The organism is Sorangium sp. So ce296, from assembly GCF_051529605.1.
Lineage (GTDB): Bacteria > Myxococcota_A > Polyangia > Polyangiales > Polyangiaceae > Sorangium > Sorangium cellulosum_D.
On record NZ_CP150325.1, the window covers coordinates 3,920,515 to 3,976,674 of the forward strand.

The following is a 56,160-nucleotide window of genomic DNA, read 5'->3' on the forward strand; positions in this document are numbered from 1 at the left end:
GAAGTTGGCGATGCCGTAATCGAACTGGAACGTGCCCTGAAACGCGTGATTCAGCATCACCTTCGTTCCCTGGTCGTTCTCGCTGAGCGGCAGGATGTTGTGCCCGTAATCGAGCACGAGCCCTAGGCTGATGTCGTTGGCGCCGAGGATGTCCGCCCCGTTGACCGAGAAGAGGCCTTTGGAGTCGACCGCCGGCCGGAACAGGTGCAGGTCCATGCCGTCGCCGTTCCTGCCCTCGCCCGTGCGCGTCTGGGCCGCGGCCTCGCCCGCGGCGGCGGCGGTCATCGCGGCGCCGAGGGCGAGGGAGAGCAGCGCGGCGCCCGGGCGACGGGGCCGGCCTTGCTGGCTGCGGGGGGGCGGCGCGCGCCGATCGTCGGGCGCGTCGGGCGCGCCCGGGCGCGGTTCGGCGGGGGGCAACGGAGAGCGAGGCGTCATGGCAGGGTCCTCGGGTTCGTGAGGTCGCGATGGGGCAAGCGCACCTGGAGCTGGCGCTCGGCGCCACGTACCACCGCGCGAATTCCGGTGTCAAACAGACGGCGCGGCGGGCTCCGGCCGCGGGCCGGGCGGGGGCCCCTCGGCGCGGGCGCGGCCCGGCCCCGCGCGCGGGTCGCCTCGCGCCGGAGCGCCGCGATTTGCCGGGGAAAGCCGCGCTCCCTCCGCGCGATCCCGGCGCGCCGGGGTGCGCGCCGGGCGACGAGCGCGCCAGCAGCGCTAGAATTGTCCCTGGCTATCGGAGACGGGTATTCCGAGGGAGATTGCGGCGACAGGTGCTCGGTACGGAGTCGATGGGGGGCCACCGTCGGTCGCGGATCTCGCTCCTGGAGGGATGGATGCTGTTCACGAGGTGGACTGGGTCGGCCGCGGCGCTCGCGGCCGTGGCGCTCCTTGCGTGCGGGGAGGGAGGCCCGAGCGACAGCAGCGGCGGGGCCGGGTCGGGCGGGGGCGGGTCGGGCTCCGTGTCGAGCGCGACGACGGCGGGCACCGGCGGGGCCGCGAGCGCAGGCGGCGGCGACGGGGGCGCGGGCGCAAGCGACGCGGGCGGCGGCGGCGCGGGCGGCGCGGGCGGCGCCGGCGGCGCGGGCGCGGCAGGCGGCGGCGGCGACGGCGACGCCGTGTGCGGCGACGGGGCGGTGGCCGGCGCCGAGGGGTGCGACGACGGCAACACCGCGGCGGGGGACGGCTGCGGCGAGGGCTGCGCCATCGAGGCCGGGTACACCTGCGCCGGCGCTCCGAGCATCTGCTCGACGATGTGCGGCGACGGCCTCCTGCGCGGCGCCGAGACCTGCGACGACGGCGACCTCGCGAGCGAGGACGGCTGCAACGGGGTCTGCGTGATCGAGGCGGGCTACAGGTGCGTCGGCGAGCCGAGCGTCTGCGGCCCGCTCTGCGGCGACGGCCTGCTCATCGGCACCGAGGCGTGCGACGACGGCAACACGGTCGGGGCGGACGGCTGCAGCCCGGATTGCGAGGTCACGCTCGGCTACACGTGCAGCGGCGAGCCCAGCGCGTGCGTCTCCGTGTGCGGCGACGGCATCCATACCGCGCGCGAGGCGTGCGACGACGGCAACACCGTCGACGGCGACGGCTGCAGCAGCGCCTGCGAGGTCGAGCCCGCGTGGACGGCGGCGCCGTTGCGCCGCCGCTGATCCCGCTCAGGGAGTCCTAGTCTTCAGGCTGTCGATCGCGTGGACGGGCGCCAGGTCGCCGGCCATGAGGTGGGCGATCGCGCTGTAGACCAGCCGCTGGCTCTCCAGCATGCTCTTGCCGGCGAACACCGGCGAGGTCACGACGAGGTTGAAGTGCCCTCCGCCGCCGGTCACCTCGGCGGTGGAGCCTTCGATCTTCTCTTCGATGGCCCGCTTCAAGGCGTCGGGGATCGACCCCTGAAACGTCGTCAGGTGGGTGGGCATGGGCCCTTCTATAGGCCATCGACCCGCCGCGGGGAAGCCGGAGCGCGGCGCCGCGGCGGGCCGCGCCCCGGCCGAGATCAGGCGCTCGCGGTCGCGCGGGCCAGCTCGATCAGCCCGGCCGCGCCCATGCCGCCGCCGATGCACATCGTGACGATGGCGTACCGGCCGCCGCGCCGGCGGAGCTCGTGGAGGGCGGTCGCGGTCAGCTTCGCGCCGGTGCACCCGAGCGGGTGGCCGAGCGCGATCGCGCCGCCGTTCACGTTGAGCTTCTCCTCGGGGATCTCGAGCGACCGCTGCACGTAAACGGCCTGCGACGCGAACGCCTCGTTGACCTCGAAGAGGTCGATGTCGGCCATCTTCAACCCGGTCCTCGCGAGCAGCTTCCGCACCGCGGGCACCGGGCCGATCCCCATGATGGCGGGGTCGACGCCGACGGTCACGAACGACCGGAAGTACCCGAGCGGCTTCACGCCGAGCGCGTCCGCCTTCGCCTTGCTCATCACGAGCGCGGCGGCGGCGCCGTCCGACAGCGGCGAGCTGTTGCCCGCGGTGACGCTCCCCTTCGCCGCGAACGACGGCTTCAGCCCCGCGAGCGCCTCCGCCGTGGTCTCCTTGCGGATCAGCTCGTCGGCGCGGAAGTCGAAGGTCACGCGCTTGCCGTTCTCGTAGCGCACGCCCTTCACGGTCACGATCTCGTCCTCGAAGCGCCCGGCCTCGCGCGCCGCGGCCGCCTTCTGGTGGCTCTTCAGCGCGAACGCGTCCTGGTCGGCGCGGCTCACCTGGAACCGGCTCGCCACGTTCTCCGCGGTGATGCCCATCGGCGTGTACACCGTCGGACAGCGCTCCATCACCTCCGGCGACGCGCTCAGCTTGTTGCCGGTCATCGGCACCATGGTCATCGACTCGACGCCGCCGGCGACGGCGACGTCGAGCGACCCCATCGCGATGCTGCCCGCCGCGATCGCGATCGCCTGGAGACCGCTCGAGCAGAAGCGGTTGATGGTGATCGCGGACGACTCCTGCGGCAGCCCGCCGAGGAGCGAGACCGGGCGCGCCACGTTGAGCCCCTGCTCGCCCTCCGGCATGGCGCAGCCGAGGACGAGGTCCTCGACGTCCTCCGGCTTCACCTGGGGGACGCGCTTGAGCAGCGCGGCGACGACCTCGCCGGCGAGCTCGTCGGGGCGCTTCTGCGCGAGCGACCCTTTGTGGGCCCGGCCAACGGCCGAGCGGACGGCCTCTGCAATTACGACGTCGACCATGGCGTTCACCTAGTTCCGGAGGGGCTTGTTGTTCATCAGCATGTACTGCATCCGCTCAGCGCTCTTGGGCTCGCCGCACAGGCTGACGAACGCCTCGCGCTCGAGCTCGAGGATCTCCTCCTCGGTCACCTCGCGCGCCGCGCCGCCGGCGCCGCCGCAGAGCACCTCGGCGAGCTTGCGCGCGATCTTCGCGTCGTGCTCGCTGGCGTGGCCGCCGGCGACGAGCGTGTCGATCATCATCTGCAGCGTCGCGATCCCGCTCTCGCCCGGGAGCTTGTAGGCGCGCGGCACGGGCGCGTGGTACCCGGCCTCGGCCAGGCCCACGGCGCGCGCCTTCGCCTCGTAAAGCTGGCGCGCCCGGTCGAACGACACGCCGTCGGTCTTGCGGAAGAACCCGAGCGCCTTCGCCTCGTCCGCGCTGGTCGCGACCTTGGCGAGGGCGATGTTCTTGAAGACCTGCGTCACGAGGTCGTACGAGTTCACCGGCACGCCCTCCGGGATCCCCTCGAACGCGCGCCAGAGCATGTTCAGCGTCCCCGCGCCGCCCGGGATCAGCCCGACGCCGACCTCGACGAGCCCCGCGTACGTCTCGGCCGCGGCCTGCACCGCGTCGCACGCGAAGCAGAGCTCGAGCCCGCCGCCCAGGGTCATCCCGTAGGGCGCGGCCACGACCGGGACGCTCGCGTACTTCAGCCGCTGCGTCGCGTCCTGGTAGCCCTTCACCATCTTGCGGATCGCCTCCCAGTCCTTGTTGCCCGCGGCCATCACCACGAGGAACAGGTTGGCGCCGACGCAGAAGTGCTCGCCCTGGTTGAAGACCACGAGCGCGCGGAAGTCCTGCTCGGCCTTCTCGGCGGCGAGCGAGAGCATCCCGATCGAGTCCGGATCGAGGCTGTTCGCCTTGGTCTTGAAGGTGACGCCGAGCACGCCGTCGCCGAGGTCCCACGCCTCGGCGCCGTCGTTGGCGAGCACGGGCTTCACGCCGCGGCGCGCGCCGGCGAGCGTGACGTTCCGCGGATCGACCTCGCGGGCGACATACTCTCCCTTGAGCAGGTCGAACACCGCGCCGTCCTGCCGGTAGAACGAGGTCGCGCCGCTCTGCTTCATGCGGAGGATCGACTCGGGCAGCTTGATGCCGTCCTTCTGCATGCGCTCGACGGTCTCGGCGAAGCCGAGCGCGTCCCAGGTCTGGAACGGCCCGAGCTCCCAGTTGTACCCCCAGCGCATGGCGTCATCGATGGCGACGATGCTGTCGGCGATCTCGCCCACGCGGCGCGCCGTGTACGCGAGCGAGCGGGAGAGCACCTTCCAGGCGAACTGCCCTGCCTTGCCGGGGTCGTTCGCGAGCTTCTTCACGCGCGCGGCGGGGTCCTCGATCTTCTCGCAGGACTTCGTGGCCTTCTTGATCGCCTCGTCGCCGCCGTGCGGGCGGTACTGGAGCTTTCCGGGGTCGAGCGTCTCGAGCCCCTCCTTGGCCTTGCGGTAGAAGCCGCCCTTGGTCTTGTCGCCGAGGAGCTTCGCCTCGATCATGCTGCGGATGTAGGCGGGCACCTTGAAGACCTCGCGGTCCTCGTCGCGCTCGAGCGCCGTGTAGCAGTTGTCGGCGACGTGGGCGAAGGTGTCGAGGCCGACGATATCGCCGGTCCTGAAGCTCGCGCTCTTCGGGTGCGCCATGGCGACGCCGGTGATGGCGTCGACGTCCTCGGGCGCGAGGCCCTCCTCGATCATGAGGTGGATGGCGGTGAGCATCGCGTGGGTGCCGATGCGGTTGCCGACGAAGTTCGGGGTGTCCTTGCCGAAGACGATGCCCTTGCCGAGCACGTCCTCGCCGAACTTGCGCACGCGGGCGACGACGGCCGGGTCGGTGTCGGGGCCGGCGACGAGCTCGAGGAGCTTCATGTACCGGACCGGGTTGAAGAAGTGCATGACGAGGAATCGCTTGCGGAAGTCCTCGGAGCGCCCCTGCATCATCTCCTCGATGCGCAGCCCGGAGGTGTTCGAGGCCGCGATCGCGTCCTTCCGCATGACCTGCTCGAGGCGCGCGAAGAGGGCGCGCTTCGGCTCCATCTTCTCGATGATCGCCTCGATAACGAGGTCGCATTGGGCGAGCTCGGCGAAGTGATCTTCGGTGTTGCCGGTGCGCACGAGGCGGGCGTGGGAGGGGTGGAAGAACGCGGCGGGCCTGGCCTTGAGGGCCTTCTCGAGCCCGCCTGCGGCGAACCGGCTCCTCGCGGCCGGGTCCTTCCGCTCGGCGTCGGTGAGGTTCGGGGGCACGATATCGAGGAGCAGGACCTCGATGCCGGCGTTGGCGAAGTGGGCGGCGATGCCGCTGCCCATGACGCCCGCGCCGATGACGCCCGCGCGGCGGATTGGTTTCGTCATGCAGATCCTCCGGGATGATGAATATGGGGCGCGAACCATTGGCGCAAAGGGCGCCGGGCGCAAGCGTATCCGGGGTGGACGGCCGCGGGGGTGAGCGAGCGAGGACGCGCGTCGTCGGCGCGGAGTTCGGCGAAGAACGGCCGGTCGAGGTGGGAGGCCGCACGCTTCAGCGCGGGTGTGCGACACCGGACGACGGCTGCCATGGGGGGCGGCGCACAGGAGCGGACACGACAGCGTACTTTGGACTACCGAGACGCCGCGGCTTCCATCGATTGACCGTCCCAGGTGTGGCGGACACCGGACCGGGGCGTCTGCCGTGTGCGGGCGAGCGTGCTCAGGCGGTGGCGGGCGCGCCTGGCGGGCGCGTCAGGCGGGTGCGCCGCGTTCCGTTCTCGGCGTCTCAGTGCCAGGCCTGGGCGGACTGCACGGGCCGTCCGGTGCGGTCGTGCTCGGCGAGGAGGCGCTTCGACATGTCGACGCACACGGTGCAGGAAGCGAAGCGCGAGCGGTGCTGGCACTGGAGCCATGTCGCCGTCCCCTGCGCCCCGAACTCCACCGCATCGAGGTGTTTGCCGCAGGCGACGCAGTGGATGTGCTGGTGGTCGTGCTGCTGCTGCTGGGCCGGGCGCGGCGGCGCGAGCGCCTTCCGCTCGCGCTTGGTCAGTCGCTTCTCTCGCTTCATGATCTCCTCGATGACGGGGGTGGCCGCACGGCATCGTGCTGGCGCGGAGCAAGCTAACACGCGCCGCTGGGCGAGGGGCCCGGCGGGCTGCGTGGCGGCGGAGAGGCGGCGGTACCGGACGGGCCCCGCGCGGCGTCCACCGCGGGCGGCACGGTCCACGTCTGCAGGTGCAACTTGACGTCAGTCGCATTCTGTGCATGTGGCGACCGCGAAACCCTCTGCGTGGACGCCGCCGACGCGGGCACGTCGAGCACGTCCGCGTCGGTCGCGCTCGTCGGCGTGCGCGTCGGGTCGGGGCGCCCGCGGACTCGGCCTGCGGGCTGCTTGATGCCCACCGCCCCCCATGAGATCGCTCGCGCATGGGTCGCTTCCTCGAGACGTTAGCGGTCGCTGCAGTCGTCGTGTTCGCCCTCAGCTGCTCGATCGTGGATCCCGGCGATCGCGAAGAGCTGAGACGCCGGATCGCGATGCTGCCGCCCGACACGCTATCGACCTGGGAGAAGTGGAACATGAACGCCAATGCGGTGAAATGGCTGCGGATGTACAAGGACCCGAACGATCAGGTGGGCAAGCTCCAGTGCCGGTTGAAGGCCGGCGGCACGTGGAGCGGCTGGAACGACCAGGAGCCGACGTACACCGTCGCTGACTTGCTCGACTGCCTCCTCTCAGGAGGAGATATCCCCGTGACCTACACGATGTGTGCCGACCTATTTCAAGGCGTGGGCGATGCGGCCATGAAGAGCAAGATCTTACACGAGCAGCAGGTGCCCGGCGTGACGCACGTCGAGTGCAGGTTCGTGTGGGACTTCCGCTATGAGCCGGAGAAGGTGCCGTCCAACCTGACGAACCCTAGATCGATCACGCTCGACGACCTGATCGATTGGCTGATCTCGCTCCCCGCGCCGCCTCCGGGATGGGCTTTCCCTCAGCTCGTCCCGCTCCTCTGCCCGCTCGGCGCGGGGCCAGACTGGGGGTGCCCACCTCGGCCGACGGACCTTCCGGGCGAGCAACCGACCGACCCGACAGGCGGTGAACCAGGGGATCATCCGTGAAGCTCAGAACGTCGCGTTTGAAGTACCTCATGCGGCGCATCGACGTCGAGGCGGGCACGGCGAGTTGCCTATTTGCGCCCCAGGATACCTTTAGCCGGAACATGGACCTCGAAACGCTGGGCAGGCTGTGCGCCGAAGCATGGCACGATGACCTGCCCGAGGCGGACCGCGCGTGGGCCGAGGCGCACCGCGAGAAGTTCGGGAGGTGGGTCGACGATTCGCGGCCCGAGGCCATCCGCCCGAGGGTGGACGCGGGCTCTCTCCAGAGCCTCCCGGGCAGGTTCGACAAGGAGCCCGCTCCGCCGTGGCCGATGCTGCTCGAAGCCGTCAAGAGCGCGTTCTTTACCTTCGTCGTGGACTTCGGGCAGACGGTCGCGGGCGAGGGCGAGGGTGCGACGGACGCTCCGGCCGCGCGCCTCCACCGGACGTCCCTCTGGCGGGCGCTGACGGCCGACGACGCCCCGGAGGTGGACCGGCCCTCGGCGCTCCGCGCCTTTCAGAGGGGGTTTCGACGCGGGCGCCGCGGGCTCCCGAGCTCCATGACGAGGCCCATCGGCCCGAGGCTGGAGCCTGCGCGGTTCTGGCCGGTGAATACGCTGCTCCATCTCCCCGGGCCGAGCGCGGCGCGCAACCGAGCCCTCTGGGACGCGTCGAGTCACTGCACGGATACCAAGGAGTATCGGGCGCTCCAGCAGGAGCTGCGCGATCTCTATGCGAGCGCCTGGCGAGACGACGTGCCGGAGGAGGACCGCGAATGGGCCGAGTCCTATCGCCACGCGTGCATGAACGAGGTCAACGGCCGCCGGCGAAGCGCCCTGTCCCAGAGCGCCTATGAAGGCTATCTCCAGAGCAGCGACGGGCTCTTCAACGGAGAGCCCGCTCGGCCGTGGCCGAGCCTCACCGGCCTCGCCTCGGACCCATGGCGTGCTCTCGTCGATGCCGTCGAGGACGCGCCCGAAGGCGAGAGCGAGCTTGCGACGGCCGAGGCGGCAGCGCGCGAATTCTGGGACTCGCTCTACCGGGAGGCCCCGCCGTGGGACAGCGACCCGGCGAAGATGCACTGGCTCGCGGCCGTTCGCGCCGCGCGACGCAAGGCGCTGGCCGACGATGTTCCGCCGGACAAGGGGTCATGACGCGCGCGCTTCATGCTCTGCGCGATGGCGGGATGCCCCCGCACGACATCGTGCGGGCCGGGTCAAGCCATCACGCGGCGGTTCCGGCCGGCTGCGCGGGCGCGCGGCGACGCCGCGCTGACGAGGACGGACTGCGCGGCGTCGTCAGCAGACGGGAGCGCCGTGTGGGCGTGTGGAACTTGACTTCCTTCCGGGGTTGTGCGTACCAGGCCTGGGCGGGGCGCAGCCGTGCGTCCGTTGCTTGTGCGGCGGCGCTCGATCTGGTCATCGCGCCTCTCGGCGCCGGTCGATCCGTCCTCTCGGCGCGCTTGAGCGCGAGCTTTGGACGACGGAGGTTCATACCTTGCGCAGGAACGTTTGTCGGGTCATTCCGCTGGGGCTAGGGCTCGCGCTCTTCACGCTTGGGTCTGGGGCGGCGGCCGAGCGTCCTTCGGAGACGAGCGCGCGCCTCATGGCGCAGGCGAACGCCGCGGTCGACGAGGGTCGGCTCGCCGACGCGCGCGACCTGTGGATGGCGGTGTGGAAGGTCGATCGCTCCCAGGTTGCTGCGTGCAACCTCGGCGCGCTGTCGTACCGGCTCGGCGAGGCGCCGGCCGCGGTGCGCTGGCTGTCGCTGTGCAAGGAGCTCATGCGCGCGCCCAGGACCCCTCGCGAGCGCGAGCTCTACGAGTCGCGGCTCGCCGATCTCGCGCGCGCGCGCCAGCTCGTCGGCGAGCTCCGCGTCGTCGCGCCCGTGGGGGCGGCGGTCACGATCGACGGCGAGCCTGTCGATCTCGAGAGCGGCGTGCCCGTCCCGGTCCTCCCTGGGCGCCACGTGGTGCGGGCGTCGTCGAACGGCAGGACGGCGGTGGCGGAGGTCGAGGTGGCGCGCGGCAGGACGCGGGAGGTGACGCTCGCGTTCGCGTCGCCGTCCGGGGAGGCGAGCGCCGCGGGCGCGGCGGGCGCCGCGGATGGGACTGGCGCCGCGGATGGGACTGGCGCCGCGGGCGGCCCCGACGCGGCGCGCGAGCCGGGCGGCCCGCGGCCGATCCCCTCGCCTCCCCGACCCGGGCCGCGGCCGGACGTGATCGTCGGCGGTGTGGGCCTGTCCGCAACGCTCGTGGCGCTCGGAGGTGTGATGATGATGGCCACGGAGAAGAAGGCGGCGGCAGGCCGGGCTGCGGCCCGCTCTGCGGGCCCGAGCGGTTGTTTCCGGTTGACCTGGCCGATGTGCCGCGACTCGGCCTCGGCCTACGACGACATGCGCACCTTCCGGACCGTCGGCATCGCCGCGTTCGCCGCGGGAGGCGCGGTCCTGGGGGCCACGCTCACCTACGCCCTGGTTCCGCGCGGGCAGGCCGAGCTCGAGGTGTCGGCCGGGGGCTTCGCGGTGACGAGCGTCTTCTGATGTGCGGCCCGCCATCGGCCCCGCCGTGAGGGGGCGCCCGCGGCGGAGCGGCGGTGCTGGCGAAAACTTGCGTGACGAACGCGCACCCAGCGCGGCATAGTCCGGGGGTCGAACAACCTGGCCAACGACACCTCGGCGGATTGGGGCCGCCGGGGTGTCCGCGACTCAGCCTCGTGCCGGAGGACTGGACGCATGACGCGCGCCACACATTGCCTTATCGCATCATTTTTTCTCAGCGGTTCGAGCCTGTTCTTCGCCTGCGGCGGGCCTTACCAGGGTGCCACCTGCGAGGTCACCGACGACTGCCACTCGGAGCACCAGAACGTGCCGGGCACGATCTGCGTCGATGGGCAGTGCGAGTGCTGGGAGCCTGGCAAGGTGGTCTGCTGCGCGCGCGGCGAGCGGGAGCCCGGGTGCATCCTCGAGTGCCGTTCGTGCGACGCGTGCGGGGAGGACAAGCCGGCGGAGTGCGAGGGGGTGCCCGAGCCGCCCGGGGGTTGCGAGAGCGACGCCGAGTGCCCGGGACCGCCGGACGCGCGGTGCGGCGCGGGGCGGTGCGTGGATGGCGCGTGCGAGGTCGAGATCGCGGTGGGCCCGCTGGCCTCGCAGATCCGCGGCGACTGCAAGCAGGACGAGTGCACGAAGGACGGCCGCGTGGTCAGCGTGGCGGCGTACGACGTGTACAACGACGGGAACGAGTGCACGAACGACCTCTGCGATTTCGACACGCCGGTCAACGCGCAGCTCACCGGCGTGCTCTGCCCGGTCTCGGGGGCGGGGCGGTGTCACGAGGCGCGGTGCGTGGAATGCGTTGCGACCGATCCGACGATGCCGTGCCCGAATGGGCTGGCGTGCGATGGCTCGCTGTGCGTTCGTGATCACTGCATGAACGATCGACACGACCCGGGCCTCGGGGAGACGGATTACAACTGCGGCGGCCCGTGCAAGCCGTGCCCGATGGGGTTCGACTGCGAGACGGGAGACGACTGCCTCGAAGGCGTGTGCGACTCCGGCATTTGCCGGGCGCCCACGTGCACCGACGGCGTGAAGAACGGCACCGAGACGGGCGTCGACTGCGGCGCGCCGTGCCCGCGCTGCGCGCCGGAGGGCGGGTGCAAGACCGGCGCGGACTGCACGAGCGGCGTGTGCTGGGCCGGCGCGTGCGCGGCGCCGACGTGCACCGACGGCGTGAAGAACGGCGGCGAGCGCGGCGTCGATTGCGGTGGGGAGTGCGACGCGACGTGCGCACCGTGAGAGGACGCCACGCGTCTCCTGCCGCCAAGAATGGCAAAAGCGCAGCGACTGGCGCATGTCATGCCGAATGTCCCGCCCGTGTACTGCCGAGCCCGCAGGCACGAAGCAGCGGCTGACCGTGAGAAATCCCGGCACGAAATGCGCGCTGCGCCTCTCGATCAGGACATCAGGCCGAGCGCGGAGAGAGCATCGGCCCAGAGCGGCCAGAGCGTGCGGTAGAAATGGGTCGCGATCATCACGCCGCCGCTCGGGAGGCGGCGAAGGGTGAACGGGGCGTGGTCGGCGAGGAAGTAGACGTGCTCGCCCGTCATCTCGACGTACCACAGAGGTGGCCCTTTGAGGCTCTCGGGGAGCTGCTCGCCGCGCGCCTTGGCCTGCACCGTCAGGTTGTGGATCTCCTCGGCGCGCGGCTCCGCGGCGCGCCACGCCTCGTCGGGCACATCCGCGGCGGCCATGAGCGCCTCGAGCAGCGCGGAGCCCGGCAGGGCGAGGGCCTTGAGGACGGTCTCGCGGGTGAGCGGGATCGAGCGCCCGCTCTTGTCCGTCGGAACCACGCGCGCCCCGGCCGGCGCGGCTTCCACCCGCGCGCGGAGCGCCTCCATCGACAGGCCCGCGATCCGCGGGACGCTTTCGCCGTCGTGGAGGCTGACCCACGACAGGGCGAGATCGCGTGCGATGTCGCGGGCGTTCGCGTGGTACGTCGCGCACATCGAGACCGGCGCGAGCCAGGTCCAGGCGGTCGTGCAGCCGCCGGTCGAGACGCGCCCGCTCGCGTCGGGCGCGCAGAGGCGAAGCAGGAAGTCCTCGATGTCGGTCACGACCTTGTGCCATGCCAGCACGGCCTCGGCCCCGACCGACGACGCGCCGCTGCCCAGGTCGAGGATCATGTACATGGGGGCGAACTGCTGGAGATGATCAGGGTGCAGGTGGAGGGGACCCCACGACGTGGAGCGTTCGCTCCTGTCGGTGAAGCAGCGAAGCGTGCAACGGACGAGCTTTCGCGAGCTCGAGATCGAGTGGAGGCCGACCTCCGCATCGGCGCGTCGGAAGTGGGCGCGGATCGTCGCGACCGCCTCGTCGACAGGAGCCTCGTGGGGCTCCGGGCCAGGGTACAGACGAACGGCGACCGTGTGCGGAGGGTCGTCGGCGAGCGCCGACAGCGCCGCGCCGAGCGCGTCGACCCGCGCGGCCTCGTCGCACCAGGCATAGAAGTAAGGTCCTGCTCCCATCTCTCGACGTTCCTTGTCAGCACATCAGGCCGAGCGCGTCGAGCGCGCCGGCCCAGAGCGGCCAGAGCGAGCAGTACGGGTGGGTCGCCAGCACCACGCCGCCGCTCGCGAGGCGGCGCACGAGAAACGGCGGGTGCTTTTTCAGGAAGCGGAAGTGACGGTACGTGTCTGTGTCGACCGGCCAGGTCGGTGGACCGTCCCCGGCCTCCGCGAGCCGTCGTGTCCACTCCAGGATCTCGGCGGCGCGTGGCGCGGCCGCGCGCCACGCGTCGTCGGGCCTCGCCGAGGCTTCCAGCGCGTCGAGCAGCGCCGAGGGCGGCGCGGCCAGCGCCTTGAGGACGGTCTCGCGGGAGAGCGACCACCCCCGCGCGCAGACCCCTCTCCGGGCGAGGCGCGACAGGCTCGAGGCGATGGCGACCCGCGCCCCGCGCGGCGCGGCTTCCACCCGCGCGCGGAGCAGGTCGAGCGGGATGCCCGCGATGCGCGACATCGCGTCCTGGTCGTGCAGGTGCACCCACGACACGGCGAGGTCGCGCGCGATCTCCCGGGCGTCGGCGTTGTACGTCGCGCACGTGGTGACCGGCGCGTGCCAGAACCACGCGTTCGTGCAGCCGCCGGTCCGGACGCGCCCGCTCCCGTCCGGCTCGCAGAGCCGGAGCAGGAAATCCTCGAGGTCGATCTGCAGGATGTGCCAGGCCAGCTCGGCCTCGACCTCGAAGGAGCGCGGTCCCCTGCCCCAGGGGAGCTCGGTGATGAAGCCGAAAAAGTGCATGGCGTTGTCCGGGTACATCTCGAGGGGGCCTTGTGGCTCGTGGGGGCCGCACAGCGACCAGCGGCGCTCATACGCTTCTGTAAAACACTTCAGGCCGACAAGGATGCTGCGCATCGCAAGGGCGTCGGGGCCGCGCTGGCCCGGAAGGGCGAAGCGCCGGGAGGTGGGGAGCACCGTGCTGCACCCGACGTCAGCAACGCCCTCGTAGGGGTAGTGGGCGCGGACCATGGCGATGGCCTCCTCCGTGGAGCTCACGTCGCGTTCCACGTCGCACTCCATCCGCGCGTGCAGATAGCCCCCTGGCAGCGCGAGCGCCGACAGCGCCGCCGCGAGCGCGTCAACCCGCGACGCCTCGTCGCACCAGGCGTAGAAGCGAGGACCGGGATCGCTCATAGCCGGACCACCTTGATGAACCTGTTGAAGCCGTTCAAGGTCGCCCTCTTATCCTTGTCCTTGTCGAAGAGGTAGCCGTCCTTGACGGTGTACTTTCTGCCGCTGAACTTTCCGCCCTGCTCCATGAGGAGCTCGACCTCCTCCTCGACATGTCCCACGAGCCCCCTCTGCCGTACCCCCTCCATCCCGCTCGACAACTGCTTGATCACCTCGTCGCCGTCGACGTTCATGCCGCCTTTCGCCTCGCTCAGGATGAGCTTGTTCTGCGCCGACACCGTCACGAAGTCCGGTGCCTTTAGGTTGGCGCGCGCACCGTCCGATAAATCACGCCAGAGCACCATGCGCACGCCGTCGTCGCCCACCCCGAGGAGCCCCCGCCCCTTGCGGATCAGGAACTTCGTCGCCGCCTTCTCGAACGGGTTGAAACTCGTCGTCGCCACCGCGCCGCGCAGCCCCTTGTACCCGTGCTGCAGGCTTGCGCGGAAGCCCTTGCCGAAGACGTCATCGAGGTCCGCCACCTTCTCGGCGACCACTGCCGCGTCGAGGCTGATGCCGGCGCGCTGAACGCCGCGCCAGAACGGCCCGATGGCGGCGGCAGCTACACCCAGCCCCGAGAAGATCCGCTCCTCGTCGCTGAGCTCTCGCCCCGCCGGCAGGCACCACTCCTTGCCCGTCACAGCCTCGCACAGGTCGAGCGCCGGCCCTACCACCGGCACGAACCCCACCCCGATGCGGGTCGTCGCGTGCACCAGCGTCTGCATCATCTCGCCGTACACCTCGAAGCCCTCGCCGATCGTCGACATCGCCCCCGCGAACGCGCTGATCGTCTGGTAGAGCTGCGTCTGCTCCAGGTCGAGCCCGTCCCCCGTCCACTGGTTCAGGCTGTCCTTCATCTGGTCCGCCAGCGCATCGAACCGCGGCTTGAGGACGGTGTCCACCTGCGCCCGCAGGTCCGGCGGGACGGGCGTGTCGATGAACCAGTCCGACGCATCCATGAACCGCCGCACGACCCCGCTGATCCGGTTCTGCGCCTTCAGGAACGCGTTCGTCTCCGCCAGCGACACCCCCATCCGGTCGCGCAGCGCGATCTCCAGCGCCGCGCTGTTCTCTCGCCACGCCCGCACGTTCGCCACGAAGTCCGCCCGCGCGACCACGACCCCGCCGCTCACGTCTGCCTCCAGCGCCGCGAGCACCGCGTCCGCGTATGCCGCGTACGGGTCCCTCCCCTCGTCGAACGCCTCGTCCACGTCCGCGATGTCCGGCACCTCCACCCACGGCACCTCGCTCTCCCCGAGCGCGTAGTTCCACGGGTCGTCCGGGTCCCACCCCTCGGCGCGCGCGTCCTGCGTCGCCAGGTCCGCCACCTCGTCCGCCTGCGCGCCGAACTCGTCGAGCAGCCGCGCGAGCTCGCTCTCCAGGTCGGTGACGCTCTTCTTCAGGTCGTCGACGAGCTGCTCCATCGCCGCCCGCGTCTCCGCGTCGACCACATCCTTGTACCGGTCGAGGATCGCGTCGAGGTCGGTCCGCGAGATCTCGTCCAGCGGCCGGCTCACCAGGTCGTGCAGCTCCGTGTCGAGCTGCCGCAAGAGGTCCATCCGCGCCCGGAGGTCCGCGACCCTCGCGGCGTTGCGGAGGAGCTCGGTCATCAGCCGGGCGATCCTGACCTCCAGCTCCGCGATGTCGCGCGCCAGCGCCGGGTTGATCTCCGCGAGGCTCAGGTCGACCGCGGTGCTGCCCTCGAACCCGGTCCCATCGCGGCGGATGTCGAAGAGCGGCTTGTTCAGGCCGAGCGGCTCCGAGACGAGGTGCACCACCTCGTGCGCATGGGTACACCAGTTGCCGCCGTTCGTGGTGTGGACCCCGAAGTGGAAGTCGTTCCTTCCCATGCGGAGCAGCACCGAGTCGAACTCCGCTTCGCGCGTGTTGCTCTGGGAGCCGTCGCCGTGGCTCTGCAGCGCGCCCGGGACCCCGTAGGTGGGCAGCGGCGTCTGGTTCACCTCGAAGATGGCGGTGCCCTCCGTCTCTAGCTCAGGGATCCCGCACGACTCGACGTTGTGGTGGCTCCTCCAGAGCACGGTGTATGGCGTGCCGGCCCGCGCGAACGACGGCGCCAGCACCGCCAGCATCGTGACCAGCGCGACGAGCTTCTGCAGCACCGCGGCGCCCGAGCGGCGCAGCGCGAACTCCTCCGACCAGCTCATGTCCCCTCCGCGCCGCGCACGGCGGCGTCATACGCGATCGCCGCGCCCTTCACATCGCCCGCGTCGAGCCTCGCCTGCACCGCATCGAGCGCCGCCGCGACCATCCCCTTCTCCCGCAGCGCCGCGAGGCCCGCTGCGATCTTCCGCGGCAGGCCCGTCCTGAGCTCCGCTTCCGCGGCGTCGAACCGCCCGCGGAGCGCCGCGCACCCAGCCTCGCGCCACGACGCCCCTGCTGTCTCGCAGAGCGGCCGCATCTGCACGAGCGCCACGAGCACCCCGCACCGCTCGGCGAGCAGCGGCAGCCCGAGCTTCTCGCTGACCGGCGGCGCCGCCGACAGCGCCTCCACCCGCGCGCGCGCCCCCTCGCCGAACACCTCCGACGCCCTCTCGAGCCGCGAGCGCGCGACCCTCTCGCGCGCCCCCTCGTCCGCCTTCAGGATTTCGAGCGCCTGCCGGCGCAGCGCGATGCCGCCGATCAGCGCCGTCGCCGTCGCGTCGCTCCGGGCGACGCGCCGCTGCGCGTAGCCAAGCATCGCGCTCAGCGAGCGCAGCGCCCCCGAGGTCATGTCCGGCACCACCGCGCCGTGCGTCGCAAGCACCTCCTTGTGCGGCGTGATCGCCTCCTCGAACGACACCGCGAGCGCCTGGAGCTCCGCCGACAGCGTCATGATCTCCTCGGCCAGCTCGTTCGGCGCCCGGCTCGCCTCGCGCGCCGCCGCGAGCACCGCCTGCTCCGCGCCGTCGAGGCCGTCGATGCTCGACCGCGACGCCTGCTCCGAGAGCGCCGCGTACGCCGCCGTCTCCGCCGCCTCGGTCGCGCGGTACGCGGCGAACCGCGCCGCGACACCCGCATACCGGGATTGCAGCGGCGCGGCGTCGCTGCGCGCCTGCTCGAAGACCCCCTGCACGACCGCCATCTCCTGCTTGTCCGCGGCGAGCGCGGCCACGACCGGCTCCTCCTCGGCGCTCGCCTTGTCGGTCATGGCCTGCCGGAAGTTGTCGGCCGCGCGGACCGGCTCCTCCTCCAAGATCGCCTCCTGGCGCTGCCTGGACTTCAAGAGCAGCCCGAGGAGCCTGCCGTGCAGGGTCGCCCGGAGCGACTCGGCGTTCTTCTGCTCGTCGCGCACATAGGCCACCGCCCGATCGATGTTGTCGAACCAGGCCCGGAGCGCCGCCGCGTCCGCGGCGAGATCGTCGAGCATCGCGCCGCTCGGCTCGACCGCCCACATCTGGATCGGCAGCTCGCCGTCCGCCTCGGCCTCGCTCCACGCGCTGCCCGGGCCCTCGCTCGCGTCCACGCAGTGCTCGATCACGCTGGTGTTCGATTGCGCGCAGAACCGGCCGGGCGCGTGCTCCTCGCGCCCCCACAAGCACCCTGACCCCACCGCGCCGAGCGCCAGGGCGGCCACGGCCGCCACGAGGATCGCCTTTCGCCTCGCGTTCCTTCTCATGCTCATTGCCTCCACCCCTCAATTTTTCTCGCCCGCGCACGCTCGCCCGCCCATTCTCCGGCGGCAAGCGCCACAGCCGGAGCGATAGGACATTGCTCAGCCGAGGAGCGCGTCGGAGCGCGCGCGAAACTCCGTCCCGTCCGTCTTCAGCGCACGCACCATCGCCCCCGGATGGCCGAGGGCTGGAGGGCCCCGCCGCGAGCGCAAGAATCCAGCGGCCGAAAGAGCAAGAATCCAGCGGCCGGAGCTCAAGAATCCTCTTCTCATCCCCGAAACTCCCATTGTAGCTTCCGCTCTCATTGCCGCCGTCCGGATCTCCCGGCCGGCAGGGGAGGAAATATTTATGGAGTATTCGGATGCGGTCCTCGAGGCCACGCCGGAGCGCGCGACAAAGCTCCTGATGGGGATAGGCGCCGTCGCCGCGATTCGCACGTTGATGGCCGGGGCGGGGATGACCGATGACGATATCCTGGAGGGCCGAACGCTCCTCCTCGATGTCCTCGCCGCGCCCCGCAGGGCTGGCGCGTCGGCCGACACCGACGATGCCAGGGCGCAGCGCGCCGCGACGGGGGAGCTCGATCAGTGGGACGAGCCCAATTACGCCCGTTATGGCGCCGCGCTCCGCCGGCGTTTCCCCGACGTGCACGATTACGTGTTCAAGGACCTCGCGCCCTCCACCGGCACCGCCTCCGTCCGGGGAGTGGCCACCTTCCTCGCGCGGCTCGACGTCCTCGAGAATGGCGCCGATCCGGACCGCGCAGGGTCGAAGCAGAGCGATAAAAAGGCCGTCGCATTCCTCGCCACCCGCGGCCTCGACAAGGCCGAGCGCAAGCGCCTCAAGGGCCTCGTCGACGTGGCGCTCGGCCCGACATCGCCTCTGCCCGAGCAAACCGAGCTCCCGGAGGCCGCCCGCCGGCGCGAGGCGCTCGTCAAGCTGCGCGGCTGGTTCGACGAGTGGTCGACAACGGCCCGCGCCGTGATCAAGAAGCGCAGCTATCTCATCCGCCTCGGCCTCGCGAGCCGCAAGGCGCCCCGGCGCAAGCCCACGACCACGCCGGCCAAGCCCGTCGCCCCCCCGCCCACGCCGGCAGCGTCGGACGAAGAGACCGGCGACGCCGACGTCGAGTAATCCATCGCACAAATCAGAGTTTTCGGAGCGCGCCGGAAGCTTCCCACGCGCGCCCGAGACCTTCGCGCGCGCTCCGGAAGCTTCGCGCGCGGTCCTGAAGCCTTCCCGCGCGCTCCGGAGCACGAAGTTTCGCGCACTTAGCGGCGTCCGCCGCGTCCCCGGCGCCGTCCGGCACTCGCCGGGCGACGAATTTCTCGGGAATTTCGACCCTCCGCCCCGCGCGCGAAGCTTCCGGAGCGCGCGCGAAGGTCTCGGGCGCGCGCGCGAAGCTTCCGGGCCGCGCGGGAAACCCTCCGGACCGCGCGGGAAGCCTCCATGCCGGCGCCGAGCACCTTCGCGGACGTCCCGCAATCCCTCCGGCGCGCGTCCTCTGCCTCCACACGCGCATCTGGCCTTCCCACGGCAGGGCGGTAGGCCCTCGGGGCGGGCAGCTCGTCGAGGCCTATCGCCCCGCCGACTCGAACCTCGGCGCCGCCTCGAACGTCTCCGCGAGCGTCCGCCGGTACTCGTCCGCGATCTGCACCAGCCCGTCGATGAGCAGCGCCACCTCGTGATCCGCGAACCCCTCCAGCGCCGCCACGCACGACACCGCCACCTCGTCCCCCGTGATCGACACGCGGAACTCCCCCGTCGTCTGGTCGTTCATCGTGAGCAAGAACCGGTAGAACGGCTCGTGGTTCGCCGCCGGCACGCCCACCACCGGCGCGCGCAGCGTCAAGAGGCGCCCCGCCTCGTCGAGCTCGATGTCCACCTGCGTCGCCGTCTCCGCCGCCGGGAACGGCCGCTGCGCGATGCGCCACGCCCGCGGCCCGACCCGCGCCCGGTTCGCGATGATCCCGAGCGACGACAGGCCCTGCCGGATCATCCGCTCGACGCCCGCGCGCGCCGGAGACGGCGCGAACGCGTGCGGCAACAGCCGACCGCAGCCCAGGCACCGGTCGCTCTCGATGTCGAACGGCTCCTCGCACGCCGGACAGCGGTACACCGGCGCCCGGTCCCGGAGCTCGCCGAGCGGCCGATCCACGAGCGCGAGCAGCGGCTGGAACGCGCCCGCCGGGAGCACCGCGCTGTGGCCCGCCAGCTCCCCGGCGACGCCCGGCAGCGCGGCGACCACCCCGATCGCGCGCCCCTCCGGATCGAGCACCGGCGCGCCGAGCGGCGCCGTCACGTCGAGCTCGAACCCAGGCAGCTGCCCGTCGACCTTGCGCGCCACGTGGCTGACCCGCGCGACCGCGAGCCGCAGGCTCTGCCCCGGCAGGCAGCTCAGCACCGCGGCGCGCTCGCCGAGCCGCGGCTCCGCCGGCGCGCGCACCGCGAGCGCCGCGACGCCCGGCGGCTCGACCGGCGCGACGAGCGCGACGTCCCGGCCCACGTCGGCCGCGACCACGCGACCCGCCATGCTCCGCCCGTCCTCGAACGTCAGCGCCACCTCCGTCGGGTAGCCGAGCCCGCGCCGGCTCGTCACCACCACGCCGTTGCCGAGCGCCACCCAGCCGGTCGTGACCAGCGCGCCGGCGCGGATCGCCACCACCGAGCGGCGCGCGCGGGCGACGCGCTCGTGGAGCAGGGCCAGATCGCCGTCGCCGTGCGCCGCGAGCTGCGACGTCATTGGGCGACGATCCTCGAGAGCGCCGTCATCAGCAGATCGATCGTGCCCGGCTTGGCGCCGTCGCGCTGCGCGTACGCGACGATGTCGCGCAGCCGCTGCTCCGTCTTGGCCGGCAGCTTCGTGCGCACGAGCAGCTCCGACAGCGCGCCGATCGCGAGGAAGTGGCGGAGCACCGGATCGGCCGGCGCGCGCTCGATCTCGCGCAGGTAACGGCCGAGGTGCTCGCGCGCGAGCGCCGCCGTGGTGAGCGGATCGATGTGGAGCGGCTTCTCCTCGGGCACCTGCCCGCGCAGCGTCACGAGCCGCTCCATCGCGAGGAACGCCGGCTCGGCGACCCCCGCGGCGTTGCCGCGGCGCGCGCCGCCCTCGGCCTGGGCGAGCTCGCGGGTCGCCGCCGCCGTGCAGCGGTAGAGGTGCGCCACCGCGTCGGGCATCGCCTCGCCGTGCTCGTAGATCGCGCGGAACACGGTGCACCGGATGAGGAGCACCATGACGCCCGGCCGCTCCTGGAAGCTGAGCGCCGCGCCGAGCACCTGCGCGTCCCGGAGCAGCTGGCAGAACCGATCGGCCGGCGTGTTCGCCCCCTCGGAGCGCGCGGCGCCGTTCTGGCGCGACGGCGGATCGATCTCGACCTCCGGCAGCGCGGGCGGGCGCACCGACACCGGCGTCGACGCCGGCGTCACCACGGCGGCCATGCCGGAGGAGGTCGAGCGGCGGAAGGGCACGGTGCGCGCGCTGCGGCGATCGCTGGCCTGCGCCGGCGCGTCCGCGGCCGGCGCGGGCTCGCCCGACAGCGGCGTCGCCGTCGCCGCGCCCGCCGGCGCCGGCTTCGCGGCGGAGGCCTCGGGCCCCGGCATCGCCATGCTGCTGATCGCCTTGGACGCGACGCCGCCGTCGTGGGCCGGCGGCAGGATGCCGGCCTTGGGCGTGGGCGCGCCGCCGTTCCTGCCTGACGTGACGCCTGACGTGCCGCCCGAAGCGGCGCCCATCGACACCGGCAACGGCGTGGACGCGAGCGAGGGGGACAGGATGTCGGGGATCGCGTCCGCGTCGCGGATCGGGCGCGCGACCGACTCGGGCAGGCGCGGCAGCGGGGGCGCCGCCCACGCGGAGAGCTCCTCGGCCGGCAGCCGCACCGCCGAGACCGGCGTCGGCGGCCCGGCGGCCCGCACCGACGGCGCGCCCTGCGCGCGGCCGGGCGCCGGCGGGATGGAGAAGCTCTTGAGCGGCCGGGCGCGGCCGGCCGACGCCCAGGTCAGGCTCGCCCGCTGCTCCTCCGAGAACGGCGGCCGCGCGTCGAACCAGGCGCCGAGCGTCGCCGCGAGCCGCTGCGCCGCCTCGCCGCTGTCGCGCAGCGCCCGGCGCAGCGCCTCCGGCGCGAGGGCGGCGACGCGGCCGACGCGGCGGAGCAGCAAGAGATCGTCCCGCAGGCAGAGCCGGAACGGCTCGGCGCCGCCCGAGAGCTCCAGCGCCGCCCGCAAGAGCGGCACCCGCTGCCGCTCGGCGACGCGCACGACCGGCACGTCGATCGACACCCGCTCGTTCGCCGCGTCGAGCGCGACGAAGAGCGTCGCCGCCCCGAGCGGAACGAGCCAGCCCACGCCGTCCTGCAGCGTGGTCGCCTGGACGGCGGTCCCGGCCTCGGCCGAGGCGCAGTGGGCCACGAAGCGCACCGGATCCCGCGTGCGCCACGCGTCGATCGAGCTGCCGTCCCAGTCGCCGTCCGCGGGCGGCGGCTTGCGCGAGAGCGAGAGCGCCGGCGCGCGGTCGACCCCGCACGCCTCGCACCGCGGCCCGCGCAGCGGGAAACCGCACGCCGCGCAGAAGTCGGAGGCCGGGCTCGACGGGACCGCCACGCCGACAGCATACCTCAGCGCAAGGCCGAGGTGGCACCGGGGTTTGCTCTCACAGGAACGGATTCAGGTGGAGCGCAACCTTGGCCTCCCGCAGGTTGTGCTGGACCCTGCGGATGAAGTGGACGAGCAGGTAGGCCCAGACGGAGAACGTGACGACGCTGATGACGAGCTGGACCGTCTTGCTGACGCCGATCACCATCCAGAGCGCCGTCAGGAGGAACGCCACGAACGAGAGCGGGACGAACCACTTCCAGCACAGGTTCATCATCTGGTCGATCCGGACGCGCGGCAGCGTCCAGCGGATCCAGATGACCACGAAGACGAGCGCCCAGCTCTTCAGCAGGAACAGGAAAACGCCGAGGAGCTGGAGGCCGAAGCTCCCCTCCTGCTGGGCCGGCGAGACGCCCGGGATCTGCCATCCGCCGAGGAAGAGCGCGCTCGCGATGCCGCACATCACGAAGACGTTCGCCCACTCGGCGAAGAAGAAGAAGAGGTAGCGCATCCCCGAGTACTCGGTCGAGTAGCCGGCGACGAGCTCGCTCTCCGCCTCGGGCAGGTCGAACGGCGCGCGGTTGCCCTCCGCGAGCGCGGTCGTGAAGTAGAGGAAGAACAGCGCGAACGTGATCGGGTTGCGGAAGACGAACCAGTGCCAGGGCCAGCCGCCCACGTCGAGCACCGAGGGCCCGGCGCCGCCCTGCGCGGCGATGATGTCCTGGAGCCGCAGCGAGCCGGTCATCATCACGATGCACACGATCGCGACCGCGCCGGGGATCTCGTAGCTGATGATCTGCGCCGCCGAGCGGATGCCGCCGAGGAGCGACCACTTGTTGTTCGACGCCCAGCCGCCGGTCATCAGGCCGATCGTGACGAGCGACGTCACGGCGATGACGAAGAGGATGCCGATGTCGAGGTCGGCCGCGATGAGGTACTGCCCGAACGGCATGACCACGAACGTGGCCGACACGCCGACGAAGACGAGGTAGGGCGCGAGCCGGAAGAGCGCCCGGTCGCTCTCGGCCGGGATGACGTCCTCCTTGAGGATCGACTTGATCCCGTCGGCGATCCACACGAGGAGGCCCTGCGGCCCGGCGCGGTTCGGCCCGATGCGCGACTGCATGCGCGCCGAGACGCGGCGCTCGACCCAGGTGATGATCCCCGCGGTCGGCGCCATGAAGAGCAGGATGATCGCGGCGGCGATGCCGAGGATGATCCCGGCGCCGAGGAGATCGGTCGGGGCGCTCGCGTGGAACCCCTCGGTCGAGAGCTTGACCTCGGACGGCGCCCCGCCCCGCCGGATCCCGACCGGCGACAGCCGCTCGTGGCCGCTCGGGGCCACGTCGCCCTTCGAGAGGACCTTCACGCCCTCGAAGCTCGTGATGACGTCGCCGGCGAGGATCTGCGCGCGGCTCGCGGGGCTGCCGTCGCGCACGGAGGTCACGACGAGCCCGCCGGCGGGCGGCGACTCGGCCGCGACCTCGACACCGAAGAACGCGAGCGCGCGCGCCCCCTCCTTCTCGCGCGCCTCGATGACGGCGCGGCGCGGGGTCGGCGGGATGAAGTCGATCGTGACGCCCCGCACCGTGCCGGAGACGGGGAGCGCGCCGTGCGCGGTCGCGGGGACCTCGACGGTCACGTCCCCGTGGAAGGTCGTGTGCACCGCGTCGTCGCCGCGGCCGGCGAAGCGCGCCTGCATCCCCTCGGAGAAGACGAGCGACACCTTGTTGCTGCTGATCTGCGCGCCGTCGATCTCGATGCTCTGGCCGGTGAGCGGCGCCTGGCCCGGGCGCCGCAGCGTCCCGCGGAACGTGACGACCGCCTCCCTCGCCTGCGCGGTGGGCAGGTTGGTCCCGAGGATCTCGATGCGGTCGCCGAGGTCGACCTCGCGCGGCACGACGTCGATGACGCTGAGGAGCTCGGGCGCCGTCCTGCTCTCGGCGCAGCCGGCCCCGCCGAGGAGGGCCAGGAGGGCCAGGAGGCACGGCAGGAAGCCGAGAGAGAGAGCTCTCCAGGGTGGAGATCCGCGCATGGCGCCGCTTATAAACCGCGCCGCCCGGGCGGTCGAGATTGCGGAGATCGGCGCGCCGACGCCGCCGCGCCCGCGCCGACGCCGCCGCGCCCGCACCCGCACCCGCGCCGACGCCGCCGCGCCCGCGCCCGCACCCGCCGCTTCCGCGCCGCGCGGCCTCGCCCCGGCGCTTCCCTACCCGGGTTCCCCTGGCCGCGCGCCCCGGACGGGGAGGAAGTACCGGCTGCCGTCGAGCTCGTTCACCCCGACGTAGAGCTCCGCCTCGAACACGTCCTTGAGCCGGCGGTAGGTCATCACCTCCTCGATGGTGCCCTGCGCGACGAGCCGCCCGGCCTTGAGGAGCGCGACGCGGTCGGCGTACTGGGCGGCCGCGTTGAGGTCGTGCAGCACCGCGACGCAGGCGAGGCGCCGCTCGGCGACCTCGCGGCGCACGACCTCGTGGACCTCGATCGAGTGGCGGATGTCGAGGTGGGCCCCGGGCTCGTCGAGGATCAGCACCTGCGCCTCCTGCGCGAGCGCCCGGGCGATGGCGACCCGCTTCTGCTCGCCGCCGGAGAGCTCGGCCACCGGCCGCTCCGAGAGCTCCACGAGATCGCAGGCCTCGAGGGCGCGGGCGACCGCCTCCTCGTCGCGGCGGGAGGCGCGCATCCAGGCGCCCTGGTGGGGCGCGCGGCCCATCATGACGACCTCCCGCGCCGAGAACCCGGGCGCCGAGGCGATCCCCTGCGGCACGACCGCCACGCACCGCGCGATCGCCCGCCGGTCCATGCCGCCGAGCGGCCTGCCCAGCAGGGTCGCCCCGCCCCGCGCCGGCCGCAGGGCCCCCGAGAGGACCCGGACCAGCGTCGATTTGCCGGCGCCGTTCGGCCCGAGGACGGCGCAGAGCTCGCCCGCGCGCACCTCCAGGCTGATCCCCTCCAGCGCCAGCCTCCCTGTGGGATAGCTGGCCGCCACGTCTCGCAGCTCGATCGCCGGCTCCTGCACGTCGCCCAATTTATGAGTGATATCGAGTCATCTTTCCTTGCGCGAGCGATCTGTCGGTGGTCCAATCGACTCGAGGCGTAGAGGAGATGGAAACGGCGAAGGAGACCCTGGGAGGCGGCGAGGTACCGCGTCGCGTTATTAAGCGCTACTCCAATCGGAAGCTCTACGACACGAAGGACAGTCGTTACGTCACCCTGCAGCAGATCGGGGAGATGGTCCGGGCTGGCGAAGAGGTCCAGATCATCGACAACGCGACCAAGGAGGACAAGACCGAGGTCACGCTGGCGCTGATCATCTCGGAAGATCTCAAATCGCAGCCGCGCTCGGTACCGCTCGGCACGCTGCGGGATCTGATCCAGGAGCGCGGCGAGCGGCTGCTGTCGCAGCTGCGCGAGGGCCCGATCGGCCGGCTCATCCCCGGCGCGGTCCCCGGCGAGGGCGGGGCGGCGGTGCCCGGCGCGGCGCCGGCCCCCGCGCAGGAGCCGGCGGCGTCCGCGTCGCCGGGGTCGCAGCCGCCCCCGCCGCTCGACGCCGACAAGTCGAGCCACGCGAAGGGGCGCCTGAGCGGGATCGTCGAGAGCTCGAAGCAGACGCTCGATCAGTGGCAGCAGGCCGTCGACGAGCGCATCCGCGCCATCCTCCCGGGGCTCGGGCTGGTCCGCGATCTTCAGGCCGATGTCAAGCGCCTCTCGCAGCGCATTGACGAGCTGGAGGCGAAGCTCCAGGAACGCGCGGGTGAACGGGCCGAGGGCGCCGCTCCTCCTCAAGCTGGCTCCGCCGCGGACGAACCCGCGGGCGAGGGACCGGGGGACGAGAGCCGGCTGGAATAGCCCCGGCCGCTCCCCTGTTGCCCCCGTCGAGCCCATGCCGTTCTTCTTCAGCAAGAAACCTGCGTCCGTAGCGCAGGACCTTTCGTTGGCCAGCTGCGAGGGGAGCCGTGCCGACGCCTTCGAGATCGAGCTGCTCGGTCATCTGGACACGCTGTACGGCGTGAGCTGCCGGATGACCAAGAGCTCGACCGAGGCGGAGGACCTGGTCCAGGACACCATCGTCAAGGCGATGCGCGCCCGGGATCAGTTCGAGCCCGGCACCAACCTCAAGGCCTGGCTGCTGCGGATCCTCACCAACACGTTCATCAACCGGTACCGCCGGGGGGGCCTCGAGCGGGGCATCTTCGACGGGCCGGACGCCGAGCCGCTCACCGACGGGTGGGTCGGTGCGACGACGATGCGCGCGATGCGCGATCCGGAGACCCAGGCGCTCACGCCCCTCATCGAGGCGGAGGTGCAGCGCGCCCTGGACGAGCTGCCCGAAGAGTTCCGCCTGGCGGTGGTGCTGTCGGACATCGAGGAGCTCTCCTACAAGGAGATCGCCGAGGCGATGGGGTGCCCGATCGGCACGGTGATGTCGCGGCTGCACCGCGGCCGCAAGCTCCTCCAGAAGACGCTGCGCGAGCACGCGGTGCTGATGGGCATCGTCAGCGACGACGCGGCGAAGGACGCGCCCGCCGACCTGGACGCGTACCGCAAGCGGAAGCGGGGTGTCGCATGAGCGCCGCGAAGTCGATCGAGAGCTGCGCGCGGTTCGACTACGCGCTGTCGGCCTACGTCGACGGCGAGCTGGATCCGGACCACGCGGTCGACCTCGAGTCCCACCTCGTCCAGTGTCCGCCGTGCTTCGAGCAGGTGAAGATGCTGCGCTCGCTGCGGACGAGCCTGAAGCGGGCGAAGCCGGCGGCGTGCCCGGACGCGCTGCGGGCGCGCATCGCCGCGGCCATGGCGCACGAGCAGGCGCGCGGCGCGGCGCGCGCGGCGGCGCAGGCGGCCGACGCGAGGCCGCGGCTCATGCACAGGGGGTACGCCGTCGCGCTCGCCGCGGCCGCGGGCGTCGCGTTCATGGTCGGCGTGACGCGGGAGCGGGCCGCCGCCCCGGCGGACACGGCCAAGGCGAGCACGAAGGCGGACGTCGAGCTCGCCCGCGCCGAGAGCGTCGAGGTCCTGCTCGACGATCTCGTCACGCAGCACGCGCAGCCGCTCCCGCCGGAGACGACGAACCCGGAGGACCTGCCGCGCTTCGATCCGTTCGTCGGCGTGCCGGTCCGCAGGCCGGAGTTCCCGTCGATGCCCGTAAACTTCATGGGCGCCCGCGTGCACACGATGCGCGATCGGCGCGCCGCGCTGCTCCAGTACATCGTGAGGGGCAACCACCGGGTGACGGTCTACCTCTTCAACTCGCGCGCGGTCCCGGTGCAGAAGGCGCAGCCGATCCTGCAGCCGCGCGTCGTGCGCGAGCGCCCCGTGTACGTGGGTAAGATCAACGGCTACTCCGTCGTCGCCGCCGAGCACAGCGGCGTCGGCTACGCGCTCGCCTCGGATCTCGGCGACGACCTCAGCACGCAGCTCGTCCTCGCCGCGATGCAGTGATCCGCCCGCGCCCGCGCGAGCGGGCGCCCCCTCCCTTCCATTCCCCTATCCCGCGAGAGACCGCATGCGTTTCGTCTTCGTCATGGATCCGCTGAGCCGCGTGACGCACGACAAGGACACGTCGTTCGCCTTCATCCGCGCGGCGCAGGCGCGCGGCCACGAGAGCTACCACTGCCTGCCGCGCGACCTCTCGATCGAGGGCGGCGAGGCGCTCGCCTCGGCGACCCCGGTGCTCATCGGCGACGCGCCGCCGTACATCTCGCTGGATCTCGCCGCGGGCCCGCGGCGGCTCCGGCTCGCGGACGTCGACGCGATCTTCATCCGCAAGGACCCGCCGTTCGATCGCAGCTACCTGTACGCGACGCTGCTCCTGGAGCGCGCGCGGCGCTGCCCGCTCATCGTGAACGACCCGCGCGGGCTGCGCGACGCCAACGAGAAGCTCTACGCGCTGAACTTCCCCGAGTGGACGCCGAAGACGCTGGTCACGGCCGACCGCGAGCAGATCCACGCGTTCGTGCGCGCCCTCGGCGGCCTGGCGGTGATCAAGCCGCTCGACGGCGCGGGCGGCCTCGGCGTGCTGCAGATCAGCGAGCGCGACAAGAACGCGCGCGCCATCGCGGACATGATGACGAACGAGGGGCACCGCCTCGCGATGGTCCAGGAGTACCTGCCCGCCGTCGTCCAGGGCGACAAGCGCGTCCTCCTGCTCGACGGCGAGCCGCTCGGCGCGATCCTCCGGGTGCCGCGCGACGACGATCACCGCTCGAACATCCACGTCGGCGGGCGCGTCGTGTCGACGGAGCTCTCGCCGCGCGAGCTCGAGCTGGTCCGCGCGGTCGCGCCGCGCCTGCGCGCCGACGGCCTCCACTTCGTCGGCCTCGACGTCATCGGCGAGCGCCTGACCGAGGTCAACGTCACGAGCCCGACCGGCATCCAGGAGCTCGGGCGCTTCACCGGCACCGATCCCGCGGACCGGGTGATCGCCTGGGCCGAGGAGCGGGCGCGCGGCCGAGCCGCGCGCGCGTGATCCGCCGCGCGGGCGGATCGTGGTCCTCGCGCGGGATCCGCCGCACGGGCGGATCCCGACGCGTGCCCGGGATCCGCGGTACGCCGGGAAGTTGGCCCGGAGGCCCCGGTTCTGCGAAGGCTCCCCCATGGGCGAGTCATTCGAGCGATGTGCCGTATGCGAGGACGGCGAGCTGGTCGAGCGGGAGGGCGGTGCGCCCGGGGATCCTCGCGCGAGGACGAGGATGGCGCGCGTGGTCATCCAGGGGCGCTCGCTGAGCCTGTGCCGGACGCACGCGGCGACCGTCGCCGCCGCCATGCCGGAGACGTTCGAGGAGATGCGCGAGCTCTTCGTGGGGCTCCAGCGCGGCGTTCAGCCGCCTCCGCGCGACGTGGCCGTCGAGCGGCGCTCTCCCATCCCGCGCCGGAACCCCGAGGACCGGCGCGTGTTCCCGCCGCGCCCGGAAGGCCGGCGGCTCGGCGGCGGGCGCCGCGCGACCGATCCGGCGGAGTGACGACGCGCGCCGATCCGCCGCGCGTGGCGTGGTAGGGTCTCGCCATGACATCCCGCAGGCGCGTCGTGATCGGGCTCGGGTCGAACCTCGGCGATCGCCTCGCCACCCTCCGCGCCGCGATCGACGCGCTCGCCGCGGATCCCGAGGTCGAATTGGTCGGCGAGTCGTCGCGCTACGAGTCGCCGCCCGCGGGCGGCCCGCCGCAGAGCGACTACGTGAACGCCGCGGCGCTCCTCGCCACGTCGCTGCCCGCGCGCCAGATCCTCGAGCGCACGCTCGCCGTGGAGCGCTCGCTCGGGCGCACGCGCCCCGATCCGGTGCGGTGGGGGCCGCGCACGATCGATCTGGATCTGCTCTGGATCGAGGGCGAGGTCGTCGCCGAGCCCGATCTCGTGGTGCCGCACCCGCGGCTCTGCGGGCGCGCCTTCGCGCTGAGGCCGCTGCTCGACGTCGCCCCCGACGCGCGCGATCCGCGCACCGCCGTCGCGTACGCCTCGCTCCCCGACGCGAGCGCGCCCATTCGCCGGCTCGATCCGAGCTGAGCGCGCGCGCCCCTCAGCTCGAGGGCGGCGCTCCGGAGCGCGCCCGGAGGCCGGCGCGGCCGCCGGCGTACGACGCCGCGGCGCCGATCGCGACCATCACCACGAGCAGCAGCGCCCACCCCAGCGCGCCCGCCGGCGCGCCCTCGGCGAGCGCGAGCGTCCACGCGAGCGCCGCGACCACGGCCCCGCTCGCGGCCGCCTCGCGCCGCCCGGCGCGACCGCCGAACCGCCCCACGAGGTAGCCGCCGGCGAGGCCGGCGAGCGCGAACGCGATCGCGTTGAGGCCCACCATCGCGAGCCGCACCGACCCCTCCGCCGCGGCGTCCCCCGTCCGCTCGATCATCCGGCGCAGCAGCGTGTTCGCGAGCCCCGCGAGCGGCAGCCACACGATGAAGATCGCCACCGTGCCGAGCGCGATCCAGTGCCACGGCGGGCGCTCCTCGCCGTCGTCGTCGCCGCCGCCCTGCAGGACCGGGAGCCTGCGCTTCTCCGGCGAGCCCGTCGCGCCGCGGGGAGGCGCCGCGCCATGCGCGCTCGGCGCGCCGGGCCCCGCCGTCGGGCCGCTGCCGACGACCGGGAGGCGCCGCTTCGGCCCGTCGACCATGGCGTCAGCTGGGCTTCGTGGTCGGAGGCGCCGCGGGGGCCGGAGCCTTCCGCCAGAGCCGCCGCGCTTCGTCCTGCAGGCGGACCAGCCGCCGCTGCTCCTGGATCAGGCCGCCGTAGGCGCGGGGCACCCGCGGATCCTTCGCGAGCGCGTACAGCACCTGCAGCGCCGCCTCGGCGTCGTCCGTCGCGCGGTGCGCCTTGTCCAGCGTGATCCCGAGCCGAGCGGCCATGTCGCCGAGGGCGCGGCTCTCCTCGTTCTTGTAGAGCTCACGGGCGAACGTGAGCGGGTCGATCCAGTCGACCTCCCGCCGCATCGCGGGCGGCGGCTCGCGCGGGCGCATGCCCACGCGCTCGAGCTCGGCGAGCAGGAACGAGCGGTCGAAGGCGGCGTTGTACGCCGCGGGGATCGCCCCCTTGAAGCAGCCGAGGATCTCCTCCGCGACCTCGGCGAACGACGGCTTGCCCTCGACGTCCGCGTCCTTGATCCCGTGGATCGCGGTGCTCTCCGCCGGGATCGGCCGCCCCGGATGGATGAGCCAGTTGTAGCGCGTCAGGATCTCCCCCGAGCGGCCGATGACGATGCCGAGCTCGATGATGCGATCCCCCGCGGGATCGCGCCCCGTCGTCTCGACGTCGATGAAGGCGATGGGCTCGTCGATCCAGGCGCTGCCCGCGTCGATCTCGGACGCGACGCCGACGGCGCGCACCTTGAGGAGGTGCGCGATCCCAGGGTAGTGCCGGCCCGTCGGGAAACAGCCGCACGGGTCGGCGACCTTCAAGGCGTCCTCGGCTGGGCGGGCTGCGCGGGCTTGGCAGGGCCGGCAGAGGCCGCGGGGCGCGCCGCGCTGCCGCCGGCGGCGGGCGTCGCGCTGGCGGCGGGGGTCGTGCTGCCGGAGGGGGGCGCGTCGGGCGCGCCCGCCTCCGTGCCGGCCGGCTTCGGCGGCGCCGGCCGCGGCGTCTTGCCGAGGAGCTCCAGATCGAGCTTCACCCAGTCCTCGAGGTCCTGGCCCGGGTTCGTGAGGAGCTGCAGGTCGACCTCGCGGCCGTTGATGTAGATGAGCGGCGTCCCCTCGAGCCCGACCTCCTCGGCCTGCTTCTTGTCCTTCTCGATGCGCGCCTTCGTCTCGGTCGAGACGAGGTCGGCGCGGAACTTCACCGGGTCGAGCTTGAGCCGCTGCGCGTAGCGCTCGATGTCGGCCTGCTCCAGCTTGTCCTGGTTCTCGAAGAGGAGGTGGTGCATCTCCCAGAACTTGCCCTGGTTCATCGCGGCGATCGCCGCGCGCGCGGCGGGCTCGCCGTGGACGTGCGCCTGGAGCGGATAGAACTTGAAGACCAGCCGCACCTGCCCGTCGAAGCGGCTCACGAGGCCCTCGAGCAGCGGCGACATGAGCCGGCAGAACGGGCACTCGAAGTCGGCCCACTCGACGATCGTGACCGGCGCGTCGGGCGGCCCCATCTCGGGCGAGCCGTCGGTGGCGAGCGTCTTCACCTTGTTCGCGTCGAAGCGCATGCGGAACGCGTCCTCGCGCTCCTTCTTCGACCGGCCGTCCTTGACCTGCTTGAGCAGGAGCTGCGCGGCGGGGAGGCACGCCTTGCAGGCGCGCTGCTCCTTCACGCACTGCGCGATGTTCACGGGCGTGTCCGGGCAGGGGGAGAGGAGCTCCGAGACCTGGGCGGCCCACTCTCGACGCTCGCGGGGCGTGAGCGACGAGGTGTCCACGCCCGGAAGCGAGACCGACACCTCCTGGGGCGGGGCGGGTTTGGGCTCGCTCGAGCCCGAGTTGCCAGGACAGCCCGTGACGCCGATCGAGAGCAACGCGAGGAGCGGCGGCATCCAGCGCAGGAATGACATCGCGGCGCGAGCTTAGTCGGACCCTTTGCGAGATGCTAGCGCGGGTGTAGCGTCAAGACGTGCGGAGCGTCCTCTACCGCTTCCCGGATCTGCAGCAGTTCGAGCGAATCGTCGGCGATCCGGAGGAGGGCGACCTCGAGCTCGGGCTGCCCGCGGGGGAGATCGTCGCGGATGGCGAGTGGGTGCTCGCCGTCTTCGAGCTGGGCGAAAACCGCCGCGCGACGTCGGCCGCGGCGTGCGCTTCCGTCTCGCCCGAAGGGGCGCGGCTCACGTTCGAGCCGCGCGACTGGCGCCGCCTCGCCCACTTCGCGCGGACGGAGGCGACCCGCCCCGGCTCGATGCCCGACACCGACGCGGCGGCGCTCGTCCGCGCCGAGGCCGAGGTCCGGCCCGCCGCGCCCCCCGGCGGAAAGGGCGCCGGCGCGGTGGGCCGGGTCCCCTCGCCCACCGCGCCGCTCCGGCTGAAGGGCAAGGGCTCGCGGATCCTCGTCGTCGACGACGATCCGCAGATCCGGGAGATGCTGTCGACGATGCTCGAGGCGGTCGAGCTCGCCGTCGTCGCGGTCGCCAGCGCGGAGGAGGCGCTGGAACGCGTCCGCAGCGCGCCCTTCCACCTCGTGGTGCTCGACTGGAACCTTCCGAGGATGAACGGCATCGAGCTCTGCCGGACGCTGCGGCAGGACCCTGGGCTCCGCGATCTGCCGGTCCTCTTCCTGACGGCGAACGCCTCGTCGCAGGACATGGTCTACGCGTTCGCCAGCGGCGCCGACGACTACATGGTGAAGCCGTTCCGCGCCCCCGAGCTGGGGGCGCGGATCTTCAGCCTGCTCCGCCGGACCCGGCGCAGCGCCCCGTGAGCGGCCTCGCCGCGCCGCCGCGCCTCGCCGCGGCGCCGCTCAGAAGGCGACGTCCACGTTGAGGTTGAGCACGCCGATGTTCTGCGTGTAGATCCCGCCCGAGTCGGGCGCCCGCGAGCTGCCCGCCAGGCCCGCGGTGATGCTCTTCCCCGTGGTGTCCCGGCCGACGTAGAAGAGGTGCGTGTACGACGCGGCGAGGTGCAGCCGCTCCACGACCTGGAAGCGGCCCCCCACGGAGAACGAGACATCGTGGAAATCGGTGGCCGAGGGGTCCAGCGTGTCGTCGGGGACCGCGTTGGAGTCGTAGCCGACGCCGCCGAAGACCTCGCTCGAGGGCCGCGGCCAGTAGCTGATGCCCGCGCGCACGCCGAACGTGTCGCTCCAGCGGCGGGCGATGTTCTGCACCACGCCGGCCGGGTCGGCGGCGGAGCCGTCGCTCCGGATTTCGCACGCCGCGCCCACCACGGTGAGGCACTGGTTTTCCATGGTGCTCCAGCGCGTCCAGTCGCCGAAGATCCGGAGCTCCATGCGCTCGGCCGGCGCGAAGCGGGCGCCGAGCCGCACGATGTCGGGCAGGTCCTGGTGCAGCTCGACGTCGGTCGGGGGGCTCGAGACGCCGTTGAAGCGGTTGGTGAGCGTGCCCTCGAGGGTCTCTCCCCCCGTGACGTTCGGCCGCGACTGGTACGACGCGCCGATCCAGAGCTTCTCCGGCACCGCCTCGACGAGCGCGCCGACGCCGAAGCTGCCGTGCAGCCCGCTCACCTCGAGCAGCGAGCGCCCCTCCGTCGCAAGGAGGTTGTCGCCGGAGGCGTTGCGGGCGCGGACGGTGTTCACCTGGGCCCGAATCAGGTTCCCGGAGACGCCGAGGCTGAGGCGGAGCGCCGGGATCCGGTAGGCCGCGGCGAGCGTGAAGTACATCGCCTGGAGCTCGGACTCGATGGAGTGCCAGCGCTGCACCCCGTCGACCGGCCCGGCGAGCTCGCCATTTCCCTCGAAGGCGCCGTTCGTGTTCCAGGACGCAGCGCCGCCGAAGGGCACGTAAACGCCGACGCCGAGCGCCAGGTCGCCGAGCTTGGCCGACGCGCCGAGCATCGGCGAGGCGGCCAGGTTGAGCAGGCTCGCCGACCCCGTGTTCGCCCCCGGCGCGGTCACGTCATCGGACGGCGCATGCGTGTGTGTGTAGGAGGCCGCGCGCAGCGCCAGATTTCCGTCCAGGAACAGGTGAATCCCCTCGCTCTCGGCGATGCCAGCGGGGTTGTAGTAGATCGCGGTCGGATTGCTGGTGATCGGGTTGCCGTGCTCGCCGCCGAAGCGCGCGGTCGCGAAGCCGCCGGCGAACGCAGGCGCGGTCCAGACAAGGCCGCCGAGGAGGCCGACGGAGAGCGCGAGACGGTGGCGGTGGATGGGCATTGCCGGTGTTCTCGATTCTGAGGGGAGGAATGCGGCGCCTGCGACAGACCCTGCATGGTAGGGTTGCGTCCCCTGAGGGTCGCGGGATGCTCGACCCGATCGAGTGAAATGTCACCTCTCGCACGGTGTCAAATGCTTTTCTCCCGCTCCATCCGGACAACGCTCGCATCCGCCGCGCTCCCTTGCCTCGCGTCCGCCGCGCTTCCCTGCATCGCGTCCGCCGCGCTCCTCGTCGGGTGCGCCGACCCGGAGGGCAGATTCGGTGACTTCGAAGCTCGCGATACCACCGTCCGTGAACACCAGGCGGGCGGCGGCGGCAGCGACGGGACGGGCGGCGGCGGGGAAGGCTGTCCGCCGGAGCCAGGCGCCGTCGATGGCGAGTTCTTCTTCAACCTCTCGGCGCGCGTCAGCCCGCGAACCCCGATCGTCTTCGTGGCCGACCTGACCACCGAGGCGAGCGACGACGGACTGAGCTTCTCGATGACCTTCCAGCCGCTCGAGGCCGCCGATCGCCGGACGCCCACCGGTCCGTCGGTCGACGTGGGCCCCTTCGCGCTGTCCGAGGACGGGACGTTCGCCGCGGAGCTGCCCACGATCGTCGTGCCGGGCAACGCCAACCCGATCTCGGGCGGCGAGCTCGAGGCCACCATCACGCTGTCGGGCACGCTCTGCGCGCCCGCCGACTTCGTGTGCGGCGCCGTGACCGGCACCGTGGCGAGGCCGATCAGCCTGGACCTCAAGGGCTCGACCTTCGCCATGGAGCGCATCACCGATCCGAGCAGCTACCCGGCGGCGGTCATCAACTGCAAGAAGGACCCGGCGCGCCCGCTCTAGGCCATCTGGGTCGCGCTACGCCACGGCCTCGGTCACGGCGGCGCCCTCGAGCTCGATCAACGAGATCTCGGACGGCGCGCCGACGCGCATCGGCGGACCCCAGTAGCCCGTCCCGCGGCTCACGTAGATCTGGCTCTCGCCGTGCGAGGACAGGCCGGCCACGTAAGGCTGGTCGAGCCGCACGAAGAGGCCCCAGGGGAAGATCTGGCCGCCGTGGGTATGGCCGCTGAGCTGGAGGCCCACCCCCCGCTCCGCGGCGTCGAGGATCTGCTTGGGCTGGTGCGCGAGCAGCACGAGCTCGCGCGAAGGGTCGCGCCCCGCGAGCGCGCGGGCGAGATCCGGGCCGTGGCCGCGGCCCATGCCGCGCGCGCTCCAGTCGTCGACGCCGGCCAGATCGAAGCTGTGGTCGCCGTCGCCGATCGAGACGCGCTCGTTGCGGAGCACCCTCACCCCGAGCCGGCCGAGCTCCGCGATCCACGCCTCGACGCCGGAGTAGTACTCGTGGTTGCCCGTCACGAAGAAGACGCCGTGCCTGGCGCGCAGCGCGGCGAGCGGCGCGGTGTGCTCGCGGAGCTCCTCCACCGAGCCGTCGACGAGATCGCCCGTGATCGCGATGAGATCCGGCTCGAGGGCGTTCACCCGCGCGACGACGCGCTCGAGCCACGCGCGCCCGATCGTGGGGCCGATGTGGAGGTCGGTGAGCTGGACGATCCGGAAGCCGGACATGGCCGCGGGGAGGCGGCGGAGGCGGACGCGCACCGGGCGGACGGCGACCTCGCCGAGGGCGCTCGCGGCGCCGGCGACGCCGAAGCCCACGGCGAGCGCGCCGGCCGTGCCGGCGATGGCGCGGGAGAGGAACGTGCGGCGGTCGCCGTCGAGCGGCTGGTTCAGGAGCGCGGTGACGCCGTGGGCGCCGAGGCGAACGACCTCCGAGGTGAGCAGGAGAAAGAAGAGCAGGACCGCGAGCCCGACCCACGTGTAGACGACGCCGGCGACGACACCGCCGATGTGCCGGGGCAGCGCGCGGCTCAGAAAGAGGCCGAGCGGCACCAGCGACGCGAGCACCACCAGGGCGACGCTGCCGATGCGCTGCCAGAGCGGGCCGAGCTCGGGCGCGCGGATCAGGCGCTGCCAGAGGTAGTAGTGAACGCCGGCCACGATGGCGCTGAAGATGCCGATGAAAAGAACGAAGGAGAGGAGGGGGCGCTGCACGCGTCCAGCATGACCACGGCCGGACGCGCCCGCCGCTCCGATTCACGCCGGAGCGCGGCGCGCCAACATTTTTTCACGAAGCGACCCCGGCCGGCCCGCGGCGCGGCCCCGGCCGGCCGCAGCTACATCGTGCTGACGCACACGCCGAACCCAGGGGGGTAGACCGTGCTGCCGCCCTGGCACTTGGCGTTCGCGCCGCAGTCCTGCGATCGGCCGTCGATCCGGCAGAGCTGCTTGCACTGGTTCGTCAGCATCGAGCACACGAAGCCGGGCGCGCACGGGCAAGGGTCGTCGGCGCGCCCGTCGCCGGGGACGACGCAGCTCGTCGTGCCGTCCTCGCGGACGATCGTGCAGGTCAGGCCCGCCGGGCACACGCTGTCGTCGAGGAGCTCGCAGCTCGTCGCGGGGACGCAGACCGGGATGGTGACCGGGGTGTTCCCCTCGGCGAGCGACTCGGCCATCGATCGCTCTTCGCAGTACGTGCCCGGCGCGCAGCTCTCGACGTTGCCGCAGCAGTACTGCCGGCACACCCCGCCCTGCCCGTCGGCCGCCGCGCACCCCAGCCCCGCAGCGCAGTCCATGCCGCGGTGGCACGGGCCGCCCGCCGCGTAGCGGCCCACCGGCCGGCAGCTCGGGATCGCGTCGCCTTCGCCGAGCACGAGCTGGCAATGCAGCGGCTGCGCCGTGGTGCCCCCCGTTCCGGACCCATCACCGCTGCTGGACGAGCACTCGGTCGGATCGCCCCCCGGCGTGCAGCCGTCGCCGCACAGGTGCGCGAAGCGCGTGTAGGGGTCCGGCGACGCCGTTGGCCCCGGGATATCGACGCTCTCGTCCACGGCGCCGCCGCCGCCGCCATCGAACGGAGGGGTCCCGCCCGATCCGGCCGTCGCGGCCGACCCGCCCCCGTCCCCGTATCCCGAGTTGAACCCGCCATACCCCCCATCATCGCTGGACACCTCGCCGGAGGAGGCGGCGTCCGACATCCCGCACGCGGAGACCGCAAACGCCGAGATCGCGGCGAGACCGTAAACCAGAAGGGCGCGGGGGGAGCTCATTCCAGGGGCACGAGAAAAGGACAAGCAGAGCGAGCTTATCATGTCGTCCTCGGGTATCCACAGAATGTGCCGTCCCGGGGTGTGCTCTCCAGGACGCAGGAGCCCCCGTGGACGCGACGCCAGGGCGCATGTTCCGCGCGCGCGCCGAGCGCGGGTGCGCCTCGGCCGCCGGCGCTCCTGGCGCAAGCATGACGCCCATGTCGCGCCGAGCGCTGCGATGGCGATCGGCGAGGGCGGCATGGGACGGCGGCTACCGCGCCTCGATGTCGCGGGTGACCACGTTGCCCGCGCTGTCGTAGGCGCGCACCGCGAGCAGGTGAGATCCAGGCGGCACGAGGGCGCTGAGGTCCGCCTCGAACGGCTCCACCGGCTCGTCGAAGATGCCGTCGCTCGGGAAGATGGGCCGCCACTCCTCCAGGCCGGCGATCGAGACCTCGACGCGCGCGACCGGGCCGAGGCCGTCCGCCACCTCGCCGGTGAGCCGGCGCCCCTGCAGCGACAGCGCTCGGAACACCGGCGGCGTGTTGTCGACGAGGACGGTGCCCGACTCGAGGCTATGGCGCTGGGTGCGCTCGGGCGGGTTCGCCAGCTCGTCGCTCGCCTCGACGAGGATGCGGTACTCGCCCTCGGGGAGCGCGGTCGTGTCCCACACGTGCTCGGCGCGCGTCACCTTCTCGCCCGGCTTGAGCATGCTGCGCCAGGTCGACTGGCCCTCCATGCGGTACGAGAGGCGATAACGCAGGTCGTCCTGATCGGGGTTGTCGACCTTCCACGTCAGCTGGAGCGCGCTCACCGGCTTCGGCGCCTCCCCGCCGGACGGCGGGAGGTTCGTGCGAGGGGGCTTGGTCTGGCCCTTCGGCGCCGCCTCGATCGAGGTGACCACGGCGCGCGCGTTGTCGGTCACGAACGAGAGCTTCACCTCGCGGAGCGCGGCGCCCGGATCCCGGCTCCAGCGCGCGCGGATCTGGACGAAGCGCGCCGGCGGGCTCTTCGTGTCCCCCGGCGCGGCGAGCGCCGGGGACCACGGGCTCCAGGTGCTGTCCGGCGTGTCGGTGTTCCCGCTGCGCGTCTCGAGCTCCAGCGCGCCGTCGGAGCGCCACGTGAGGCGCCCGAACGCGGCCCGCAGCCCGGCGTCGAGCACCTTGCTCGTCCACACCGCCTCGGCGCCGCCGACGCCCTTCACCTCGTGGAAGACGGCGGGGTCGGTGGTCGCGACGAACCTGCGCTTCCCGGCCATCGCGAAGGCGCCGACCTGGCGCTCGTCGGTGTCGGCGACGAGCCGCGCCACGTGGTTGTCGCTCACGGTGTAGAGCTGGCCCTCGGCGCCGGTCCCGACGTAGGGCATGAGGTCGTCGCCGAGGCCGAGCGAGACGTAGTGCGTGTCGTCGTCGCTCATCATCTTCTCCGCGACGCCGCTCCGATCGAAGCGCACGAGCACGCCCTTGCCGGGCTTCGGCGCCCGCGTCGGCTGCGGGGTCGGCGGCCCGCTCCGGTTGCGCCTCGGGGCGGCGAACGCCTCGGCGTACTTGTTGGCGATGGCGTAGACCGCGCCGCCCTTCGCGCCCGGCGCGATCGCGATCGCCTTCACGTCGTCCGCGTCGAAGTCGTGGAGCACGGTCGCGCGGCCGGGCGCCGTGAGCTTGTAGAGGAGCGCCTTGCCGTTCGAGCCGGCGTAGACGGCGCCGTCGTCCGCGACCGCGACGCTCACGAGGTGCGGCTCGTCGCTGTCGAAGTACACCTGGGCCTTGCCCGCGGCGTCGACGCGGAACAGCCTGCCCTCGGAGCCGGTCGCGGCGTAGAGCGCCTTCGCCTTCGGGTCGTAGGCGAGCCCCCACACGTCCTCGGTCTGCGGGAGCTCGGCGAAGAGCTTGGCCGGGCCGCCGTTCCCGGCGCCGCGCGGCAAGCGGTACAGCTTGCCCTCGGGGAACGTGCCGGCGATGACGTCGCCGTCGAACGCGAGCGCGAGCGCGCTGACCGCCATCTGCCCGGTCGTCGCCGCGAGCGTCACCCGGCCGCCCGAGACGCTGTAGATCTTCCCCTCGTTGCCCGTGCCGAGCAGCACGGTGCCGTCGGGCAGCACCACGGAGCTCCAGACGGACGTCGCGTCCGGCAGCGGCGTCGCGGCGAGCGTCAGCCCGGCGCGCACGGTGCCGTTCGAGTCCACGCTGACGCCGGTGAGATCTCCGCCCTTGAGGTCCTCGAGCGACTTGAGCTCGAAGCTGCGCGTGCCGACCGCGTGGGCCGGGAGCGCCACGAGCCCCGCGGCGGCGAGGACGGCCGCGAGCAGCCGGCGCGGCGAGGAGAGGGCGTGAGGGCGAGACGAGAGGGGACGGGCAGAAGAGCGCTCTGTGCTCATGGGTCGCAGGAGGAGGGGGGTCAGGGCGGAGAGGAGGGAGGCGGGCGGCCGCGCGGTCAGCGAAGGATAGGCCGGACCTTGACGCTCACGGTGTCTTTCCCGACCATAAACCGCTTGAGGGAGATCGGCACCTGCACCTGCGCGCCGAAGGCCTCGGGCGCGTCGGAGTCGGAGCTCGGGCGCAGCGTGTCCATCGCGCCCGGGGGGAGCCTCGAGGCGACCTTGCCGCGGTACGCCGCGCCGTTCTCCCGGAGCTTGAACGTGGCGACGACGCTCTCCGCGTCGTGGTTCTGGAGCGGCAGCATCGCCACGAGCTCGGCGACGTTGTTGGGGGTCGCCATCGGGCGCTCGACCTCGTACCCGGGCGAGAGCTCGATATCCACCTGGCCGCCGGCGAGCTCGCGCGGGATCGGCACCTCGATGACGCGCGACTCCAGGGGGCCCTGGTGGGGCTGGAGATCCAGGCGGATGCGCGCGGGCGCGCCCGCGTCGATCTCGGGCTCGAGCACCTTGGCGCCGCGCAGGAGGACGACCTCGCGGTCGAACGTGACCTTCACGCGGGTGTCGACGCGCTCGATCGCGACCTCCTCCCACGGGTTGTTGAGGAGCGCCCCCATCGACCGGACGAGCCGGCTGCGGACGAAGTCGTCGGCGGTGAGCGGGGCGCCGTTGCCGGCGCCGAAGTCGACGAGCGAGATCGTGCCGTAGCGCCCGATCTTCAGCTGGCTCACCGCGCGCCAGGTCATGTCCCGCCGCTCGGCCGTGGTCGCCTCGACGGCGTTGCCGAGCGCCATCGACACGAAGGAGGGCGCGAGGAACTGGTCGTGCGCGACCTCCACGTTCCACGTCGGGTGCGGGGCGCCGTTCACGCCGTCGATCTGGACGCGCATCGGGAAGACCGGCGCCTTGGCCGCGCTGTCGACCACGATCGCGGCCTGCCGATCGTTGACCAGCGAGCCGACCGTGCGCACCGCCTCGCCGATCTTGAAGCTGCGGTTCTGGCTCGCGAGGATCCAGTGGACCTGGGCGATCGCGGTGGGGAGGTTCGTGACGCCGCCGTTCATCATCGGGTGGCCGAACGCGACGAGCTTGTCGCCGGACACGCGCGTGACCGTGCCGATGCCCATGGCGGAGATGTCGCCGCGCACGAGCTCGACGCCGATCGCGCCGCCGTCGACGTACTTGGTCGGCGCGCCCGGATCGGGGTTCGCGGACGAGCCGCCGCCGGCCTGCATCGGCTCGAGCCCCATGGGGCCGAGCAGGTCGCTGGCGATGCGCAGCGACGTGCCGCCGAGCCCGCCGAGCATCACCGGCGTCGAGGCGCGCGCGAGGCTCGTCGCCTCGGGCGGGGCGAGCGCCGGCGCGACGCGCGCGGCGAGCTGGCTGGCGTGGCCGGCGAGATCGTAGGCGTCGACGGGCCCCGCGAAGCCGCGGCCCCCGTGCAGGCGGGCCGGCGCGGCGGCCCGAGGCGGCGCGCCGCCGATGGCGCTCACCGGGGCGGGCAGCGGGCCGCCGACCTTCGGGGCGATCGCCCGCGGGAGCGGCCGCGCGAGCTCGTCGAGCATCGATTTGATCGGGGTGACGCCGGCGATCGCCTCGGCGCCGAAGAGCCAGCCGTACGCGTAGGCGCCGATCATCTTGCCGTTCAGGTAGATCGGGCTGCCGCTCATCCCGGCCACGGTGCGGGCGATCTCGAGGCGCGGGTGCTGGGTCTTGATGAGGATGAGGTCCTGGTTCGGGCGGAAATTGCGGAGGGTGGAGATGACCTCGACGTCGAACTTCTCGGGCGTGGTGCCGGAGAAGACGGTGAGGCCGTATCCCTTCATTCCCGGCTTCACCTCGGCGACCGGCAGCGTGTCGGGCGGCGTGGAGATCGCGTGCGCCGCGCCGAGGCCGACAGCGACGCTGCACGCGGCGCCGGCGAGCAGGCTCATGGGGATGAGGCGCCCCTCGCGCTCGACGAGGGCGCGCGCCGCGCCGGCGATCGCCGACCCGAAGCGGGTCGCGAGGGGGACGGCGCGCGCGGCGAGGAAGGAATCCGGACGAAAACACGGGATGTCGCGCAGGGGCACGGGCCAAGCTTAGCCCGGATTTGCGAGCGCGACAGAGCCGGGGCGCGCGGCGCGCGGGAGGGGCGCCGGGCCGCCCTCTCCACGTTCCCGCGTCGCTGATTTCCAGGGGCGTGGCGCGCCGGCGACGCTAGGCTTCGCCCCGTGAAGGATATCGCGGCGACCGCGACGCTCATCCTGGCGTTCGCCACCTGGGTCACCACCCACGTCGCGCTGGCAGCGCGGCTCATGCTCCGCAGCGCGCCTCGATGGCGCGGGCTCGTCGCGCTCGTGGTGCCGCCGCTCGCGCCGATGTACGGGTTCCGGCAGGGGTGGCGCCGGATGAGCACCCTGTGGCTGGTGTGGCTCATCGTGTACGTGCTCGCGCTCCTCGTCGCGCGGGCGTGATGAGGGCGGCGTGATCGCGGACGAAATGGCTGGAATGACGGCGAAGCGGCGCCCGGGCGCGCCGCCCGCGCTCGTCGTGGGCACGATGAACTTCGGCGGCCGCACGCCGCCCGAGGAGGCCGAGCGCATCGTGGGCCGCGCGCTCGAGCGCGGGATCGCCGCGTTCGACACGGCCAACCTCTACCAGGACGGCGCGTCCGAGCGGATCCTCGGCCGGGCGCTGCGCGGCCGCCGGGCCGAGGCGCAGATCGCCACCAAGGTCGGCCTCCGCCGGATCCGGGGCAAGGCCGAGGGGCTCGGGCGCGCGCAGGTGATCCGCGCCGTCGAGGAGAGCCTCGGGCGCCTCGGCACCGACCGCGTCGACGTCTGCTACCTCCACGCGCCGGACCCGGAGACGCCCGTCGAGGAGACGCTCGCGGCGATCGATGCGCTGCTGGAGCAGGGGAAGATCCTGCGCTTCGGGGTCAGCAACCACGCCTCGTGGCAGATCCTGGAGATCATCGCGCGCCGCGACGCCGAGGGGAAGGCGCGCCCCGCGGTCTCGCAGGTGCTCTACAACGCGCTGATCCGCCAGCTCGACCTCGAGTACGCCGCGTTCGCGCGGCGGTATTCGGTGCCCACCGCGGTGTACAACCCGCTCGCGGGCGGGCTCCTGACCGGGCGGCACGCGGGGCCGGACGCGGCGCAGGCGGGCTCGCGCTTCGAGGGCAACCGCCTCTACCAGCGCCGGTACTGGAGCGCGCGGATGTTCGAGCTCGCCGCCGGCTACGCGGCCGTGGCCGCCGACGAGGGGATGAGCCTGCTCGCGCTGTCGTACGCCTGGCTCACGGGGCGCGAGGTGGTCGACTCCGTCGTGGTCGGCCCGACTCTGGCCGAGCACCTCGACGCGGCCGCCGACGCGATGGCGCGCCCGCTCTCGCCGGAGGCGGCGCGGCGCATGGACGCGCTCTACCGCGATCACCTAGGCACCGACGCGAGCTACGCGCGATGAGCGACGACACGACGAGCGATCGCGCCGCGAGCGACGGCGCCGCGAGCGGCCGCGCGGGCGACTTCCTGCTGCCCGAGGCCAGGGCGCTCGACCTCGCGGGACCCCTCGCCGACTACGCCGCGCGCGGGTACGCCCGGCTCGGGCGCGTGATGACCGACGCGGGGCTCGCCGCGCTCCGCGCGCGCTCGGACGACCTGATGCTCGGGCGCGTGACGTACCCTGGGCTCTTCTTCCAGCACGACGCCGCGTCCGGACGCTACGAGGACCTGCCCTACGGCAAGGGCTACGAGGGGCCGAGCACGTCGTACCGGAAGCTCGAGAAGCTCGAGAAGGACCCGCTGTTCCTCGCCTGGATCGAGAACCCGCTCTTCGAGCGGATCGCGCGCTCGCTCATCCAGGGGGAGATCTCGATCTACCGGGCCGTGCTCTTCAACAAGGCCGCGTCCGGCGGGACGCCGCTGCCCTGGCACCAGGACGGCGGCAGCTACTGGGGGCTCGATCGCGACCCCGAGCTGCAGATCTGGACGGCGCTCGACGACGCCCCCGCGGACGGCGGCTGCGTGGAGGTGCTGGAAGGCAGCCACCTCGGCGGGCTCGCGACGCCGCTCGGCGGCGTCGTCCCGGGCGCGGTCGTGCGCGCCGCCGACGCCGACGCCCGCAAGATCGCGCTGCCGGCGGCCGCGGGCGAGGCCCTGCTGATCCACAACTACCTCTGGCATTGCTCCGGGGCGAACCGGAGCGGCCGGCCTCGGCGGGCCGTCACCGTCTGTTACATGAGCAGGGCGACCCGCTGCCTCAGGAAGAAAAGGGCGCCGCGCGCGTTCACCCCGGTGTTCTGAGCTCCCCGCGGTACGGCGGGCGCGGCGGCCGCGGCGGCCCCTCCCCGACCGGCCGCCGTCCCCCCGGCGCGCGCTTCGCCTGATGTTTCCGCTCCTTTTTCGATCCAGCGCCGGGCCGGCGCCGCCCGCGCATCCGTAAGGACAAACGCCGGCAGCCGCGGCAAGTTGCCGCACCCAGCGGCGACCTGCCGCTCCGTGGGGCTTCAGTTATCCACAGCGGCAATCTGCCGCGGTCACGCGGCACTTTGCCGTCTTGTCGCACCCCGCCAGCAAGCCATAACTGGGCCGCGCGTCGCTCCCGACGCACCACACAACCCTATGGCTCGGTTCCTGTTCCCACGATGGGCCAACAAAGTGGTGCCCCTGGGGCTGCTCTTCGGAGTTCTGCCCCTCGGCGCCGCTGTGATCGGCGGATTCTGGTACTACGGTACCAACAAACACCTCGAGGTCGGGTATCAGCCGGATCAACCGGTTGACTACTCGCACAAGCTGCACGCCGGCGACCTCGGTATCGACTGCCGTTACTGCCACAACACAGTGGAGGTCTCCGGCTTCGCCGCCGTTCCACCGACCGAGACGTGCATGAATTGTCACGCCAAGGTGCGGAGGGACAGCGAAAAGCTCCTGCTCGTTCAGGAGAGCTGGGCGAACGATCAACCCATTCCCTGGGTGCGCGTCCACAACCTGCCCGACTATGCCTATTTCGACCACTCGGCCCATCTGGCCGCAGGGGTCGGCTGCGTGAGCTGTCACGGCCGCATCGACCAGATGCACAAGGTCCGGCAGGTCGCGCCGCTCACGATGGGATGGTGCCTGGACTGCCACCGCAATCCGGGCCCCCACCTCCGCAATCCCGCCGACGTCACCAAGATGGATATGGCGCCCTCGACGGCCGTCATGGCGGGCGCCGGGGTCCCCCCGAACCCGGAACCTTATCAAGATCGCGTGCCAGCGGTCACTACCTCCGGGCGGCAGGTGCAGGCGCCGCTCCACTGCTCGGGGTGCCACCGATGAAACGAACTCCCCTCCCCCTCGCCCAGGACATCTCTGGAAAGACCTACTGGCGCAGCTTGAACGAGCTCGCCGGCTCGCCCGACTTCGTCGATGCGCTCGGGCGCGAGTTCCCTCCGGCCGCGTTCGAGCCGCCGGAGGGCGTCGGGCGGCGCACCTTCCTCAGCCTCATGGGCGCGTCGCTCGCCCTCGGCGGCCTCGTGGGCTGCCGCAGGCCCGTCGAGCAGATCCTGCCGTACTCGCGCGCCCCGGAGGAGGTCATCCCCGGCCAGCCGCTCTTCTTCGCGACCGCGCTGCCGATGATGGGCACGGCCTTCGGCGTCCTCGTCGAGAGCCACGAGGGGCGCCCCACCAAGATCGAGGGCAACCCGAAGCACCCCGAGAGCCTGGGCGCGACCACCATCTACACCCAGGCCGCGGTCCTCGACCTCTACGATCCCGACCGCAGCAAGTCGCCGCGCGAGGGCGCGGCCGAGAAGTCCTGGGACGACGCGGCGGCGTTCCTGCGCGAGCAGGGCGACAAGCTCCGCGGCCGCGGCGGCAAGGGGCTCACGATCCTGACCGAGGCGCACAGGTCGCCCACCCTGGCCGCGCGCCTTGCCGACCTCCGCAAGACGCTGCCCGAGGCGCGCGTCGTCCGGTACGAGCCGTTCTCGCGCGACGCCGCCCGCGAGGGCGCGCGGCTCGCGTTCGGCAAGCCGCTCGAGACCACGCTCGACCTGGCGAAGGCGCGCGTCATCGTCGCGCTCGACGCCGACCTGTTCGGCACCGACGGCAGCCCCGTCAAGCAGGCGCGCGCGTTCGCCGCGGGCCGCGCGGTCGACAAGGACCCGAAGGCGATGAACCGCCTCTACGCGGTCGAGAGCACCTTCACGATCACCGGCGCGTCGGCAGATCACCGGCTCCGGATCCAGAGCCGCAAGATCCCCGCCTTCGCCTTCGCGCTCGCCGCCGAGCTCGGCAAGCGCGGGGTCGCGCTCGACGCGGAGCTGCTGAAGGCGATCGAGGGCAAGGCCGGCGGGCTCGACGCGAAGGCGACCCGCCACGTCGCCGCCATCGCCGCCGATCTCGCGGCGAACCGCGGGCAAGGCGCGGTCGTGGTCGGGCGCTCGCTGCCGAAGGAGGTCCACGCCCTCGCGCACCTCATCAACCTCGCCCTCGACAACACCGGCAAGGCCGTCCGGCTCGTCGCGCCGTTCGACGAGTCGCGCGAGGGCCCCGAGGCGCTCGTCGAGCTCGCGCGCGCCATCGAGAAGAACGAGGTCGAGACGCTGATCATCCTCGGCGGCAACCCGGCGTTCGACGCGCCCGCGGACGCGCGCTTCGCCGACGCGCTCGCCAAGGTGCCCGTGAGCGTGCACGTCTCGACGCACGTCGACGAGACGAGCGAGCGCTCCCGCTGGCACCTGAACCGCGCCCACCCGCTGGAGTCGTGGAGCGACGTCCGGGCGGAGGACGGGACGGCCAGCGTCGTGCAGCCGCTCATCGCGCCGATCTTCGGCGGCAGGACCGACGCCGAGATCATCGAGCTTCTGCTCGGCGGCTCGCGGACCGCGTACGACCTCGTGCGGGCGACCTGGCTGAACGCCGAGGGCGCGAAGCGCACCGAGCAGGACCTCCGCCGCGCGCTGCACGACGGCCTCTTCGCGGGGACCGCGCTCGCGGACGAGCAGGTGACCGCCACGACGCAGGCCGCGGTCGACGCGCTGCGGGCGTTCGCGCCCGCCGCGGCCGAGGGCCTGGAGGTGACCTTCCGGCCCGACATGCACGCGTGGGACGGGCGGTTCGCGAACAACGGGTGGCTCCAGGAGCTGCCCCACCCGATGACCAAGCTCACCTGGGGCAGCGGCGCGAACCTCTCGCCGTCCACGGCGGCGCGGCTCGGCGTGAAGGACGGCGACGTCGTCACGCTGTCGGGCGGCGGCGCCCAGGTCCGGATCCCCGTCGTCGTCGCGCCGGGGCAGGCGGACGACTCGGTGGCGATCGGCGTCGGCCAGGGCCGGCGCGCGGCGCTCCGGGTCGGGCGCGGCGTCGGCGTCGACACGACGCCGCTCCGCAAGAGCGACGCCTTCGAGCTCGCCGGCGGCTTCTCGCTGGAGAGGACCGGCGAGAAGGTGGAGCTCGCGCGGACGCAGGAGCACTTCGTCATGGAGGGCCGCCCGCTCGCGCGCGAGGGGACGCTCGCCGAGCTCGAGAACGACCCGGAGTTCGCGAAGAAGCAGGTCCACGTGCCGCCGCTCCTCAGCCTGTTCCAGGAGCCGAACCGCCGGCAGGGGCACGCCTGGGGCATGAGCATCGACCTCAACGCCTGCATCGGGTGCAACGCGTGCGTGGTCGCCTGCCAGGCCGAGAACAACATCCCGGTCGTGGGCGCCGACGGCGTGCGCCAGACGCGCGAGATGCACTGGCTGCGGGTCGATCGCTACTTCCAGGGGACGAACCCGGACGAGCCGGAGAGCATCCAGCAGCCGCTCCCCTGCCAGCACTGCGAGAACGCGCCGTGCGAGCAGGTGTGCCCGGTCGCCGCCACGACGCACAGCCCCGAGGGGCTGAACGACATGGCGTACAACCGCTGCGTCGGCACGAAGTACTGCGCCAACAACTGCCCGTACAAGGTCCGCCGCTTCAACTTCTTCGAATACGGCCAGCCGGACTCGGAGTCGCGGAAGATGCAGTTCAACCCCAACGTCACCGTCCGATCGCGGGGCGTCATGGAGAAGTGCACCTTCTGCGTGCAGCGGATCAACCACGCCAAGATCGACGCGAAGCGAGAGGGGCGGGAGCACATCAAGGACGGCGAGATCGTGACCGCGTGCCAGGGCGCCTGCCCGACGCAGGCCATCGTCTTCGGCGACCTCAACGACCAGAACAGCCAGGTGTCCGTGACGTCCGCGAGCCCGCGCGGTTACCGGATGCTTGACGAGATCAACACAAAGCCGCGGGTCACCTACCTCGCCAGGATCCGCAACAAGAACCCGGAGCTCGCCGACGCATGAGCGCCACTGCACCCCTCCAGGTCGATCACCCCCGGATCTCCGACCGCGCTGCCCTCTTGGACGAGGCGCCGCTCGTGCAGGGGAAGGACGACTTCCGTTCCCTCACCGACAAGGTCGCGGGGATCGTGCTCAACAAGCCGCCCTCGGGGTGGCTCATCCTGTTCTGCCTCGCCGTCAGCCTCCTGCTCGTCCTCGGCGGCTCGCTCGTCCACCTCGTCGGGACCGGCATCGGTATCTGGGGGCTGAACACCACGGTCAACTGGGCGTGGGACATCACCGGCTTCGTGTTCTGGGTCGGTATCGGCCACGCCGGCACGCTCATCAGCGCCATCCTCTTCCTCTTCCGCCAGAAGTGGAGGACGAGCATCAACCGCGCGGCGGAGGCGATGACGATCTTCGCCGTCGCGTGCGCCGCCATCTACCCGGTGGCCCACCTGGGCCGGATCTGGTTCGCCCACTGGCTGTTCCCGATCCCGAACCAGATGAGCATCTGGCCGAACTTCAAGAGCCCGCTGCTCTGGGACGTGTTCGCCGTCTCGACCTACGCGACGGTCTCGGCCCTCTTCTGGTTCGTCGGGCTCATCCCCGACCTCGCCACGCTCCGCGACCGGGCCACGACGCGGACGAAGCAGATCGTCTTCGGCATCCTCTGCCTCGGGTGGCGCGGCTCGCACCGGCACTGGCTGCACTACGAGAAGGCCTACCTCATCTTCGCCGGCCTCTCGACGCCGCTCGTGCTCAGCGTGCACACGATCGTGTCGTTCGACTTCGCGGTCTCGATCGTCCCCGGCTGGCACACCACCATCTTCCCGCCGTACTTCGTCGCCGGCGCCATCTTCAGCGGGTTCGCGATGGTCGTCACGCTGATGGTGTTCGCGCGCAAGGCGTTCGGTCTCCAGGGCCTGATCACCATCCGGCACCTCGAGAACATGAACAAGGTCATCGTCGCGACGGGCACCATGGTCGGCTACGCGTACGGCATGGAGCTCTTCATCGCGTGGTACAGCGGCAACGCCTACGAGCGGTTCGCCTTCGCGAACCGCATCCTCGGGCCGTACGCCTGGGCGTATTGGACCATGGTGAGCTGCAACGTCATCTTCCCGCAGCTCTTCTGGTTCAAGAAGGTGCGCACCAGCATCCCCGCGATGTTCATCATCTCGATCCTGGTCAACATCGGGATGTGGTTCGAGCGCTTCGTCATCATCGTGACGAGCCTCCACCGCGACTTCCTCCCGTCCAGCTGGACCTACTTCCGCCCGACCATCTGGGACATGTCGACGTTCTTCGGCTCGTTCGGCCTCTTCTTCACCCTCTTCCTGCTGTTCGTCCGCTACCTCCCGATGGTCGCGATCAGCGAGGTGAAGGGGATCACGCCGGCGGCCGATCCTCACGGCTCGCACAGCAACGACGAGGCTCATCATGCAGCGTGACAGCGACCCTCCGAGCCGGAAGCGCTCCGGGGAGCCTGCCTCGGCCGAGGAGGCAGGAGAGCTCAAGGACTCCGATCGCGAAAGCCAGCCCGGCGACGACGAGGCGCAGGGCTTCGTGCCCAAGGACGAGGCGGAGTACGACAAGCCCCACGCGGAGGGGCCGCACGGGAAGGCCGCGCTCGGGCTCGAGCGCAAGCTGGAGCACCGGGCCGAGGAGGCAGCGGCCGCGGCGTCGGCCCCCTACGCGCTGATGGGCTACTTCTCGACCCCGGCGGACATCTACCACGCGTGCGAGGCGCTCCGGGACGCGGGCTACAGCCGCTTCGACGCGCACACGCCCTTCCCCGTGCACGGGCTGGAGAAGGCGATGGGGCTCAAGCCGACGCCGCTGCCGTGGCTCGTGCTCGGCGGCGGCGCGACGGGGCTCATCAGCGCCATCCTGCTCGCCTGGTACACGCAGCTCCACGACTATCCGCTCATCATCAGCGGCAAGCCGTCGTTCTCGTACCAGGCCTTCATCCCGATCTTCTTCGAGCTCACGGTCCTCTTCGCGGCGCTCACGTGCTTCTTCTCGCTCTTCGCGCTCGGGCGCCTGCCGTCGTTCTTCCACCCCACCATGACGCACCCCTCATTTCCGCGCGCGACCGACGACGCCTTCTTCATCAGCGTCGAGGTGAGCGACCCGAAGTTCGATGCCACGGAGACGCGCAACCTCCTCCAGCGCGTAGGCGCGCAGGGCATCAGGGAGGTCTCCTCGTGAACCGCTGGTGTATTCCCCTCCTCGTCGTCCTCGCGGGCTGTCGAGGACAGGCGAGCAGCGACCCGCCGATCCACGTCTTCGGGGACATGGACTGGCAGCCCAAGTTCCAGCCCGAGGAGGGCACGCGCCTCTTCGCCGACGGCCGGGCGATGCGGCCGCTCGTGCAGGGCACGGTGCACCAGGGGGCGCTCGACGAGAGCGACGCCTACCGCACCGGCAAGGACGGCGAGGCGTTCCTGGCGATGGCGCCCATCACCGTCGACGAGACGGTGATCCGGCGCGGCCAGGACCGCTTCAACATCTACTGCGCGCCCTGCCACGACCAGAGCGGCAGCGGGCAGGGCATGGTGGTGAAGCGCGGGTACCCGCCGCCCATCGACCTCGCGTCCGACCGGGCGCGCGGCCTGCCCGACGGCGAGATCTTCAACGTCATCACGAACGGCGTGCGGAACATGCCGGCATATCGGAAGCAGATCCCGGTCAAGGACCGGTGGGCGATCGTCACGTGGGTGCGCGTCCTGCAGCAAAGCCAGCACGGGCGCATCGACGATGTCCCCGAGGCCCAGCGGAGCAACATCGCGAAGGAGAGCGGAACTCCATGAAGTCCCACGGAAGTGCTCTGGCCGAGGACGCGAAGGTCCTCGATAAGGCGGTCGCGAAGCGGCTCGTCTCGAGGAGCATGGTGCTCGCCGTCGTCGGCGTGGCGCTCTCGGCGCTGGCGGCGATCGTCGACGCGAAGCGCTTCGCGTTCTCGTACCTCACCGGCTTCACCTGGCTCGTGACGATCGGGCTCGGCGCGCTGTTCTTCGTGATCATCCAGCACCTGACGCGCGCGCGCTGGTCCGCGGCCGCGCGCCGCCACATGGAGTGGATGAGCGGCGTCCTGCCGGCGTGCGTCGTGCTGTTCCTCCCGATCGCGGTGCTCGCCCACGACGTCTACCACCACTGGATGGGGCCCGAGGCCGCGAACGATCACGTGCTCCACGAGAAGGCGGCGTACCTGAACCCGACCTTCTTCTACATCCGCGCCGCGGTGTTCCTCGCGGCGTGGACGGGCCTCGCGCTCTGGTTCATCAAGACCTCCCGCGCGCAGGACGAGAGCGCCGATTTCCGCCCGACCGCGAAGATGCGGGCCAGCAGCGCCCCGGCCGTCATCGTCTTCGCCCTGACCCTCTCGTTCGCGGCGTTCGACTGGCTGATGAGCATCGACCCGCACTGGTACTCGACGATCTTCGGCGTCTACGTGTTCGCCGGCGCGGCCACGAGCTCCCTCTCGGCGCTCGCGCTGATCACGATCGCGCTCCACAAGGCGGGGCTCCTGCGCAAGGTGAGCAACGTCGAGCGCCAGCACGACATCGGCAAGCTCCTCTTCGGCTTCGTCATTTTCTGGGCCTACATCGCGTTCTCGCAGTTCTTGCTGATCTGGTACGCCAACATCCCGGAGGAGACGATCTTCTATCGTCACCGCTGGGAGGGCTCGTGGAAGGTCGTGAGCCTGGCCCTCTTGTTCGGCCACTTCGTCGTGCCGTTCCTCGTCCTCCTGTCGCGGCACGCCAAGCGGAGCCCGCTGGTCCTCGGGGCGGCGTCGGTGCTCCTCCTCGTGATGCACTACGTCGACCTCTACTGGCTGGTCATGCCGAACATGGATCACCACGGCGCGCACCTGAGCTGGATCGACCTCGCCGGCTTGCTCGGCCCGCTGGGCGTGGGAGCGTGGATGCTCTCCCTTCAAGCGGCCAAGAGCCCGCTGTATCCTCTGAACGACCCGCACCTTGCCGAAGCGGCTCGGATCGACAACCCGTAAGGAGCCGGCCATGAGCGAAGCGACCGACAACACTGCGACCGAGCACGCGGAGACCGAGCACGAGCATGCCGAGGCGGATCGACCGCCGAACTCGCTCATCTTCGTGATCGTGATCGCCACGCTGCTCTCCCTCGTGGTGACCGTCCTCTTCGTGAACGAGGTCTTCAAGGCGACGATGGAGCGGGAGATCTCGAGCAAGGTGCTCGAGCCGCCGAACAGCGCGCTCCGCGGCCTCCGGGCCATGGAGAAGGAGCGCCTCAGCCACTACCAGTGGGCGAGCGAGAAGGACGGCGTCGTCCGCATCCCGGTCGACCAGGCCGTGGCGCTCACGCTGAAGGCCTACCAGGAGAAGCGCATCGGACAGCCGCTGCCCGGCGCGAGCGCCGCGCCCGCGCAGGCGGCGCAGCCCGGGGACAGCAGCACGAAGCCCGACGAGGCCGCGGCGCCGAACGCCGAGAACGGCGCGCCCCTCCAGGGACAGGACGCAGCGAAGCCCGGCGACAAGGACGCGGCCAAGCCCGCCGACGCGAAGCCCGCCGACGCGAAGCCCGCTGACGCGAAGCCCGCTGACGCGAAGCCCGCCGACGCCAAGCCCGCCGACGCCAAGCCCTCCGACGCGCCCAAGCCCGCCGACGCCAAGCCCGCGCAGCCCGCGCAGCCGGGCGGCGCGGCCCCCAAGCCCGCGCAGCCTGGCGGCGCGGCCCCCAAGCCCGCGCAGCCTGGCGGCGCGGCCCCCAAGCCCGCCAGCCCGGCGCCGTCGTCCGCTCCGGTGCAGTGATGTCCCGCCCGCTGTCCGCCCTGCTCGCCGTGCTCGCGCTCGTGGTGGCCACCGTCACCCCGGCGCGGCGCGCGCGGGCGGCGGACACAACCATTCCGACAGAGCTCGTCGGCATCGACATCGAGGAGCGGCCGGGCGCCCAGCTGCCGCGCGAGCTCAGGCTCCGCGACCAGTCGGGACAGGAGGTCGAGCTCGGCCGGTACGCGGCGGGCGACAAGCCCCTCGTCCTGGTGCTCGGCTACTACGAGTGTCCGATGCTGTGCTCGCTGGTCCTGAACGGCGTCCTCCAGGCGATGAAGGAGAGCGCCTGGAGCGCCGGCAAGGAGTACCGCGCCCTCGTCGTGAGCTTCGATCCCCGCGACACGCCCGAGGCGGCGCGCAAGAAGCGGGCGAACTACATCGAGGCCTACGGCCGGCCGATCACCGGCGACGGCTTCGACTTCCTCGTCGGGGACGAGGCGTCGGTGCGGGCGCTCGCCAGCGCGGTCGGCTTCAACTACCGATGGGACGAGACGGCAAAGCAGTACGCGCACGCGGCGGGCGCGTTCGTCTTCACGCCGGACGGACGCCTGTCGCGCACGCTGTACGGCATCTCCTTTCCACAGAAGAACTTCGGCCTCGCGCTGCGCGAAGCGGGCAGCGGGCAGGTCGGGAGCGCCTGGGATCGGGTGCTGTTGTTCTGTTTCCATTACGATCCCAACGCCCGAGGGTACGTCCTGGCGACGCAGCGGCTGATGAAGGCCGCCGGCGTCCTCACGGTCGTGCTGCTCGGGCTCTGGCTCATGCGCTTCTGGCGGACCGAACGCGCCCGCACGAGGGCGCGCGTAAACGAGGCTTCCTAGGACACAAGGTGGCGGAGCCACAATTATGGAGAATAAGAACCCGATCGAACTTGGCTCCTTCTGGCTGCCCCGCGCGGGGTCGACGCTCGCAGAGCACATCGACACCGGCTGGGCCGCGGCCTACTGGGTCTCGGTCCTCTTCTTCGTCCTGGTCACCGGGGCGGTCGTGCTGTTCGCCGTGAAGTACCGGCGGCGCAGCGAGCACGACAAGACGAGCCCCATCGACCACAGCGCGACGGTCGAGGTCGTGTGGACGCTGATCCCGCTCGCCATCCTCATCGCGCTCTTCTTCGTGGGCATGCGCGGCTACGTGCACGCCTCCGTGGCGCCGGCCGAGTCGTACGAGATCAACGCCACCGGCGAGATGTACATCTGGACGTTCACCTACCCCGACGGGACGACGACCGTGAACGAGCTCGCCGTGCCGCGGGGGCGCCCGGTGCGGATCATCCTGAGCTCGAAGGACATCCTCCACAGCTTCTACATCCCGGAGTTCCGCGTGAAGCAGGACGTGGTCCCGGGCTCGTACACGTCGGTGTGGTTCGAGGCGACGGACACGCGCGAGACGGTGCTCCTCTGCACCGAGTACTGCGGCTCCGGCCACTCGGACATGCTGGCCACCGTCAAGGTGATGGAGCCGTCGGACTTCGAGAAGTGGCTCGAGGGCAACAACAACAGCGACCTCCCGCCCGAGGAGCTCGGCAAGACGCTCTTCGCCAAGCGGAGCTGCGCGACCTGCCACTCGCTCGACGGGACGCGTATCCAGGGTCCGTCGCTCAAGGGGCTCTTCGGCCGCGAGGAGGAGCTCGCGGACGGGTCGAAGGTCACCGCGGACGAGAACTACTTCCGCGAGAGCTTGTTCAACCCGCAAGGCCAGATCGTGCGCGGCTACCCGCCGGTGATGCCGTCGTTCAAGGGGCTCCTCAAGGACAGAGAAGTTGACGCGCTCATCGCTTACCTCAAGACGGTGAAGTGAGCGCCGGGGAGAAGCAGTCATGTCGCAGACAGTAACGACCCTCGACGTCAATACGGCACCGCACGGCGGCCACGAGACGGATTACATCCGGGCCAAGAGCGGGATCATGTCGTGGCTCACCACGGTCGATCACAAGCGGATCGGCCTGATGTACCTCGTCAGCACCTTCATCGCCTTCCTCATGGGCGGGGTCTTCGCGCTGGTCCTCCGGCTCGAGCTCCTGACGCCGAAGGCGACGATCATCAGCGCGAACGCCTATAACCAGATGTTCACGCTCCACGGCGCGGTGATGACGTTCCTCTTCATCATCCCGAGCATCCCCGGCGCGCTCGGCAACTTCCTCCTGCCGATCATGATCGGCGCGAAGGACGTCGCCTTCCCGAAGCTGAACCTCCTCAGCCTGTACCTCTACTGGATCGGCGCCCTCTTCACGCTCTCGTCGCTCGTCACGGGCGGCATCGACACCGGCTGGACGTTCTACGTGCCCTACTCGAGCACGGTGACCACCACGTCGGTCCTGAGCGTCACGTTCGGCGTCTTCATCCTCGGCTTCTCCAGCGTGCTCACGGGGCTGAACTTCGTCGTCACCCTGCACAAGCTCCGGGCGCCCGGGATGGGCTGGTACAAGATGCCGCTCATGCTCTGGGCGCTCTACGCGACGAGCATCGTCCAGATCCTCGCGACCCCCGTCCTCGGCATCACGCTCCTCCTGCTCATCGCCGAGCGCGCGTTCCACATCGGCATCTTCGACCCGGCGCTCGGCGGCGACCCGGTGCTCTACCAGCACTTCTTCTGGTTCTACAGCCATCCGGCCGTCTACATCATGATCCTGCCGGGCATGGGCATCATCAGCGAGCTCATCGCGGTGCACGCGCGGCGCCGGATCTTCGGCTACAAGGCGATCGCCTTCTCCAGCGTCGCCATCGCCCTGGTCGGCTTCCTCGTGTGGGGCCACCACATGTTCACCTCCGGCCAGAGCGAGCTCGCGGCGATCATCTTCTCGTTCCTGACCTTCCTCGTCGCCATCCCCAGCGGGGTCAAGATCTTCAACTGGACCGCGACGCTGTGGCGCGGCTCGATCGGCTTCAACGCGCCGATGCTGTACGCGCTGTCGTTCCTCATCCTCTTCTCGATCGGCGGCCTGACCGGCGTCTTCCTCGGGATGCTCAGCGTCGACCTGCACCTGCACGACACGTACTTCGTCGTCGCGCACTTCCACTACGTGATGGTCGGCGGCACGGTCATCGCCTACTTCGGCGGCCTCCACCACTGGTGGCCCAAGATCACCGGGAAGATGTACTCCGAGCGGCTCGCCGCCATCGCCTGCGTGCTCGTCTTCATCGGCTTCAACGTCACGTTCTTCTCGCAGTTCGTCCTGGGCAGCCGCGGGATGCCGCGGCGCTACTACAACTACCTCGACCAGTTCCAGCCGCTGCACGCCTTCTCGACCGTGGGCTCGTGGATCCTGGGCGCCGGCATCCTCGTGATGCTGGTCTGCTTGATCAAATCGCTCCGCTCCGGCGCGCCGGCGCCGAAGAACCCCTGGGGCGGGCTCAGCCTCGAGTGGACCACCGCCTCCCCGCCCATCACCGAGAACTTCGTCCGCACCCCGATCGTGACCAAGGGCGCATACGACTTCAACACGGAGAAAGCATGAGCGCGCACGCCGAGGCCGCCGATCGGCCGAACAAGGCAGGGCCGGTCCTGTCCCCCAATTTCCACGTCGCCCACCATTTCGACTCCGCGGACACGCAGTTCGACGCCAGCAGGATGGGCATCTGGCTCTTCCTGGTCACCGAGGTCCTCCTCTTCGGCGGGCTGTTCTGCGCGTTCGCGATCTTCCGGACCTGGTTCTTCGACTCCTTCGTGGAGGCCCACCACCACCTCGACAAGGTGATGGG

49 protein-coding genes (2 of these 49 cut by a window edge) are annotated in these 56,160 nt (G+C 71.7%); 28 read left to right on the plus strand and 21 right to left on the minus strand.

Annotated elements, in window-relative coordinates; all coding sequences use genetic code 11:
* Positions 1-435, minus strand: partial view of an OmpA family protein gene (locus tag WME98_RS14660; RefSeq protein ID WP_437951866.1) — the 5' portion only. Its footprint begins 1,638 nt before the window's first position; 435 of the gene's 2,073 nt are visible here — the first part of the coding sequence; it begins with the start codon at positions 433-435; its stop codon lies beyond the left edge, outside the window.
* Between the two features lie 395 nt (positions 436-830).
* Here WME98_RS14660 and WME98_RS14665 point away from each other — a divergent pair, with 395 nt between their 5' ends.
* Positions 831-1,646 carry a DUF4215 domain-containing protein gene (locus tag WME98_RS14665; protein ID WP_437951867.1) on the plus strand — a complete coding sequence of 272 codons (816 nt, stop codon included), beginning with the start codon at positions 831-833 and terminating at the stop codon, positions 1,644-1,646.
* Between the two features lie 6 nt (positions 1,647-1,652).
* On the opposite strand, the gene WME98_RS14670 is transcribed toward WME98_RS14665, so the two are convergent.
* The 4 genes from WME98_RS14670 to WME98_RS14685 all read right to left on the minus strand — a co-directional run bounded on the left by WME98_RS14670 (position 1,653) and on the right by WME98_RS14685 (position 6,233).
* Complete coding sequence (locus tag WME98_RS14670) at positions 1,653-1,910, minus strand: BolA/IbaG family iron-sulfur metabolism protein (protein WP_020740589.1); 258 nt, start codon at positions 1,908-1,910, stop codon at positions 1,653-1,655.
* Between the two features lie 77 nt (positions 1,911-1,987).
* Positions 1,988-3,169: a thiolase family protein gene (locus WME98_RS14675; RefSeq protein ID WP_437333855.1), complete on the minus strand. Its 1,182-nt coding sequence runs from the start codon at positions 3,167-3,169 to the stop codon at positions 1,988-1,990.
* Positions 3,170-3,178: 9 nt separating this feature from the next.
* On the minus strand, positions 3,179-5,551 hold the full coding sequence (locus WME98_RS14680; protein ID WP_061629473.1) for a 3-hydroxyacyl-CoA dehydrogenase/enoyl-CoA hydratase family protein: 2,373 nt from the start codon (positions 5,549-5,551) through the stop codon (positions 3,179-3,181).
* 400 nt (positions 5,552-5,951) lie between these two features.
* Positions 5,952-6,233, minus strand: a complete 282-nt coding sequence (locus WME98_RS14685; protein ID WP_437722860.1) for a hypothetical protein — start codon at positions 6,231-6,233, stop codon at positions 5,952-5,954.
* A 359-nt stretch (positions 6,234-6,592) separates the two neighbouring features.
* Here WME98_RS14685 and WME98_RS14690 point away from each other — a divergent pair, with 359 nt between their 5' ends.
* From WME98_RS14690 to WME98_RS14705, 4 genes are all read left to right on the plus strand, one after another.
* Positions 6,593-7,285 carry a hypothetical protein gene (locus WME98_RS14690; protein ID WP_437951868.1) on the plus strand — a complete coding sequence of 231 codons (693 nt, stop codon included), beginning with the start codon at positions 6,593-6,595 and terminating at the stop codon, positions 7,283-7,285.
* 101 nt (positions 7,286-7,386) lie between these two features.
* The gene (locus tag WME98_RS14695) at positions 7,387-8,418 is read left to right on the plus strand and encodes a hypothetical protein (RefSeq protein ID WP_437951869.1); all 1,032 of its coding nucleotides are present in this window, start codon (positions 7,387-7,389) and stop codon (positions 8,416-8,418) included.
* Between the two features lie 451 nt (positions 8,419-8,869).
* Positions 8,870-9,805 (plus strand): hypothetical protein, encoded by a 936-nt coding sequence (locus WME98_RS14700; protein WP_437951870.1) that lies wholly within the window; start codon positions 8,870-8,872, stop codon positions 9,803-9,805.
* A 192-nt stretch (positions 9,806-9,997) separates the two neighbouring features.
* Positions 9,998-11,059 carry a hypothetical protein gene (locus WME98_RS14705; RefSeq protein WP_437951871.1) on the plus strand — a complete coding sequence of 354 codons (1,062 nt, stop codon included), beginning with the start codon at positions 9,998-10,000 and terminating at the stop codon, positions 11,057-11,059.
* A 158-nt stretch (positions 11,060-11,217) separates the two neighbouring features.
* Here the strand turns inward: WME98_RS14705 and WME98_RS14710 are convergent, their stop codons facing one another.
* Genes WME98_RS14710 through WME98_RS14725 form a run of 4 tightly spaced genes read right to left on the minus strand, consistent with a single transcriptional unit; the run spans position 11,218 to position 17,105 of the window.
* Positions 11,218-12,288 carry a hypothetical protein gene (locus tag WME98_RS14710; RefSeq protein ID WP_437951872.1) on the minus strand — a complete coding sequence of 357 codons (1,071 nt, stop codon included), beginning with the start codon at positions 12,286-12,288 and terminating at the stop codon, positions 11,218-11,220.
* 16 nt (positions 12,289-12,304) lie between these two features.
* Positions 12,305-13,453 carry a hypothetical protein gene (locus WME98_RS14715; protein ID WP_437951873.1) on the minus strand — a complete coding sequence of 383 codons (1,149 nt, stop codon included), beginning with the start codon at positions 13,451-13,453 and terminating at the stop codon, positions 12,305-12,307.
* Positions 13,450-15,654, minus strand: coding sequence for a hypothetical protein (locus WME98_RS14720; RefSeq protein ID WP_437951874.1), 2,205 nt, complete (start codon positions 15,652-15,654; stop codon positions 13,450-13,452). The genes WME98_RS14715 and WME98_RS14720 overlap by 4 nt, the downstream gene beginning before the upstream one ends.
* Positions 15,651-17,105 (minus strand): hypothetical protein, encoded by a 1,455-nt coding sequence (locus WME98_RS14725; protein ID WP_437951875.1) that lies wholly within the window; start codon positions 17,103-17,105, stop codon positions 15,651-15,653. The genes WME98_RS14720 and WME98_RS14725 overlap by 4 nt, the downstream gene beginning before the upstream one ends.
* A gap of 343 nt (positions 17,106-17,448) precedes the next feature.
* Here WME98_RS14725 and WME98_RS14730 point away from each other — a divergent pair, with 343 nt between their 5' ends.
* The gene (locus WME98_RS14730; RefSeq protein ID WP_437951876.1) at positions 17,449-18,234 is read left to right on the plus strand and encodes a hypothetical protein; all 786 of its coding nucleotides are present in this window, start codon (positions 17,449-17,451) and stop codon (positions 18,232-18,234) included.
* A gap of 442 nt (positions 18,235-18,676) precedes the next feature.
* Here WME98_RS14730 and WME98_RS14735 read toward each other — a convergent pair whose 3' ends face one another.
* The 4 genes from WME98_RS14735 to WME98_RS14750 all read right to left on the minus strand — a co-directional run bounded on the left by WME98_RS14735 (position 18,677) and on the right by WME98_RS14750 (position 24,709).
* Positions 18,677-19,843, minus strand: coding sequence for a trypsin-like peptidase domain-containing protein (locus tag WME98_RS14735; RefSeq protein WP_437951877.1), 1,167 nt, complete (start codon positions 19,841-19,843; stop codon positions 18,677-18,679).
* Positions 19,840-21,699 (minus strand): hypothetical protein, encoded by a 1,860-nt coding sequence (locus WME98_RS14740; protein WP_437951878.1) that lies wholly within the window; start codon positions 21,697-21,699, stop codon positions 19,840-19,842. Before WME98_RS14740 ends, WME98_RS14735 begins: the two co-directional genes overlap by 4 nt.
* 49 nt (positions 21,700-21,748) lie before the next feature.
* On the minus strand, positions 21,749-23,725 hold the full coding sequence (gene nuoH, locus WME98_RS14745; protein ID WP_061628082.1) for an NADH-quinone oxidoreductase subunit NuoH: 1,977 nt from the start codon (positions 23,723-23,725) through the stop codon (positions 21,749-21,751).
* 174 nt (positions 23,726-23,899) lie between these two features.
* Positions 23,900-24,709, minus strand: a complete 810-nt coding sequence (locus WME98_RS14750) for an ABC transporter ATP-binding protein (protein ID WP_437333865.1) — start codon at positions 24,707-24,709, stop codon at positions 23,900-23,902.
* 86 nt (positions 24,710-24,795) lie between these two features.
* On the opposite strand from WME98_RS14750, the gene WME98_RS14755 reads away from it, so the two are divergent.
* From WME98_RS14755 to folK, 6 genes are all read left to right on the plus strand, one after another.
* Positions 24,796-25,539 carry a polyhydroxyalkanoate synthesis regulator DNA-binding domain-containing protein gene (locus WME98_RS14755; protein WP_437951879.1) on the plus strand — a complete coding sequence of 248 codons (744 nt, stop codon included), beginning with the start codon at positions 24,796-24,798 and terminating at the stop codon, positions 25,537-25,539.
* Between the two features lie 85 nt (positions 25,540-25,624).
* On the plus strand, positions 25,625-26,260 hold the full coding sequence (locus WME98_RS14760; RefSeq protein ID WP_061621496.1) for a sigma-70 family RNA polymerase sigma factor: 636 nt from the start codon (positions 25,625-25,627) through the stop codon (positions 26,258-26,260).
* A complete protein-coding gene (locus tag WME98_RS14765; RefSeq protein WP_437951880.1) occupies positions 26,257-27,132 on the plus strand; it encodes an anti-sigma factor family protein in 876 nt (291 codons plus the stop codon). The genes WME98_RS14760 and WME98_RS14765 overlap by 4 nt, the downstream gene beginning before the upstream one ends.
* Before the next feature lie 64 nt (positions 27,133-27,196).
* Complete coding sequence (gshB, locus tag WME98_RS14770) at positions 27,197-28,159, plus strand: glutathione synthase (protein WP_020740608.1); 963 nt, start codon at positions 27,197-27,199, stop codon at positions 28,157-28,159.
* A 127-nt stretch (positions 28,160-28,286) separates the two neighbouring features.
* Positions 28,287-28,652, plus strand: a complete 366-nt coding sequence (locus WME98_RS14775; protein WP_061623838.1) for a hypothetical protein — start codon at positions 28,287-28,289, stop codon at positions 28,650-28,652.
* Between the two features lie 44 nt (positions 28,653-28,696).
* Positions 28,697-29,194 (plus strand): 2-amino-4-hydroxy-6-hydroxymethyldihydropteridine diphosphokinase, encoded by a 498-nt coding sequence (folK, locus tag WME98_RS14780; protein WP_437951881.1) that lies wholly within the window; start codon positions 28,697-28,699, stop codon positions 29,192-29,194.
* A 13-nt stretch (positions 29,195-29,207) separates the two neighbouring features.
* On the opposite strand, the gene WME98_RS14785 is transcribed toward folK, so the two are convergent.
* Genes WME98_RS14785 through WME98_RS14795 form a run of 3 tightly spaced genes read right to left on the minus strand, consistent with a single transcriptional unit; the run spans position 29,208 to position 31,652 of the window.
* On the minus strand, positions 29,208-29,798 hold the full coding sequence (locus WME98_RS14785; RefSeq protein ID WP_437951882.1) for a hypothetical protein: 591 nt from the start codon (positions 29,796-29,798) through the stop codon (positions 29,208-29,210).
* Between the two features lie 4 nt (positions 29,799-29,802).
* The gene (locus WME98_RS14790) at positions 29,803-30,579 is read right to left on the minus strand and encodes a 3'-5' exonuclease (RefSeq protein WP_437951883.1); all 777 of its coding nucleotides are present in this window, start codon (positions 30,577-30,579) and stop codon (positions 29,803-29,805) included.
* A complete protein-coding gene (locus tag WME98_RS14795) occupies positions 30,576-31,652 on the minus strand; it encodes a thioredoxin domain-containing protein (RefSeq protein ID WP_437951884.1) in 1,077 nt (358 codons plus the stop codon). Before WME98_RS14795 ends, WME98_RS14790 begins: the two co-directional genes overlap by 4 nt.
* Positions 31,653-31,711: 59 nt before the next feature.
* Here WME98_RS14795 and WME98_RS14800 point away from each other — a divergent pair, with 59 nt between their 5' ends.
* Positions 31,712-32,509 (plus strand): response regulator transcription factor, encoded by a 798-nt coding sequence (locus WME98_RS14800; protein ID WP_061622344.1) that lies wholly within the window; start codon positions 31,712-31,714, stop codon positions 32,507-32,509.
* Between the two features lie 39 nt (positions 32,510-32,548).
* Here WME98_RS14800 and WME98_RS14805 read toward each other — a convergent pair whose 3' ends face one another.
* A complete protein-coding gene (locus WME98_RS14805) occupies positions 32,549-33,919 on the minus strand; it encodes an OmpP1/FadL family transporter (RefSeq protein WP_437951885.1) in 1,371 nt (456 codons plus the stop codon).
* Between the two features lie 132 nt (positions 33,920-34,051).
* Here WME98_RS14805 and WME98_RS14810 point away from each other — a divergent pair, with 132 nt between their 5' ends.
* On the plus strand, positions 34,052-34,753 hold the full coding sequence (locus tag WME98_RS14810; RefSeq protein ID WP_437951886.1) for a hypothetical protein: 702 nt from the start codon (positions 34,052-34,054) through the stop codon (positions 34,751-34,753).
* Between the two features lie 15 nt (positions 34,754-34,768).
* On the opposite strand, the gene WME98_RS14815 is transcribed toward WME98_RS14810, so the two are convergent.
* The 4 genes from WME98_RS14815 to WME98_RS14830 form a co-directional block, all read right to left on the minus strand.
* Positions 34,769-35,965, minus strand: a complete 1,197-nt coding sequence (locus tag WME98_RS14815) for a metallophosphoesterase (RefSeq protein WP_437951887.1) — start codon at positions 35,963-35,965, stop codon at positions 34,769-34,771.
* 122 nt (positions 35,966-36,087) lie between these two features.
* Entirely contained in the window at positions 36,088-36,948 is an 861-nt protein-coding gene (locus WME98_RS14820; RefSeq protein ID WP_437951888.1) for a hypothetical protein, read from the minus strand.
* A gap of 322 nt (positions 36,949-37,270) precedes the next feature.
* Positions 37,271-39,376: a hypothetical protein gene (locus WME98_RS14825; RefSeq protein WP_437951889.1), complete on the minus strand. Its 2,106-nt coding sequence runs from the start codon at positions 39,374-39,376 to the stop codon at positions 37,271-37,273.
* Positions 39,377-39,432: 56 nt separating this feature from the next.
* Complete coding sequence (locus WME98_RS14830; protein WP_437951890.1) at positions 39,433-41,448, minus strand: SpoIVB peptidase S55 domain-containing protein; 2,016 nt, start codon at positions 41,446-41,448, stop codon at positions 39,433-39,435.
* 141 nt (positions 41,449-41,589) lie between these two features.
* On the opposite strand from WME98_RS14830, the gene WME98_RS14835 reads away from it, so the two are divergent.
* The 14 genes from WME98_RS14835 to WME98_RS14900 all read left to right on the plus strand — a co-directional run.
* Positions 41,590-41,832 (plus strand): hypothetical protein, encoded by a 243-nt coding sequence (locus WME98_RS14835; protein ID WP_061629779.1) that lies wholly within the window; start codon positions 41,590-41,592, stop codon positions 41,830-41,832.
* 10 nt (positions 41,833-41,842) lie between these two features.
* Positions 41,843-42,823 (plus strand): aldo/keto reductase, encoded by a 981-nt coding sequence (locus WME98_RS14840; RefSeq protein WP_437951891.1) that lies wholly within the window; start codon positions 41,843-41,845, stop codon positions 42,821-42,823.
* A complete protein-coding gene (locus WME98_RS14845; protein ID WP_437951892.1) occupies positions 42,820-43,662 on the plus strand; it encodes a phytanoyl-CoA dioxygenase family protein in 843 nt (280 codons plus the stop codon). The genes WME98_RS14840 and WME98_RS14845 overlap by 4 nt, the downstream gene beginning before the upstream one ends.
* 318 nt (positions 43,663-43,980) lie before the next feature.
* Complete coding sequence (locus WME98_RS14850; RefSeq protein WP_437333882.1) at positions 43,981-44,676, plus strand: cytochrome c3 family protein; 696 nt, start codon at positions 43,981-43,983, stop codon at positions 44,674-44,676.
* Complete coding sequence (locus WME98_RS14855; RefSeq protein ID WP_437951893.1) at positions 44,673-47,669, plus strand: TAT-variant-translocated molybdopterin oxidoreductase; 2,997 nt, start codon at positions 44,673-44,675, stop codon at positions 47,667-47,669. Before WME98_RS14850 ends, WME98_RS14855 begins: the two co-directional genes overlap by 4 nt.
* Positions 47,666-49,099 (plus strand): NrfD/PsrC family molybdoenzyme membrane anchor subunit, encoded by a 1,434-nt coding sequence (nrfD, locus tag WME98_RS14860; protein ID WP_061629775.1) that lies wholly within the window; start codon positions 47,666-47,668, stop codon positions 49,097-49,099. Before WME98_RS14855 ends, nrfD begins: the two co-directional genes overlap by 4 nt.
* Positions 49,089-49,859 (plus strand): DUF3341 domain-containing protein, encoded by a 771-nt coding sequence (locus WME98_RS14865; protein WP_437951894.1) that lies wholly within the window; start codon positions 49,089-49,091, stop codon positions 49,857-49,859. Before nrfD ends, WME98_RS14865 begins: the two co-directional genes overlap by 11 nt.
* The gene (locus tag WME98_RS14870; protein ID WP_061629773.1) at positions 49,856-50,461 is read left to right on the plus strand and encodes a c-type cytochrome; all 606 of its coding nucleotides are present in this window, start codon (positions 49,856-49,858) and stop codon (positions 50,459-50,461) included. The genes WME98_RS14865 and WME98_RS14870 overlap by 4 nt, the downstream gene beginning before the upstream one ends.
* Positions 50,458-51,663, plus strand: coding sequence for a hypothetical protein (locus WME98_RS14875; protein WP_061629772.1), 1,206 nt, complete (start codon positions 50,458-50,460; stop codon positions 51,661-51,663). The genes WME98_RS14870 and WME98_RS14875 overlap by 4 nt, the downstream gene beginning before the upstream one ends.
* Before the next feature lie 10 nt (positions 51,664-51,673).
* A complete protein-coding gene (locus WME98_RS14880) occupies positions 51,674-52,441 on the plus strand; it encodes a hypothetical protein (RefSeq protein ID WP_437951895.1) in 768 nt (255 codons plus the stop codon).
* Positions 52,441-53,283, plus strand: coding sequence for an SCO family protein (locus WME98_RS14885; RefSeq protein WP_437951896.1), 843 nt, complete (start codon positions 52,441-52,443; stop codon positions 53,281-53,283). The genes WME98_RS14880 and WME98_RS14885 overlap by 1 nt, the downstream gene beginning before the upstream one ends.
* Positions 53,284-53,308: 25 nt before the next feature.
* Positions 53,309-54,259 carry a cytochrome c oxidase subunit II gene (gene coxB, locus WME98_RS14890; protein WP_061629769.1) on the plus strand — a complete coding sequence of 317 codons (951 nt, stop codon included), beginning with the start codon at positions 53,309-53,311 and terminating at the stop codon, positions 54,257-54,259.
* Positions 54,260-54,278: 19 nt separating this feature from the next.
* Complete coding sequence (gene ctaD / locus WME98_RS14895; protein ID WP_437951897.1) at positions 54,279-55,916, plus strand: cytochrome c oxidase subunit I; 1,638 nt, start codon at positions 54,279-54,281, stop codon at positions 55,914-55,916.
* Positions 55,913-56,160: the start of a cytochrome c oxidase subunit 3 family protein gene (locus WME98_RS14900; protein ID WP_437333890.1), read on the plus strand. The gene runs 439 nt beyond the window's last position; 248 of the gene's 687 nt are visible here — the first part of the coding sequence; its start codon is at positions 55,913-55,915; its stop codon lies beyond the right edge, outside the window. The genes ctaD and WME98_RS14900 overlap by 4 nt, the downstream gene beginning before the upstream one ends.

What these genes read in the sequence shown, in the direction of transcription:
- WME98_RS14810 (WP_437951886.1), top strand. Translation starts at nt 34,052, where the DNA reads ATGCTTTTCTCCCGCTCCATCCGGACAACGCTCGCATCCGCCGCGCTC.
- WME98_RS14765 (WP_437951880.1), top strand. Translation starts at nt 26,257, where the DNA reads ATGAGCGCCGCGAAGTCGATCGAGAGCTGCGCGCGGTTCGACTACGCG.
- nuoH (WP_061628082.1), bottom strand. Translation starts at nt 23,725, where the DNA reads ATGCGCGGATCTCCACCCTGGAGAGCTCTCTCTCTCGGCTTCCTGCCG.
- WME98_RS14845 (WP_437951892.1), top strand. Translation starts at nt 42,820, where the DNA reads ATGAGCGACGACACGACGAGCGATCGCGCCGCGAGCGACGGCGCCGCG.
- WME98_RS14685 (WP_437722860.1), bottom strand. Translation starts at nt 6,233, where the DNA reads ATGAAGCGAGAGAAGCGACTGACCAAGCGCGAGCGGAAGGCGCTCGCG.
- WME98_RS14715 (WP_437951873.1), bottom strand. Translation starts at nt 13,453, where the DNA reads ATGAGCGATCCCGGTCCTCGCTTCTACGCCTGGTGCGACGAGGCGTCG.
- WME98_RS14850 (WP_437333882.1), top strand. Translation starts at nt 43,981, where the DNA reads ATGGCTCGGTTCCTGTTCCCACGATGGGCCAACAAAGTGGTGCCCCTG.
- WME98_RS14675 (WP_437333855.1), bottom strand. Translation starts at nt 3,169, where the DNA reads ATGGTCGACGTCGTAATTGCAGAGGCCGTCCGCTCGGCCGTTGGCCGG.
- WME98_RS14700 (WP_437951870.1), top strand. Translation starts at nt 8,870, where the DNA reads ATGGCGCAGGCGAACGCCGCGGTCGACGAGGGTCGGCTCGCCGACGCG.
- nrfD (WP_061629775.1), top strand. Translation starts at nt 47,666, where the DNA reads ATGAGCGCCACTGCACCCCTCCAGGTCGATCACCCCCGGATCTCCGAC.
- WME98_RS14805 (WP_437951885.1), bottom strand. Translation starts at nt 33,919, where the DNA reads ATGCCCATCCACCGCCACCGTCTCGCGCTCTCCGTCGGCCTCCTCGGC.
- WME98_RS14775 (WP_061623838.1), top strand. Translation starts at nt 28,287, where the DNA reads ATGGGCGAGTCATTCGAGCGATGTGCCGTATGCGAGGACGGCGAGCTG.
- WME98_RS14665 (WP_437951867.1), top strand. Translation starts at nt 831, where the DNA reads ATGCTGTTCACGAGGTGGACTGGGTCGGCCGCGGCGCTCGCGGCCGTG.
- WME98_RS14670 (WP_020740589.1), bottom strand. Translation starts at nt 1,910, where the DNA reads ATGCCCACCCACCTGACGACGTTTCAGGGGTCGATCCCCGACGCCTTG.
- gshB (WP_020740608.1), top strand. Translation starts at nt 27,197, where the DNA reads ATGCGTTTCGTCTTCGTCATGGATCCGCTGAGCCGCGTGACGCACGAC.
- WME98_RS14690 (WP_437951868.1), top strand. Translation starts at nt 6,593, where the DNA reads ATGGGTCGCTTCCTCGAGACGTTAGCGGTCGCTGCAGTCGTCGTGTTC.
- WME98_RS14855 (WP_437951893.1), top strand. Translation starts at nt 44,673, where the DNA reads ATGAAACGAACTCCCCTCCCCCTCGCCCAGGACATCTCTGGAAAGACC.
- WME98_RS14875 (WP_061629772.1), top strand. Translation starts at nt 50,458, where the DNA reads ATGAAGTCCCACGGAAGTGCTCTGGCCGAGGACGCGAAGGTCCTCGAT.
- WME98_RS14865 (WP_437951894.1), top strand. Translation starts at nt 49,089, where the DNA reads ATGCAGCGTGACAGCGACCCTCCGAGCCGGAAGCGCTCCGGGGAGCCT.
- WME98_RS14735 (WP_437951877.1), bottom strand. Translation starts at nt 19,843, where the DNA reads ATGACGTCGCAGCTCGCGGCGCACGGCGACGGCGATCTGGCCCTGCTC.
- WME98_RS14820 (WP_437951888.1), bottom strand. Translation starts at nt 36,948, where the DNA reads ATGTCGGACGCCGCCTCCTCCGGCGAGGTGTCCAGCGATGATGGGGGG.
- ctaD (WP_437951897.1), top strand. Translation starts at nt 54,279, where the DNA reads ATGTCGCAGACAGTAACGACCCTCGACGTCAATACGGCACCGCACGGC.
- WME98_RS14730 (WP_437951876.1), top strand. Translation starts at nt 17,449, where the DNA reads ATGGAGTATTCGGATGCGGTCCTCGAGGCCACGCCGGAGCGCGCGACA.
- WME98_RS14885 (WP_437951896.1), top strand. Translation starts at nt 52,441, where the DNA reads ATGTCCCGCCCGCTGTCCGCCCTGCTCGCCGTGCTCGCGCTCGTGGTG.
- WME98_RS14795 (WP_437951884.1), bottom strand. Translation starts at nt 31,652, where the DNA reads ATGTCATTCCTGCGCTGGATGCCGCCGCTCCTCGCGTTGCTCTCGATC.
- WME98_RS14880 (WP_437951895.1), top strand. Translation starts at nt 51,674, where the DNA reads ATGAGCGAAGCGACCGACAACACTGCGACCGAGCACGCGGAGACCGAG.
- WME98_RS14710 (WP_437951872.1), bottom strand. Translation starts at nt 12,288, where the DNA reads ATGGGAGCAGGACCTTACTTCTATGCCTGGTGCGACGAGGCCGCGCGG.
- WME98_RS14755 (WP_437951879.1), top strand. Translation starts at nt 24,796, where the DNA reads ATGGAAACGGCGAAGGAGACCCTGGGAGGCGGCGAGGTACCGCGTCGC.
- WME98_RS14720 (WP_437951874.1), bottom strand. Translation starts at nt 15,654, where the DNA reads ATGAGCTGGTCGGAGGAGTTCGCGCTGCGCCGCTCGGGCGCCGCGGTG.
- coxB (WP_061629769.1), top strand. Translation starts at nt 53,309, where the DNA reads ATGGAGAATAAGAACCCGATCGAACTTGGCTCCTTCTGGCTGCCCCGC.
- WME98_RS14680 (WP_061629473.1), bottom strand. Translation starts at nt 5,551, where the DNA reads ATGACGAAACCAATCCGCCGCGCGGGCGTCATCGGCGCGGGCGTCATG.
- folK (WP_437951881.1), top strand. Translation starts at nt 28,697, where the DNA reads ATGACATCCCGCAGGCGCGTCGTGATCGGGCTCGGGTCGAACCTCGGC.
- WME98_RS14695 (WP_437951869.1), top strand. Translation starts at nt 7,387, where the DNA reads ATGGACCTCGAAACGCTGGGCAGGCTGTGCGCCGAAGCATGGCACGAT.
- WME98_RS14785 (WP_437951882.1), bottom strand. Translation starts at nt 29,798, where the DNA reads ATGGTCGACGGGCCGAAGCGGCGCCTCCCGGTCGTCGGCAGCGGCCCG.
- WME98_RS14825 (WP_437951889.1), bottom strand. Translation starts at nt 39,376, where the DNA reads ATGAGCACAGAGCGCTCTTCTGCCCGTCCCCTCTCGTCTCGCCCTCAC.
- WME98_RS14705 (WP_437951871.1), top strand. Translation starts at nt 9,998, where the DNA reads ATGACGCGCGCCACACATTGCCTTATCGCATCATTTTTTCTCAGCGGT.
- WME98_RS14725 (WP_437951875.1), bottom strand. Translation starts at nt 17,105, where the DNA reads ATGAGAAGGAACGCGAGGCGAAAGGCGATCCTCGTGGCGGCCGTGGCC.